Origin of the sequence: Cryobacterium inferilacus, assembly GCF_019599185.1 — a bacterium.
GTDB classification, from domain to species: Bacteria; Actinomycetota; Actinomycetes; order Actinomycetales; family Microbacteriaceae; genus Cryobacterium; species Cryobacterium inferilacus.
In genome coordinates this window covers 56858-113758 of record NZ_JAIEUL010000002.1, presented here as the reverse complement: position 1 = coordinate 113758, position 56901 = coordinate 56858, and the positions used below count along the sequence as shown (strand labels likewise).

Below are 56901 nucleotides of genomic sequence, written 5' to 3'. Positions count from 1 at the left end.
CTGCCGCTCGGCATCGCCTTCCAGCTCAGGGACGATCTCCTGGGCGTGTTCGGCGATGCCGCCGTGACCGGCAAGCCGAGCGGCGACGACCTCAGGGAAGGCAAGCGCACCGTTCTGATCGCCCTGGCCAGGGAACGCCTGGAGCGCTCGGACCTGGACCTCGTGGACGGTCTGCTCGGCCGCCCAGACCTCTCGGCCGAGCAGATCGCCACCCTGCAGCGGATCATCCTGGACAGCGGCGCCGTCGACAGGGTGGAAGCCCTGATTCAGGAGAACGTGGCCGAGGCTCTGGCCGTCCTGGCCGGATCGACGGTGGAGCCGGCCGTGGCCGAGCGCCTCACCGAGTTCGCCGACACCGTCACCCGCAGGCTCTTCTAGCCCGAGTCACTGCCGCGAAAGCGGCCGTGTGGTCACCCGAGCACCCGCGAAGCAGCCACATCACCGCTCTCGCGGGATGTGGTGAGCGCTCGATACGGCGAGAACCGACCGCGGGTCAGGCGAGGGCCTGAGCGACGCGACGCACCTCGGCCTTGCGGCCGGCGAGCAGCGCGTCGATGGGGGGCACGCCGAGGCTGTCGTCGACCTCGAGCAGCCACTCCATGGCCTGCTCGTCGGTGAAACCGTCATCGGAGAGAACGATCAGGGTGCCGCGAAGTTCGCTGACCGGTGAACCGTCGCGGATGAACGAGGACGGCACCCGGAGCTTGCCGTCGCGGCGCACGGCGAGAAGATGCTTGTCGTCGATGAGCTGGCGGACCCGGCTCTGGCTGAGGCCGAGCGTCTCGACGAGGTCGGGGATGGCGAGCCAGACGGGACCGGACTCGGCTGCGACGCCGGTGGTCGTGTCGATGCTCGCATCGGTGGAGGGGACGGCAGGCGTTTGTGCGGAAGACGAATCGGTCACGCCCCAAGCTTCCCATGATTGATCGATGACGACAAACCCCTCCGCCCTGACGGCGAATCGGCCGTTGGAGGGGTAAAACGGGGCAATTCGGCCCCTATCGGCCCTTCCACCCGCGTGGTTAATTGACTCGGGAAAACATCTGTGTCAGCGTTGAGGACGTGTCAACTATGAAGAGGGTGTGGAATGTCGTTTAGAGGCAGCAAAATCGAAACGGGGACAGCCCACGTGGACTCCCCTGTCGAGACGACGGGCTCGCCCGCAGCGGCGGCTCGGCACCGCCCGAGCCCTGCCGGTGTGCGCCGATCCCTCGGCGCGGTCGTCAGCCTTCCGCTGATCGTGGTGAGCACCCTCGCCATCGTGCTGAACCTGGCCTCGCCGGCTCAGGCCCAGGCCGCCCTGAAGAAGCCGCTCAAGGCGCGCACCACTCTCCCGCAGGCCGTCGTCAAGCCGGTGCAGGCCGTGCAGCCGGTGACCGCCGTCGCCGCGCCCAGCCAGTACACGGTCGTGGACGGCGACACCGTCAGCGCCATCGCCGGTCGCTTCGGACTCTCCACCGCGTCCGTCCTGGCGCTCAACGGCCTCGGCTGGTCGGCCGTGATCTTCCCCGGCCAGGTCCTCACCCTGTCGACCACCGAGGTCGCTCCCACTCAGGCCCCTGCCGCGGTGTCGACGGAGATCACCCGGTACACCATCCAGTCCGGCGACACTCTCAGCGGCATCGCCGCCTCGCACGGCATCCCGACTGAGTCGGTCTTCAGCGCCAACGGCCTGGGCCAGAACAGCATCATCTTCCCCGGCCAGGTCATCGTGCTTCCGGCCTCCGGCTCGGTGCCGGTGTCCAGCGTCGCCGCCGTCAACTCGTCGACCGTGATCCACAACGCCGCGAGCGGCGGCAGCCACACCGTCGTGTCCGGTGACACCATCGACAAGATCGCCGGCGTCGCCGGCGTCTCGGTCCAGTCGGTGCTCGAAGCCAATGGCCTCGGCTGGTCGAGCGTGATCTACCCCGGTCAGACCATCACGATCCCCGGCGGCGCACCGGTACTCCAGGCCAGCCCCGCGGTTCTGGTCACGCCCACGGTCACTGCCGCCCCGGCCGCAGCGCGGGATGCCGTGACCCCCCTCACCGCCGAGATGGCCCAGAACGCCAGCCTCATCATCTCCGTCGGCCGGCAGGCCGGGGCCAGCGATGCCGCCCTCGTTGTCGCCCTCGCCGCCGCCGCCCAGGAATCGGGCCTCCGCAACATCGACTACGGTGACCGCGACTCCCTCGGCCTCTTCCAGCAGCGCCCGAGTTCGGGTTGGGGCACGGAGGCGCAGGTCATGGACGCCGATCGCGCCGCCCGCGCCTTCTTCGGCGGTCCGGTCAACCCCAACCGCGGCATCACCCGCGGGCTTCTGGACATCCCCGGATGGGAGGCCATGAGCGTCACCCAGGCCGCCCAGGCCGTGCAGATCTCCGGGCACCCGGACCTGTACGCCAACTGGGAGGCCTCTGCCCGCAGCTGGCTCGCGCAGCTGGGCTGACCCGACGCACATCCCGGTGACCGAATCGTTGCCCGCCGCGCTGCACCCCCTCCAGAGGAACGCCCGAGTTTTCCGTAGACTCATCTGGTGACCGATAGCCCCCTTGACCCCATGATCGGCCGTCTCATCGACGGCCGCTATCAGGTGCGCTCCCGGATCGCCCGCGGCGGCATGGCCACCGTGTATCTGGCGACCGACCTGCGCCTCGAGCGCCGGGTGGCGATCAAGATCATGCACGGCCACCTGGCCGACGACAATGCCTTCCGCAGCCGGTTCATCCAGGAGGCCCGGTCGGCGGCCAGACTGGCGCACCCCAACGTGGTGAACGTCTTCGATCAGGGCCAGGATGCCGACATCGCCTACCTGGTGATGGAGCACCTGCCCGGGATCACGCTGCGTGACCTGCTCAAGGACTATGGCCGGCTCACGCCGGAGCAGACCATGGACATCCTCGAGGCCGTGCTGTCCGGCCTCGCGGCGGCACACAAGGCCGGCATCGTGCACCGCGACGTCAAACCGGAGAACGTGCTGCTGGCCGATGACGGCCGCATCAAGATCGGCGACTTCGGTCTGGCCCGCGCCGTGAACAACAACACCGCCACCGGCCAGGCCCTCCTGGGCACCGTCGCCTACCTCTCCCCCGAACTCGTCACCCGCGGCATCGCCGACGCCCGCAGCGACATCTACGCCCTGGGCATCATGACCTACGAGATGCTCACCGGCGAGCAGCCGTATGTGGGCGAGGCGCCCATGCAGGTGGCCTACCAGCACGCCAACGACACCGTACCCATGCCCAGCCTCGTCGCCCCCGGCGTTCCCGTCGAACTGGACGAGCTGGTGACCTGGGCAACCTCCCGCGATCCGGAGGAGCGCCCCCGCGACGCCCGCGTGATGCTCGATCAGCTCCTCGAGGTGGAGAAGACCGTGCGGCCGAGCTCAGACACCGGCATGCAGTCCACGATGGTGCTCCCCCGCACGATGACCTCCTCCGCGGACGCCGAGACCCAGATCATGGGCCGGGGTCCGCTCACCGCCGCTGCCACCACGACCGCTCTCGCTGAGCCGCCGACGGCCGAAGCCGAGCCGGATGCGCCAGACGAAGTGGCCGACACGGCGCGGAAACGGCACCGTCGCGGGTACTGGCTCTTCACGCTCATCGTGGTGATCGCGGCCCTGCTCGGGACCGCCGGCTGGTACTTCGGTGCCGGTCCAGGCTCGCAGGTGCCGGTTCCGACCCTGGTCTCGGTGACCCCAGAGGATGCAGCCGTACAACTGGAGGCACTGGGCCTGGTCGCAGAGTCCGGCAGCACGTACAGCCTGGACATCCCGGCCGGCCTGATTGTCAGCACCGATCCGGGTGAGGGTGCCAGGGTGGCCAAGGGAAGCACCGTGACCCTCAACGTCTCCCAGGGTCCCCAACCGATAACGCTTCCGCCCCTGGCCGGACTCACTCCGGACGCCGCCACGGCCGTGATCACCGAGTTGCGTGCCGTGCCGGGGGCGGTCGATGAGATCTTCTCCAACTCCGTCGACGCGGGTCTGCTGATTTATGCCACCAGGGACAGTGACGGAACCGACCTGTCGCAGGGCGGGGACGCCTTCGAAGGGTCAGTGATCAACTACACGGTCTCCCTCGGTGACGTCACCGATGTCACCGGCGAGTCCCTCGATGACGCCATCGACCTCCTCGCCGAGCAGGGCCTGGAGGGCCAGGCGGGAGAGGAGACCTACAGCGCCAGCGTCCCCGAGGGCGACGTCATCTCCGCAGCGCCCGGAGCGGCAGGCCCGATCAGGGTGGGCTCCCCCATCACCCTCACGGTCTCCCGCGGACCCGAACCGGTTGAAGTACCCGATGTCGTCGGCGTGGGCTGGTCAGAGGCCAAGCAGACCCTGATCGACCTCGGCTTCGACCTGAGCTACAACCCCGGTGCAGACGCCATCGCCGCGCTCCTGAGCGTGGAGTCCACCGACCCCGCTGCAGGCACGTCCCTGCCCCTGGGCAGCACGATCACGCTGCGGCCGACGAACCCCTTCGGCTAGAGCCTTACCGTCGTCACCGCACCTCTTACCGGCCACCGCCACCGCTATAGCGGGCGCGGTCGCCCACAGGTGGCGCAGTGAACGAAACCGGCACCTTAACGCGAACTGCCCCGCTGCGGACGCGCTGCCCCCGTGTGCGGGAGCAACTCGGCCGTAGCGGGGCAAGTGCGTAGTGCGGATACGCAGCTAGCGCGCGGCGAGCTCCTCCGCGACCAGGAAAGCGAGTTCCAGCGACTGCATGTGGTTCAGGCGCGGGTCGCAGAGCGACTCGTACCGGGTCGCCAGGGCGGCCTCGTCGATGTGCTCCGAGCCGCCGAGGCACTCGGTGACGTCGTCGCCGGTGAGCTCCACGTGGATGCCGCCGGGGTGGGTGCCCACCGAGCGGTGCGCCTCGAAGAAGCCCTTGACCTCGTCGACCACGTCGTCGAACCGACGGGTCTTGTAACCGGTCGGCGTGGTGACACCGTTGCCGTGCATCGGGTCGGTGACCCAGAGCGGCATGGCGTCGCTGGCCTTGATGGCCTCGAGCAGCGGCGGGAGGGCGTCGCGGATCTTGCCCGCACCCATCCGGGTGATGAAGGTGAGCCGGCCCGGCTCGCGGTTGGGGTCGAGCTTGTCGATCAGGCGCAGCATGTCGTCGATCGAGGTGCTCGGGCCGAGCTTGACGCCGATCGGGTTGCGCACCCGGGAGAGGAAGTCGACGTGCGCGCCGTCGATCTCGCGGGTGCGTTCGCCGATCCAGACGAAGTGCGCCGAGGTGTTGTACGGCGTGCCGGTGCGGGAGTCGATGCGCGTCATGGGGCGCTCGTAGTCCATCAGCAGGCCCTCGTGGCTGGTGTAGAACTCCGTGCGGCGCATGGCCTCGAAGTCGGCCCCGCAGGCGATCATGAACTTGATGGCGCGGTCGATGTCCTTGGCCAGGCCCTCGTAACGCTGGTTGGCCGGGTTCGCAGCGAACCCCTGGTTCCAGCTGTGTACCTGGCGGAGGTCGGCGAAGCCGCCCTGGGTGAAGGCCCGGATGAGATTGAGGGTGGAGGCGCTCGTGTGGTACGCCTTGACCAGCCGTTCCGGGTCGGCCTCGCGGGACTCCGGGGTGAAGTCGTAGCCGTTGACGATGTCACCACGGTAGGCCGGCAGCGTGACGCCGCCGCGGGTCTCGAAGTCGCTGGAGCGCGGCTTGGCGAACTGACCGGCCATCCGGCCCATCTTCACCACGGGCATGGACGCGCCATAGGTGAGCACGACGGCCATCTGCAGCACGGTCTTGACCCGGTTGCGGATCTGCTCCGCGGTGGCGCCGCCGAAGGTCTCGGCGCAGTCGCCACCCTGCAGCAGGAACGCCTCACCGCGGGCGGCCTCGGCCAGCCGGTCGCGCAGGATGTCGACCTCGCCGGCGAAGACCAGCGGCGGCTGGGTGGCGAGCTCGGCGGAGGCGGCCGCGACGGCGTCGGCATCGGGCCAGGTCGGCTGCTGCTTGATGGGAAGCGTGCGCCAATAGTCCAGGCCGGCAATCACAGATTTGTCTGCCATTACAACCGGTTCGGTGGGGTCTACCACGGGCGGAGCCTGCTTCTCTATTGGCGGCACACGCGTGCGCATGCCGGGGTGTGGATCTGAATCGGAGCGACAGATGGTGCGACCCGATGGGGATATTCGAGCCTAGCGCGAAAGGCTGGCGCGCTTCTCCTTGACACTGGTGGCGTACACGTCGACGTACTCCTGCGTGCTGAGCCGGCGCAATTCGTACATCAACTCGTCCGTCACGGAGCGCAACACGAACCTGTCACCCTCCATTCCCTCGAACCGGCTGAAGTCCAGCGGTGCACCGATCACGATTCCGATACGACGCACCTTGGGGATCCGGGTTCCGGTCGGCATCGCCTTCTCGGTGTCGACCATGGCCACCGGAACGACGGGCACCCCCGCCTCGAGCAGCATGCGGGCCACGCCGGTGCGGCCGCGATACATCCGGGCATCGGGGCTGCGGGTGCCCTCCGGGTAGATCCCCAGGGCGCCACCACCGTTCAGCACGGCCAGCCCGGTGTTAAGCGAGTCCTCTGAGGCCTTGCCGCCGGAGCGGTCGATGGGCAGCTGGCCGGTGGCCTTGAAGAACTGACGGGTGGCCCAGCCCTTGAGGCCCTTGCCGGTGAAGTACTCGCTCTTGGCCAGGAAGACGACCCGACGCGGCACCACCAACGGCAGGAACACCGAATCGATGAAGGACAGGTGGTTGCTCGCCAGGATGACACCGCCGGTTTTGGGGATGTTGTCCAGCCCGATCACCCAGGGACGAAAAACGCCGAGCAGCAGGGGGCCGGCCACAATATTCTTCATGAACCAATAGAACATCGGTGTCCTCACGTAAGCGGTTGCCGGGCGGGAACGGCTGTCGTCAGCCTACTCACCGGTGACGTGTCGACGGGCGAGATCGGCTGCACCGACCACCCCGGCGTCGTTGACCAGTTCGGCGATGGCGAAGACGGCCTCCGGGTGGTACCCACGGGCCGGAAGGTTGTCGAGGTAGGCGGCTCGGATGGGATCCAACAGCAGGTCACCGGCGGCGGCCACACCGCCGCCGAACACGAACACCTGCGGGTCGAGCACCGCGGCCAGGCTCGCGCAGGCCTGCCCCAACGAGGCGCCCAGCTGGCGCAGTGCCGCCAGGGCGCCGGGGTCTCCGGCCTGGATGAACCGGCCGACGTCCTTGCCGGTGAGCTTGCCGCGCTTGGCGCGGGAGGCGGCCAGGCCCAGGCCGATCCCGCCGGCGTCGGCGAACTCGTTGGCGATGCGCAGCAGGGCGCGGCCGGAGCCGTACTGTTCGATACAGCCGTGCGCACCACAGCCGCAGGGCAGGCCGTCGGGGACGACGCGCATGTGGCCGAGTTCGGCTCCGACACCGAAGCCGCCGCGGAACAGGCGGTCGTTGGACACGATCGCCCCACCGACGCCGGTGCCGATGGTGAGGGTCACCATGTCGCTGTACAGACGGCCGGCGCCGAAGCAGAATTCCGCCCATCCGGCCGCGTTGGCGTCGTTCTCGATCACGATCGGCAGTGACAGCCGGGACTCGAGCTTCTCCCGGAGGGGTTCGTTGCGCCAGTTGATGTTCGGGGCGTAGTAGACCGTGGACTGCGCCGCGTCGATGAACCCGGCCGCGGCGACTCCGGCGGCCACGACGTCCTCGCCGGCGGAGAGTCCCTCGATCATCTCGACCACGGCGTCTTCGATCTCCTGCGGATCGGCGGCCTCGGTCGGGCGACGGTCCGACTTGAGGATGGTTCCGAACTCGTCGACGAGGGCGCCGGCGATTTTGGTCCCGCCGATGTCAATCCCAATGGCGTGCACGACTGACACCTTTCGTTGATGACGCTTTGCGTTTCAGGTCGGGAGGCAAGGATCTCAGCCGCGTCGCACACCGTTTCCAGCGTGTGTGACAGGCAGGGGGCGCGCAGCGACCTGAAGGACTACGGAGGCACCCCCTAGAGTGTAGTAACAGAGCATGCCGCCGGGTGAATCGCGTCTTCACGGCACGAGAGCGGCTAGAGTGGTCGCACTTACCCCGTCCGGTGCCAAAGGAGTTACCGTGAAACAGTTCGATGAGCCCGCCGTCGTCCCCGCCGACCCGAACGCGAACGTCACCGACCTGCTGGTCGACCGTTTTGCCCTGACCCCGCAGCTGGTGTTGTTCTCCCGCCCAGACGGCGCCGGCGGCTGGCTGCCGGTCACGACCGCCCAGTTCCATGCCGAGGTGGTGGCCCTTGCGAAGGGATTCGTCGCCGCCGGTGTGCAGCCAGGTGACAAGATCGGCCTGACCTGCAAGACCCGGTACGAGTGGACGCTGATCGACTTCGCCGTCTGGTTCGCCGGTGCCGTGCTCGTGCCGGTCTACGAGACCAGTTCGCCCAGTCAGATCCAGTGGATCCTCAGCGACTCCGGAGCAACGTCGCTCATCGTGGAGACCGCAGACCACTTCGCCCGCTTCGATGAGGTGCACCCCGACCTGCCCGACGTGGCCACGGTCTGGCAGATCGACCTCGGCGACCTCGACAAGCTCGCCGCCCGCGGTGTCGACGTTCCGGATGCCGAGATCGAGCGCCGTCGTCGGCTCGCCGTCTCCGCCGACATGGCCACGCTGATCTACACCTCCGGCTCCACCGGCCGGCCCAAGGGCTGTGTGCTCAGCCACGGCAACTTCGTGGAGACCAGCCGCAACGCCGGCATCGCCCTCAAGCCGGTTCTCACCGACGAGAAGGGCGCCTCCACCCTGCTGTTCATCACGACCGCGCACGTCTTCGCCCGCTTCATCGCGGTGCTCTGCGTGCACGGCGGCGTGCGGGTGGGCCACCAGCCGGACACCAAGCAGCTTCTGCCGTCGCTCGGCAGCTTCAAACCCACCTTCCTGCTCGCCGTGCCCCGGGTGTTCGAGAAGGTCTACAACTCCGCCGAGCAGAAGGCGGAGGCCGGCGGCAAGGGCAAGATCTTCGAGGCGGCCTCCGAGGTCGCCGTGGAGCACTCCAAGCTGATCGAGGCCGGCGCCAAGATCCCGCTGGGCCTGAAGGTCAAGTTCGCCCTGTTCGACCGCCTGGTCTACAGCAAGCTGCGTGCCGCGATGGGCGGCAACGTGAAGTTCGCCGTCTCCGGTTCCGCCCCGCTCGGCGCGCACCTCGGTCACTTCTTCCACAGCCTCGGCATCGTGATCCTGGAGGGCTACGGCCTCACCGAGACCACGGCGCCCGCGACCGTCAACCTCGCCACGAAGTCCAAGATCGGCTCGGTCGGTCCGGCCCTGCCCGGCGTGTCGGTGCGCGTGATGGACGACGGTGAGATCGAGGTGAAGGGCGTGAACGTCTTCACCGAGTACTGGAAGAACCCCGAAGCCACCGCCGCCGTTTTTGATGAGGGCTGGCTGAAGACCGGTGACATCGGCCAGCTCGACGACGACGGCTTCCTGTCGATCACCGGACGCAAGAAGGAGATCATCGTCACCGCCGGCGGCAAGAACGTCGCCCCTGCGGCCCTCGAGGATCCGATCCGCGCGAACCCGCTGATCGGTCAGGTGGTGGTCGTCGGCGACCAGAAGCCCTTCATCGGCGCGCTGGTCACCCTCGACCCCGAGATGCTGCCGGTCTGGCTGCACAACAACCACGAGGATGCCGGCCTGTCCCTGATGGATGCGTCGGTGCACCCGAAGGTGCTCGCCGAGGTGCAGCGGGCCATCGACCACGCCAACGAGTCGGTGTCCAGGGCCGAATCAATCCGCAAGTTCGCGATTCTGCCGATCGAGCTGACCGAGGATGCCGGGTACCTCACCCCGAAGATGAGCATCAAGCGCGATGTCATCCTGCGGGACTTCGCCGCGGACATCCAGAACCTCTACGGCAACAACCCGACCACGGCAGCAGTGCCCGTGCGGGAGACCGTCAAGGACTAGCGCGGTGCCGGACGAGCTGCCCAGAGAGAGCAGGGCAGCTCGTCCGGCGGGCAGGTCGCGGGGTGAGGGTCGCAGGCAGGTCGCAGCTGAGAGTCGCGGGTGGAACGGGTTAGAACCAGTCCGACTCGCGCACTTCTTTCATCGCGGCCCGCCGGTTCTCCTTGTCGAGCCTGTCGAGGTAGAGCAGCCCGTCCAGGTGGTCGGTCTCGTGCTGCAGTGCCTGCGCCAGCAGTCCCTCTCCGGCCAGGGCGACCGGGTTGCCGTCCAGGTCGATACCCGTGACCCTGGCGAACGGGTACCGCTTGGTCGGGTACCAGAGCCCGGGCACCGAGAGGCAGCCCTCATCGACGAGCTCCGGCTCCCCCGCGAGTTCAACGAGGACGGGGTTGAGGATGTAGCCGATATCCCCGTCGATGTTGTAACTAAACGCACGCAGATTGACGCCGATCTGCGACGCAGCCACACCGGCCCGGCCGGGCAGTCTGACGCTGTCCAACAGATCCTCCACCAGGCCGCGCACACGGGCGTCGATGACGCCGATGGGCTCTGAGCGGGTCTTCAGGACGGGGTCGCCCAGTAGGCGGATCTGGCGTTCGGGCACGGGAAACTCTCTTCGGGGAGGCGGGACGGGAACAGGCGGGGTGGAACGGATTCAGCCGCGGCGTTCGGCCGGCAGCCCCTCGACCACGAGCGCGGCGAGGGTGCGGGAGGCCAGCCGGGTGAGCGGCTTGAGGTTCTGATAGGACACCACACTGCCGGCGGCCAGCTGCGGGTCGTAGGGGATGCGCACGATCTCGCGCACCCGGGTTCGGAAGTGCGACTCGATCTCCTCGAGCTTGATCAGGTTCGTGCCCTGGGTGGCGGTGTTCAGCGCGACGATGGCGTTCTTCACCAGGTCGCCGTAGCCGTTGGCCTCGAGCCAGGTGAGGGTCTCCGACGCCAGCCTGGCCTCGTCGACGCTGCCGCCGGACACGATCACGATGGAGTCGGCGCGCTGCAGGGTCGCCCGCATGACGGAGTGGACGATGCCGGTTCCGCAGTCGGTGAGCACGATCGAGTAGAACCGGGCGGCCTGGTCGGCGACGACGTTGTAGTCGTCCTCGTCGAACGCCTCGGAGAGCAGCGGATCGGTGTCGCTGGCGAGGATGTCCAGGCGGGTCTCGTCGCGGGAGACCAGGGCGGAGAAATCGGTGAACCCGCCGATGGCCGCCGCCTTGGTGACGACGTCGCGCACGGTCGACCTGGTCTGCTTGCTGACCCGCTCGGACAGGGTTCCCCGGTCGGGGTTCGCGTCGATCGCGATGATCCGGTCTTCCCTGGCATCGGCCAGGGCCATCCCGAGCAGTGCGGTGACGGTGGTCTTGCCGACGCCGCCCTTGCGGGTGAGGATCGGCACGAACCGGGCGCCACCCTCGAACTCCTTGCGGATGCGCTCATCCAGCGCAAGCTGCGCCCGCACCTTGGCGGAGTCACCGAGGTTGATCAGGTGGAAGGACACGTTGTAGACGAACCGGTTCCAGGCACCGTTGGGCGCACGCCTGGTGCGCCGGTTCACCTCGAGCAGGCGGTCGGAGGTGAGCATCGACGCGGTTTCGGGCGCGCCGGGTGCACCGGCTGATGTCGTGGCCCTGGTGCGATCACGGCGGGTGCTGCCGGCACCGACGGACCCGGTTCCGGGGGCCGCCGTGTTCAGCGCCACGGACGCGGTGGCCGCGCTCGAGCGGACGGGCTGCGGGGTGTGGATCTCGACGGTGTGGGTGGCGGGGGTGGCGCCGACCGGGCCACCGCTCTCCGGCAGGGCCGAGGCGAGGTTGTCGCGGGTGTGCGGGGGCAGTTCGCTGTGGTATTCGACACTGTCGTACTGCACACCGCTGAACTCCGACCCCCGGGCGTCCTGGCCAGCGAACGAGCCGCCGGGAGCGCCGTCGAGCGCACCGGTCTGGCCGGCCGACCGGCGACCGGACCCGCGGGGACCGGTCGCCCCGGCCCTGGTGGGGGCCGGGGCGAGTTCGCCGTCGCCTTCGTCGTATGGCACGTCGTCGCCTGAACGTTCGTTCGACACAGCAGACTCCTCGTCGGGTTCGGCCCACGCGTTGCGGGCCGCAAATCAGGCCTCAGCCTAGCGCGGACGCACCACCACGAGCAGGTCGCCGGCGTCGACCTGCTGGGTGACGGGGATCGCCACCCTGTCCACCACGCCCGCGATGGGTGAGGTGATGGCGGCTTCCATCTTCATGGCCTCGATCGACGCCACGCTCTGACCGGCGACGACCTGGTCGCCCTCGGCCACCTGCAGGGTGACCACGCCGGAGAACGGGGCGGCCACCTGGCCGGGCTGGTTCGCGTCCGCCTTCTCCGCGGCCTTGGTGACCACGGCGATGCTGCGGTCACGCACGAACACGGGACGCAACTGGCCGTTGAGGATGGTCATGACGGTGCGCATGCCCTTGTCGTCGGCCTCACCGATGGCCTCCAGCCCGACATAGAGCCGAACGCCCTTGTCGATCTCGACCGAGTGCTCCGTACCCTGACGCAGACCGTAGAGGTAGTCGACGGTGTCGATCACCGACAGGTCGCCGAAGAGTTCACGGATCTGCTGGAAATGCCGCGTGGGTGCGGGGAAGAGCAACTGGTTGAGCATGCCACGGCGGGTGTCGCTGTCGCCACCGAGCGCGGTGCGCTCGTCGTCGGTCAGCTCGGTGGTGCTCACCCGGATGTTGCGACCCTCGAGGACCTTGCTGCGGAAGGGCTCCGGCCAGCCGCCGGGCAGGTCGCCCAGCTCGCCGGCCATGAAGCCCACCACGGAGTCCGGCACGTCGTACTTGGCCGGGTTGGCCTCGAAGTCGGCCGGGTCCGCGTTCACCGCGGCCAGGTACAGCGCCAGGTCGCCGACGACCTTGGAGGACGGCGTCACCTTGGGCACGCGGCCCAGGATGCTGTTCGCCGCGGCGTACATGTCTTCGATCAGTTCGAAGTCATCGGCCAGGCCGAGCGCGACGGCCTGGGTGCGCAGGTTGGAGAGCTGGCCGCCGGGGATCTCGTGCTTGTAGACCCGACCGGTGGGAGCCCGCAGGCCGGATTCGAAGGGGTGGTAGACCCGGCGGACGTCTTCCCAGTACGGCTCGAGGTCGCAGACGTTCCGCAGCGAGATACCGGTGTCGCGCTCGGTGTGCGCGAGCGCGGCGACGAGGGACGACGCCGACGGCTGACTGGTGGTGCCGCCCATCGGGGCGCTGGCCACGTCGACAGCGTCTGCGCCGGCACGGGAGGCCGCGAGCAGTGTCGCGAGCTGGCCGCCGGGGGTGTCGTGGGTGTGCACGTGCACCGGCAGGTCGAACCGGTCGCGCAGGGCCGTGACGAGCTTCTCCGCCGCCGCCGGGCGCAGCAGCCCGGCCATGTCCTTGATGGCGAGGATGTGTGCGCCGGATTCAACGATCTGGTCGGCCAGGCGCAGGTAGTAATCCAGGGTGTAGAGGTTCTCGGCCGGGTCGAGCAGGTCGCCGGTGTAGCAGAGGGCGACCTCGGCGACGCTGGTGCCGGTGTTGAGCACCGCGTCGATGGCCGGACGCATCTGGTTGACGTCGTTGAGGGCGTCGAAGATGCGGAAGATATCGACACCGGAGTCGCTGGCCTCGCGGACGAACGCATCCGTCACCTCGGTGGGATACGGGGTGTAACCGACGGTGTTGCGGCCGCGCAGCAGCATCTGGATGTTGATGTTCGGCAGCGCCTCACGGAGGGCGCCGAGGCGCTCCCACGGGTCTTCGCCGAGGAAGCGCAGGGCCACGTCGTAGGTGGCACCGCCCCAGGCCTCCACGGAGAGCAGCTCGGGGGTGAGCCTGGCGACGTGCGGGGCGACCGCGACCAGGTCCTTGGTGCGCACCCGGGTGGCCAGCAGCGACTGGTGGGCGTCGCGGAAGGTGGTGTCGGTGACGGCCAGGGCGGTCTGCTGGCGCAGCGCGCTGGCGAAGCCGACCGGTCCGAGCAGCTGCAGCTTCTGCCGTGAACCGTCGGGGGCCGGCTGAGAGAGGTCGATCTTGGGCAGCTTCTCTGCCGGGTTCAGCAGGGTGATGGGCACACCGTTGGGCTGGTTGACGGTGACGTCGGCGAGCCAGTTGAGGATCTTGGTGCCGCGGTCCTTCGACGCCCGGCCGCGCAGCAGCTGCGGGCGCTCGTCGATGAAGGAGGTGCTCAGGTCACCGTTGGCGAAGTCGGGGTCCTCGAGCACCGCCTGGAGGAAGGCGATGTTCGTGGAGACGCCACGGATGCGGAACTCGGCCAGGGCGCGCTTGGAGCGGGTGACCGCTGAGGCGTAATCGCGGCCCCGGCAGGTGAGCTTGGCGAGCATGGAGTCGAAGTGCGGGCTGATCTGGGCGCCGGGGTTGATCGTTCCGCCGTCCAGGCGGATGCCGGCGCCGCCGGGTGAGCGGTACGTGGTGATCTTGCCCGTGTCGGGGCGGAAGCCCGCGGTGGGGTCTTCCGTGGTGATGCGGCACTGCAGGGCGAAGCCGCGCAGTTTGATCGAGTCCTGGGCGAGGCCGAGGTCGGCGAGGGTCTCCCCCGCCGCGATCCGGATCTGGGACTGCACGAGGTCGACGTCCGTGACCTCTTCGGTCACGGTGTGCTCGACCTGGATGCGCGGGTTCATCTCGATGAACACGTGCTGCCCGGCGCGCTCACCCACGGTGTCGAGCAGGAACTCGACGGTGCCGGCGTTGACGTAGCCGATCGACCTGGCGAAGGCCACGGCATCGGCGTGCAGGCGCTGACGGATCTCTTCGGGCAGGTTGGGTGCCGGGGCGATCTCGATGACCTTCTGGTGGCGGCGCTGCACGGAGCAGTCCCGCTCGAACAGGTGCACGGTCTCGCCGGAGGCATCCGCGAGGATCTGCACCTCGATGTGGCGCGGGCGGAGCACGGCCTGCTCGAGGAACATGGTGGGGTCACCGAACGCGCTGTTGGCCTCGCGCATGGCCTCTTCCAGGGAGCCGCGGAGCTCGGCCATGCTGGCGACCCGGCGCATACCGCGCCCGCCGCCGCCTGCGACGGCCTTGGCGAAGATCGGGAAGCCGATTTCCTCCGCCGCCGCGATGAGCTCCTCGACGTCGCGCGACGGTGCGCTGGACTTGAGCACCGGAACACCGGCGGCAATGGCGTGCTCCTTGGCGGTGACCTTGTTGCCGGCCATTTCGAGCACGTGCGAGCCGGGGCCGATGAAGGTGATACCGGCGGCCTTGGCCGCTTCGGCGAGTTCGGGGTTCTCGGAGAGGAAGCCATAGCCGGGGTAGATGGCGTCTGCGCCACTCTCCTTGGCGACCCGGATGATCTCGGACACATCAAGGTAGGCCCGCACCGGATGGCCAGGTTCACCGATCTCGTATGCCTCATCCGCCTTCAGGCGGTGCAGCGAGTTGCGGTCTTCGAACGGGAAGACGGCGACAGTTTTCGCTCCCAGTTCGTAGGCGGCGCGGAACGCGCGGATGGCTATCTCTCCACGATTGGCGACGAGGATTTTGGTGAACATAGAGACCTTTCGATCCGGGAGCGGCGCCGGCTGACGGTTAGGTTCTCTAAGACTAGTGAAGGTAACGTATCTACTTGTGCACGTACTTAGCGTTAGCTCCCTCAAGGGCGGGGTAGGCAAGACCACGGTAACCCTTGGTCTCGCTTCCGCTGCCTTCGCCCGCGGTGTCCGAACCCTTGTGGTCGACCTCGATCCGCAATCGGATGTCTCCACCGGGTTGGACATTCAGCTCGCCGGACACCTCAATGTGGCCGACGTGCTGGCTTCGCCGAAGGAGAAAGTGGTGCGCGCCGCCATTGCGCCCAGCGGCTGGACCCGGGGCCGCCCCGGCACCATCGACGTCATGATCGGCAGCCCGTCTGCCATCAACTTCGACGGCCCGCACCCCAGCATCAGGGACATCTGGAAGCTCGAGGAGGCCCTCTCCACAGTGGAGAAGGACTACGACCTGGTGCTGATCGACTGTGCCCCGTCGCTGAACGCGCTCACCCGCACCGCCTGGGCCGCGAGCGACCGCGTCGCCGTTGTCACCGAACCCGGCCTGTTCTCCGTCGCCGCCGCCGACCGTGCCCTGCGCGCGATCGAGGAGATCCGTCGTGGTCTCAGCCCCCGGTTGCAGCCGCTGGGCATCATCGTCAACCGGGCCCGCACCGCGTCGCTCGAGCACCAGTTCCGGATCAAGGAGCTGCGTGACATGTTCGGTCCGCTCGTGCTCAGCCCGCAACTTCCCGAGCGCACCAGCCTGCAACAGGCGCAGGGTGCGGCCAAGCCGCTGCACACCTGGCCGGGCGACAGCGCCCAGGAGATGGCCCAGTACTTCGATCAGATCCTGGACCGGGTGCTTCGCACCGCTCGCATCGGCGAGTACGCGGAGACCCCCACGCGCTGACCCGCCCGGCAGGCCGGCTCACCACGGCTCAGCCCATCAACGGCTCAGCCCCTGAACGGCCCCGCCCCTGAACGGCACGGCCCCTGAACGACACAGCCCCACACCGCGACGGCGGTGTGGGGCTCTTCGCGGTTCGCGAGCCAGAGGTGGTTACGAAACCTTGCGGGAGACTCGGCGCACGGCCAGTTCGTCTGCGGGGTCGGTGGACTGGGTGTCCAGCTCGACCAGAGTCGTCTCCACCTCGCGCAGGACCTTGCCGACGGCGATGCCGAAGACACCCTGGCCGCGGCTGACGAGGTCGATGACCTCGTCGTTGGAGGTGCACAGGTAGACGCTGGCGCCGTCGCTCATCAGAGTGGTCTGGGCGAGGTCGTTCACCCCTGACTCGCGCAGCTGGTTGACGGCGGTGCGGATCTGCTGCAGGGAGATACCGGTGTCGAGAAGTCGCTTCACGAGCTTGAGCACGAGGATGTCGCGGAATCCGTAGAGGCGCTGGGTTCCGGAACCGGAGGCGCCGCGCACGGTCGGCTCGACGAGCTCGGTGCGGGCCCAGTAGTCGAGCTGGCGGTAGCTGATACCGGCCGCGCGAGCGGCCACGGCGCCGCGGTAGCCCGAGTTCTCGTCGAGTTCCGGCATGCCGTCGGTGAAAAGCAGTCCCTGACCGTACCGCGAGGAGTCGTCTCGGGGATTGAGTTCACTCATACGAAAAGCCTCTCGGGGGTGGATGCGAACCTTCAGGCCGCACTTCAACGTTAGCGAGGCCGACGGCCCCAACCGATGACATCCGTCGGAACACGTCGGCGTGTCGAGCGAACGCTGGTTTTTTCGCCGCGTTGAACTCTCAGTGTACGACTTATTTGTTCAGTCGACCCAGGGCGGAGCGGATGAGGCTGCCGCGGATGACCTCGAGTTGGCCGGCGATTTCGACGGCCATTTCGGCGGCCTTGGCTCGGCTGGAGGCGTCCTTGCGACGCGCGAGGGGAACGAGGGCGCTTTCGATCAGGCCGAGTTCGCGCTCGGCGGCGCCGCGGAAGCCCCGCAGGTGCCGCGGCTCGATGCCGCTGCGCTGCAGGTCGACGAGGGCGCGGAGCACCGCGAGGGCGTCATCGCCGTAGTGCTCTGCGGGCAGGATGATCGACGCGGAGACGGCGTCGTGCAGCAGGGTGCCTGACGCGCCGGCCTCACGCAGGAGGTCGTCCCTGCTGAAGCGGCGGGCCGTGGTGAGCATGGTGGGGCCGGGGGCGCCGCCGCCGGGAAGAACCGGTGAGCGACCGGCATCCAGGTCATCGAGGTAGGCCTTGATGACCTTCAGGGGCAGGTAGTGGTCACGCTGCATCGACAGGACCAGGCGGAGTCGATCCAGGTCACCGTTGTTGAACTTGCGGTACCCGGACTCCGTGCGGGCCGGCGACACCAGGCCTTGCTCCTCGAGGAAGCGCAGCTTGGACGGGGTCAGGTCGGCGAACTCCGGCGTTAACCGTGCCAGCACCTGGCCAATACTCAGAAGTGACGTCGCGCCCTGGTTCCGTGCCTGGGCGGAGGACGCCGGCACTAGTCGCTCGCCAGATGAACGAGGTCGAGCCGCGAGGCGTAGAACGTGAGGCGGAATTTGCCGACCTGCACTTCGGATCCGTCGCTGAGGGCGGCCAGGTCGATGCGTTCGCCATCGAAGTAGGTGCCGTTGAGCGAGCCGAGGTCCTTGACCTGGAACTTGCGCTCGGTGCGGTGGAACTCTGCGTGCCGCCTTGAGACCGTGACGTCATCGAGGAAGATGTCCGCGTTCGGGTGACGGCCAACGGTCGTGACATCGGCATCGAGCAGGAAACGCGCACCGGAATTGGGTCCGCGGCGCACCACCAGCAGGGCCGAGCCGGAGGGCAGAGCCGCAATGGCTTCCTGCTCCTCGACCGTGACGTTCGAATCGAGAGCCGCCAGCGATGCCGCGAACTCCTGGCTGAACGTCATCGTGGTATCGACGTTGCCTGGCGAGTTCTCTGGCGCCACCGTACTCTCTGGTTCTTTGTTGTCGGAATCGACCACCGTGCACCTCCTACCGATAAATCGTATCGGATCAGGAGGGCCTTCAGACCCGCGGGAGCCGAATCACCCGAACCGTTTCAACCGCGTAGATGATGCCGGCCCACCAGTAGAGGTAGGCGCCCCACAATCCGAAGGCCCAGCCGACGGGTTGCGACCACCAGGCCAGCTCAGGGAATGCCTGGCCGAGCATGATCATGGGCAGGGCGTAGAAGAGGCAGAAGGTGGCCACCTTGCCCAGCTGGTGAACGGGAAGCGGGCCGAAACCGTGGTTGGCCAGCACAACGCCCAACCCGAGCAGGAAGACATCGCGCCCCACCACGACGAGTACGATCCACCACGGCACCAGCTCGCGCCAGGCCAATCCGATCAGGGCGGCGAAGATGTACAGCCGGTCCGCGGCCGGATCCAACAGCTGACCGAGCCGGGTGATCTGGTTGAACCGTCGGGCGATCCAGCCGTCGAGGAAATCGGTGAGGCTGGACACCGCCAGGACCAGCAGGGCCCACGCGTCGGCGCCGTCGATGATCAACCAGAGGAAGACCGGAACGAGGGCCAGGCGCAGGAAGCTGAGCAGATTGGGCACGGTCAGCACCCTGGAGCTGAGTTCGTTCTGAGCGGGCCCGGTCACGAGGCGAGTCTATCGAGGAGGCGAAATCGCGGGCTCTGGCTGTGCGGACTCACGCGCCACGACGGACCTCGGAGGCTCCGTCGGTGGTGTCGGTGGCGCCGGAGGGCGACGCCTTCTTCGTGGCCTTCTTCTTCGCCGCGGCAGCGGTCTTGGTCTGGGTGGTCTTCGTCGCGGTGCCCTTCGTGTCCTTCTTCTTGGCCGCAGTGGTCTTGGCCGCAGTGGTCTTGGCCGCAGCCGGTTTCGTCGCGGTCGTGGTGGGTGTCTTCGCCGCCGACTTCTTCTCGGCCCCGCCGGAACGGCTGCGGTCCACGCTGCGACGCAGCGCCTCCATCAGGTCGAGCACCTCTCCCCCGCCCTCCTCGTCCTCGGCGACACCGAAGGTCGCGTCGGTGTCGATCGCATCGCCCTTCTCCAGCTTCTCCTCGATCAGACGCCGCAGTTGCGCCTGGTACTGGTCGGTGTAGTCGCCTGGCGTGAAGTCGCCCGCAAAGGAATCCACCAGAGCGGCGGAGAGGTCCAGTTCGCGGTCGGAGATGGAGACGCTGGTCTCCAGGGCAGGGAACTCCGCCACGCGCACCTCGTCGTCCCAGAGCAGGGTCTGCAGCATCAGCACGTCGTCGCGCACTCTGAGCGCGGCCAGCCGGGTCTTCTGCCGCAGCGCGAAGTGCACGATGGCGGTGCGATCGGTCTGTTCCAGGGTGCGCCGCAGCAACACATAGGCCTTCGGCGAGGACCCGTCGGGCTCGAGGTAGTAGCTGCGGTCGAACATGATCGGGTCGAGCTGGTCGCTCGGAACGAATTCGACGACGTCGATCTCGCGGCTGCGTTCCTCCGGCAGGGACTTGAGGTCGGCATCCGTGATCACCACGGTCTTGTCGCCATCCGTGAAGGCCTTGTCGATGTGCGCGTAGTCCACGATCTTGCCGCAGACCTCACACCGGCGCTGATAGCGGATCCGGCCGCCGTCCTCGTCGTGCACCTGGTGCAGCTCGACGTCGTGGTCCTCTGTCGCGCTGTAGACCTTGACCGGCACATTGACCAGCCCAAAGGTGATGGCACCCTTCCAGATCGATCTCATGACGTTCGCCTCCTCGCTCCAGCACGCCTGGCCCCTGTGCACACCCAGTACACACCCGTCACGCGCCGATGGGGTCAGGTTTCTGCAGTCAGCTGGAGGTTTGCTGAACGTCGCCGTGCCGCAGGGTGGACCGGCGGCGGCGTGGGGAGCAAGCTGGAGGCATGGAATCTGGTGCGGCCGCAGCCGCCGGGAGCGTGAACACCGAGCGTGAGGTCGTCACGGTGGGCGGTCACCGGCTCACCCTCACCCACCTGGACAAGGTGATGTATCCAGAGACCGGCACCACCAAGGCCGACATCCTGAGCTACTACGCCACGGTGGCGGATGCGCTCATCCGGCACACCAGGGACCGGCCGGCGACCCGGAAACGTTGGGTGCACGGGGTCGGCACCGCCCAGGAGCCCGGCCAGGTCTTCTTCCAGAAGAATCTCGGAGACGGCACACCGGACTGGGTGGCCCGCCGCGAGCTGGCGCACACCGCCAGGGTGACCACATACCCCCTGGTGAACGACCTGGCCACCCTGACCTGGCTGGCTCAGATCGGCACGCTCGAAATCCACGTGCCGCAGTGGCGGTTCGACGCCGACGGTGCGGCCACACCGCCGGACCGGCTGGTGCTGGACCTCGACCCCGGTGAGGGCGTGGGACTGGCCGAATGTGCGCAGGTGGCGCTGTGGGCGCGGGCACTGCTGCTGGACATGGGCCTGGACACCGTCCCGGTGACCAGCGGAAGCAAGGGCATCCACCTGTATGCCGCGTTGGACGGCCGGAACAGCTCCGCGGCGGTGAGCGAGGTTGCACACGAACTGGCGCGCGCGCTCGAAGCGGATCATCCCCGCGAGGTACTCAGTTCGATGAGCCGCTCGCTACGACCTGGCAAGGTCTTCGTGGACTGGAGCCAGAACAATTCCAACAAGACCACGATCGCGCCGTACAGCCTGCGCGGCCGGTTACGCCCGTTGGTGGCCGCGCCGCGCAGCTGGCGCGAGCTGGAGACGCCGGGGCTCGAGCAGCTCGACTACCGCCAGGTGCTCAAGCGGTTGGACCGGAGCGGTGACCTGCTGGCCCCGGTCGCGGACGCGATCGACCGGCATCGCGGCGGGTCGACCGGCACCGCGGCCCTGGGCGCGGAGGACCGCCTGCACAGCTACCGCAGCAAGCGCGATGCCCGGCGCACACCTGAGCCAGTGCCGGAGGGAGCGCCGCTGACGGCCGACGGGGTGGGCGGGGCGGCCTTCGTCATCCAGGAGCACCATGCCAGGGCCCTGCACTTCGACCTGCGCCTCGAGCACGACGGGGTGCTGGTCTCGTGGGCGCTGCCCAAGGGGGTGCCGACGGAGGTCACCCACAACCACCTGGCCGTGCACACCGAGGATCACCCGTTGGAGTATCTCGACTTCGAGGGCGACATTCCGGCCGGAGAATACGGTGCAGGCTCGATGTCGATCTGGGACAGTGGCAGCTACGTGCTGGAGAAGTGGCGCGACAACGAGGTCATCGTGACGCTGCACGGCCGGCCGGACGGCGGCCTGGCCGGCGTGGAACGCGAGTATGCCCTCATCCGCACCGGTGATGCCCAGTCCCGCAACTGGCTGATCCACCTGATGAAACCGAAACGGGGCCGGACCAGCTCCACACCCGCCGCGGGCGCGTCAGGGGCGCCGGCCGAGGTCGCGACGGCGACGACGGTGCCCGTGCCGGCCTCCTCCACCGACTACTCCCCCATGCTCGCCAGGGCCGGCACACTGGCTGAACTCTCGCCGGACACCGACTGGACGGTGGAGATGAAGTGGGACGGCATCCGCCTGCTGGCCTATCTGTCGGGCGGACCGGACGGAACGGTACGGCTGCTCACCCGCAACGGCAACGACGTCACCGCCTCGTTTCCCGAACTGATCGACGACCTGCGGGCATCCGTCGACGGGCGAGGAGCCGTGCTGGACGGTGAGGTCGTGGCGCTGGACCGACGAAACCGACCCGACTTCTCGCTGCTGCAGACCCGGCTCGGGCTCACCGCGGCCGACGACGTGCGCCGTGCGGCACGCGGCGCGCCGGTGCACTACTTCGCCTTCGACCTGCTGGAGAGAGGCGGTACCGGCCTGGTCGACCTGCCCTACCGCCAGCGGCGCGCGGCCCTGGAGGGCTTGGTCACCGCCACCGGCACCGTGCAGGTGCCACCGGTCTTCAGCGGGAACCCCGCCGACGTACTCGCCACCAGCGCCCGCCTGGGCCTGGAGGGCGTGATCATCAAGGACAGCGACAGCGCGTACCGGAGTGGCCGGCGCACCGACCGCTGGCTGAAGGTCAAGCACGTGCGGGCCCAGGAGGTGGTGATCGGCGGCTGGCGCCCCGGCAACGGGCATCGCGGCAGCACCCTGGGGTCGCTGCTCGTCGGGGTGCCCGTGCCGCACCAGGCCGGCGAGACGGGCGCAGGGCGGCTGCGCTACGCCGGCCGGATCGGCACCGGGTTCAGTGATCGGGACCTTGTCGGGTTGCGCCGTCGTCTCGATGAGCTGTCGACACCGGACAACCCGTTCGACGATGTGCCAGCGATCGATGCCGCCGACGCCGTCTGGGTGCGCCCCCTGCTCGTGGGAGAGGCGGAGTTCGGCGAGTGGACGCCGGCGGGCCGATTGCGTCATCCGACCTGGCGGGGGCTGCGGATCGACAAGGACCCCGGTGACGTGGTGGTGGAGGGCAGCACGGGAGCGGGCAGCACCGCCGACGAGGCGGCACCCCGATGACATCGGCATCCGCTCTGCTGGTCTGCCTGGCCGTGTTCGCGGCGGCGACCGGCACGTCCTGGCTGCTGTCGCAGCTGACCAGGGAGTACTCCTGGGTGGACAGGTCCTGGTCGCTGTTGCCGCCGGTCTACCTGTGGATTTTCGCGGCCTCCGGCGGCTTCGCCGACCCGCGGCTGAGCCTGATGGCGGTGCTCGGCACGCTGTGGGGTGTGCGGCTCACCCTGAACTTCGCCCGCAAGGGCGGGTACCGGCCGGGCGGGGAGGACTACCGGTGGGCCGCGCTTCGACGCCGGATGAGTCGGCGCCAGTCCGCCCTGTTCAACCTGTTCTTCATCGCGATCTACCAGAATCTGCTCCTGCTGCTCATCACGCTGCCCGCCTGGACGGTGCTGCAGCATCCCGGTCGAGGGATCGGGGCCGCCGAACTCGCCCTCACCCTGGCCTTCCTGGCCTGCCTGATCGGCGAGGGCATCGCCGACCAACAGCAGTGGGACTTCCAGCGGCGGCGCAGAGTGCTGCGTGCGCAGGGCGCCGCCGACCCCGGCTTCGTCACGACCGGCCTGTTTCGATTCTCCCGGCACCCGAACTACTTCTTCGAGATTCTGCAGTGGTGGCTGATGGCGGGCTTCGGGGCGATCGCGGCCGGCACGGTGCTGCAGGTCGGCAGCGCGGGTGCGCTGTTGCTGACGCTCCTCTTCGTCGGCTCGATCGCGTTCACCGAGAGCATCTCGCTGGAGCGGCATGCCGGCTACGCCGCCTACCGGCGCACGGTCTGGCCGCTGGTGCCGTTCGCACCCAAACGGTCGGCGGCCGCAAACCGGGCGCGGGCCGGGCTCGACCGGCAGGCCTGACTCAGCCGGTCTGGAGCAACCGGTCCCTCAGCGCGGGCCAGCTGGCGGCGAATCCCGGATGCAGCGGCAGAAGCTCGACGTCCGCAGCCTTGACCCAGCGCAACGCGATGCTCTCGGTATCGCTGATCACCGGCTCGAATTGCTCCACGGCCAGTGCCACGACCGTGGTGTACGACCAGAAACCGAGGTCGATCACGCTGCTGAAGCTCACCCGCACCAGGCGGGCGGGCACACCGGCCTCCTCTTCGGCCTCACGCAGGGCCGCATCGAGGGCGCTCTCGTTCTCGTGCCTGGCCCCGCCGGGCAGACCCCAGGTGTCACCGTGGTGGCTCCAGAGCGCCCGGTGCTGCAGGAGCACACCGCGTTCGGCGGAGTGCACGAGCAGGCCGGCGGCCCCGTACCGGCCCCAGAACCTGGCCCCGTCCGGGCCGTAGACCCACGCATCACCGCTACCGCTCATCGCTTAAGCATGCCGCACTCGCGGCCGACCGGCACCCGGGAGCGAGCCATGCCCGCCGGGTATGATCGAGCCCGGCGGACACACGCCCGCCCCTCCCAAAGGATCTGCCGAATGACGACACCCACCCCCGCCTCCGCCTCTCCCACCGACGCCCAGGGCGCCGCGGACCTCGCCCGCTACATCGACCACACCCTGCTCAAGCCCGAGGCCACCCAGGCTGACGTTGCGGCGCTGATCTCGGAGGCCATCGAGCTGGGCGTGTACTCGGTCTGCGTGTCGCCGTCGATGCTGCCGCTCACGATCCCCGCGGATGCGTCCCTCAAGGTCGCCGTTGTCTGCGGCTTCCCGAGCGGGAAGCACGCCAGCGCGATCAAGGCCGCCGAAGCCGCCCTCGCCGTCTCCCAGGGTGCGGACGAGATCGACATGGTCATCGACGTCGGAGCCGCCAAGGCCGGCCGGTTCGATCTCATCGAAGCCGACATCGCGGCTGTGCGCGCCGAGATCCCGGCCCCCCGCATCCTCAAGGTGATCATCGAATCCGCCGCGCTCACCGACGACGAGATCGTCGCCGCCTGCCGCGCGGCCGTCGCAGCCCGTGCCGACTTCGTCAAGACGTCCACCGGATTCCACCCCACCGGCGGCGCGACCGTGCACGCCGTACGGCTGATGGCCCACACCGTGGCAGGGGCACTCGGGGTCAAGGCGTCCGGCGGTGTGCGCAGCCATGCGGATGCGCTGGCCATGATCGAGGCCGGCGCCACCCGCCTCGGCGTCTCCGGCAGCCGTGCTGTGCTCTCCGGAGCCCCGGTCGAGCCGTCGGGCACCCCCTCGGCGTACTAGGGCCGCAGGCTAGGGCCCGCCGACGAGGGCGGGCAGGGCGCCGCGGGGCGGAGCCGTCAGAGGGACAGGATCGTGTGGACCGGTACGTCGCCGAGCCGGGTGCGGCCGGCCAGGTCGGCGAGCTCGAGCACCACGCCGACACCGACGGGCAGGTAGCCGGCCCGCTCGATCAGTCTGGCGGTCGCCGCGACGGTGCCGCCGGTGGCGAGCACGTCGTCGACGATGAGCACCCGCGAGCCGGCGGGCAGCTGACCGACCTCGAGCTCGAGGCGCGCAGAGCCGTACTCCAGATCGTATTCCTCGGTCAGGACGGTTCCGGGCAGTTTGCCGCCCTTGCGCACGGCGAGAACGGGGCATCCGGCGGCATAACCGATTCCGGCCGCGAGCAGGAATCCGCGTGCCTCGATGCCGGCGACGGCGTCGAACTGCCCCGCGTAACGCTCGCGCAGGTCATCGATGATCGCCCGGAAGGCGAGCGCGTCGGCGAAGACCGGGTTGAGGTCCCGGAACAGGATCCCGGTAAGCGGGAAGTCCGGGTAGGAGGCGAGGAGGGTCTGCACGTGCTGGGAAGCGGGAACGATCACGTCCCTCAGGATACCGTTCGACCCCGCCCACTCACTCCCCTGCTGGCCCGGCCGAGGCAGGGGGCTGGGTCGCTCCACTGTCGGAAGCTGACGGGGCCGGCGCGTCCATCGCACCGCTGAGCTCGTCGAGGAAGCGCACGACGGCCACCTGCTCCGCGGAACTGAGTTTCTCGGCCGCCGCGAGCATCCGCCGGTGGGCGTCACCCATCACGCGTCGGATCTCGTCGTGCGCCCGCCGGGTGGCGTGCAGCACCTGCGCCCTCCGGTCGCTCGGATGCGGCTCGCGGCGCAGGCGGCCAGCGGACTCCAGCCGGGTCAACAGCTTCGCCGTCGCGGCCGAGGTGATTCCGAGGAACACGCTCAGGTCCTTCGGTCCGATCGACTCTGAACGTTCCTCCGCCGCGATCAGGAGCCTCAGGGCCACCAGATCGGACTCGTTCATGTCCATGTCGAGTCGAGCCCGAACGCGCATGGCCACGTCGGCGGCCCGGAACCGGCGCACGGCGCGCAGCACGTCCACCGCGGTCGCACCGGTCCCGGCGGGCCGGTGTGCATCCGGATACCAGTAGCTGTCGGAACCGACAGGTATCGGTTTCGCGGCGGGTGCGTCGTCGGCGGGCATAGTCCCCATGCTAGATTATCGCTAACTCAGTTAGGTACTTTATCCGGTATCTTGGCTGCACGAGAGGGAGTCCCGATGCACACAGCAGAAGCCGCCGTTGAGCTGGTCGAAGACGCCGTACTGGTCGAAGACGCCGTGCTGGTCGAAGATATGGTCGTTCTGCTCGATGAGGACGGCGCGGAAATCGGCACCGCCCCGAAGAGCAGCGTGCACGACTCCGACACCTCCCTGCACCTGGCTTTCTCCTGCTACGTCTTCAACGACCGTGGCGAGGTCCTGCTCACCCGGCGGGCACTGACCAAGAAGACCTGGCCGGGGGTCTGGACGAACTCCTTTTGCGGCCACCCGGCTCCGGCAGAGACGGTGACGGATGCGGTGCGCCGACGGGCGTCCTTCGAACTCGGCCTGGAACTGGCCGGCCTGGACCTTGCCCTCCCCCTGTTCCGCTACCGCGCGACCGACAGCAGCGGCATCGTCGAGAACGAGGTCTGCCCGGTCTACCTGGCCCGTGCCGTCGGCAACCCCGTGCCCAATCCCGACGAGGTGATGGAATACACCTGGACCGACCCGGAGACGCTCCGGCACTCCGTGCTGGCCAGCCCGTTCGCGTTCAGCCCCTGGATGGTGCTGCAAATGCGTGAGCTGGAGACCTTCAGTGCATGAAATCGCGACGCTGGGCGTCGAAACCGAACTGCACCGATTCTTCGCGGCGGCACGCCTGCGCGCGAGCGATTACGGCGAGCACTATGTGGCGCTCTGGGACGCACTGGACCAGGCCAGCCGCGGCGGCAAGCGGGTGCGACCGGCCCTCGTGCTCGCCGCATACGACGGCTTCGGTGGCACAGACCACACCCTGTCCACGCCCGTCGCGGTGAGCTTCGAGCTCCTGCACACGGCCTTCCTCATCCACGACGACGTCATCGACCGTGACCTGTCGCGCCGCGGCATGGCCAACATCGCCGGCCGGTTCACCGAGCGGGCGATCGCGCACGGCGCCGGCACCGGGCAGGCCGAAGCGTGGGCCGCGACCGCCGCCATCCTCGCCGGCGACCTGGCGCTCAGCGAGGCGCACCGCGCGCTCGCCCTGCTGCCGGTGCCTGCCGGTTTGCGCGGCCGGCTGCTCGACCTGCTCGACCGGGCGGTCTTCGTGTCCGCGGCCGGCGAACTGGCCGATGTGACCAACACCGTCAGCTCTACACCGCTCACGATCGAGCAGGTCGTCACCACCCTCGAGCACAAGACCGCCATCTACTCCTTCGAGGCTCCGCTGCAGGCCGGCGCCGTACTGGCCGGCGCCCCTGAGGAGGCCATCGACGCGCTCGGCCGATTCGGCCGGCTGATCGGCGTGGCCTTCCAGCTCACCGACGACCTGCTCGGGGTCTTCGGCGACTCCGCGGCCACCGGCAAGAGCACCCTCGCCGACCTCCGCGAGGGCAAGCAGACCGCCCTCATCGCGCACGCCGGGTCCACCGACCGGTGGCCGATGATCGCACCCTTCGTCGGCAAGGCCGACCTCACCGAGGCGGAGGCCGACACCGTGCGCACCCACCTGCGCGACTGCGGGGCGTCGGACACCGCCGACGGCCTCGCCCGCGAATACGCCCGCCGCGCCGTCGAGGCGCTGCAGATCCCCGCCGTTCCCGCCGAGCTGCGCACCACGTTGACCCAGCTGGCGTCCAGCGCCGTCAGCCGCATCAAATGAGCCGCGACACCGCCCACCCCCGACCCAGCGCACCGACCGATGGGTTGCTGCCGACCACCCTGGGCACCTACGACGCAGCCGCCGTGGCCAGCGCCACGACCGTGATCGGCCACTACTCCACCTCGTTCGGACTCGCCGCCCGGCTGCTCAACCCCGGCGTGCGGGAGGACGTGCGCACCATCTACGCCCTCGTGCGCATCGCGGACGAGATCGTCGACGGCGCCGCGAGCGAGGCCGGCATCGACCTGGCCGGTCAACGTGAACTCCTCGACGACCTCGAAACCGAAACCGAGCGCGCCATGGCACGCGGTTTCAGCACCAATCTCATCGTGCACGCCTTCGCCACGACCGCCAGGCGGGTGAACATCGATCCCGCACTCACCCGACCGTTCTTCGCCTCGATGCGCCGCGACCTTGACCCGGCGCCGTTCACGACCGCCAGCGTCGCGGAGTACATCTATGGCTCCGCCGAGGTGGTCGGGCTGATGTGCCTGCGCAGCTTCCTGCACGACTCTCCGCGCTCACCCGAACAGGTCGCGGTGCTCGAGCACGGCGCCCGCAGTCTGGGCGCCGCCTTCCAGAAGGTCAACTTCCTGCGTGACCTGGCCGCCGACCGGGATGCGCTCGGTCGCAACTACTTCCCCGGCGTCGATCTCACCCGCCTCACCGACGCGCAGAAGACCGTGCTGCTCGACGACATGGACGCAGACCTCGCGGCCGCCGAACGGGTGCTTCCCCTGCTGCCGTCCGGCAGCCGACGCGCCGTGACGGCGGCCCACCGGTTGTTTGCCCGGTTGTCTGCGAAACTGCGGGAAACACCCGCCCAGGAATTGATGAGCACCCGTGTCCGGGTGCCGGATCCGGAGAAACTCATGATCGCCCTCTCGTCCTCGCTCGGCCCGCAGGCGTGGCGCAAGTGAGTGGCCCCGTGACCGGTACCGCTACCAGAACCGTCGTGATCGGTGGGGGCATCGCCGGGCTGGCCAGCGCGGCGCTCCTGGCCAGGGAGGGGCACCAGGTCACCCTGCTCGAGGCTCACGACACCCTCGGCGGCCGGGCCGGCTTCTGGGAATCCGAGGGCTTCCGCTTCGAAACCGGTCCGTCCTGGTACCTCATGCCCGAGGTGTTCGAGCACTTCTACCGGCTGATGGGCACGAGCGCGGCCGAGCAACTGCAGCTCACCCGGCTCGACCCCGGCTACCGGGTGTTCTTCGAGTCCGACCAGGAACCCGTTGACGTTCGCGCCGAAAAGGCCGACAACATCCGTCTGTTCGACAGCCTGGAACCCGGTGCAGGCGCACAGTTGGAGAAGTACCTGGCCAGTGCCAAGGAGACCTATGACATGGCCGTGGACAGGTTTCTGTACACGAGCTTCGCGTCGTTCAAGCCCCTGCTCGTGCGTGATGTGCTCTCCCGGATGGGCCGGCTCGGCCGGCTCCTGCTGCAGCCGTTGGACAGGTTCGTCGCCGGCTACTTCCGTGACCCGCGCATCCGCCAGATCCTCGGTTACCCGGCCGTCTTCCTGGGCTCCTCGCCCGACCGCACCCCGTCGATGTACCACCTGATGAGCCACCTCGACCTGGCCGACGGCGTGCTCTACCCGCAGGGCGGGTTCACCCGGCTGATCGAGAGCATCGTGGACCTGGCCCGTGCGGCCGGCGTCACCATTGAGACCGGTGCGACCGTGCAGGCGATTCGCTCCGGTTCCACCCCGGCCGGCCGGCGTGCCAAGGCGCCCGTCGAGGGTGTGACCTACACCAACGCCGCCGGGGACACCGTGCGGCTGGATGCCGATCTGGTGGTCTCCGCCGCCGATCTGCACCACACCGAGACCGAACTCGTCGAGCCCGCGAAACAGACCTACCCCGAGCGCTGGTGGCAGAAGCGCACCTCAGGCCCCGGTGCCGTGCTGGTGCTGCTGGGCGTGAGCGGTGACCTGCCCAAGCTCGCCCACCACACCCTGTTCTTCACCGAGGACTGGGCCGACAACTTCGACCGCATCTTCGGCACGGAGACCTCGGTGCCGAACCCGGCGTCGTTCTACGCCTGCCTGCCCAGCGCGACAGATCCAGGCGTCGCCCCAGACGGCTCCAGCAACATGTTCCTGCTCATCCCGGTGCCGGCGGACACCGGCATCGGTCACGGCGGCATCGACGGGGCCGGCTCGGCCACCGTCGAGGGCATCGCGGATGCCGCGATCGGGCAGCTCGCCGAGTGGGCAGGGATCCCCGACCTCGCCGAGCGGATCGTGGTGCGCCGCACCATCGGGCCGGCCGACTTCGCCGACGACCTCAACTCCTGGAAGGGCGGCGCGCTGGGACCTGCGCACACGCTCAAGCAGAGCGCGTTCTTCCGCGGCACCAATGTCTCCGCGCACATCGACGGGCTCTACTACGCCGGCGGCAGCACCATTCCCGGGATCGGCCTGCCGATGTGCCTGATCAGTGCCGAGATCCTGCTCAAGCGGATTCGTGGCGACGTGAGCACGGGTCCCCTCCCCGAGCCCCTGGCCGCCGTTCTGCGCTGATGCTCGGTTTCGCCTATCTGCTCGCCCTGCTGGTCTCCCTGACCGGCATGGTCGTGCTCGACCGTCGGTTCGGCCTGTTCTTCTGGCGCGCGCCGCGCGCCGCGGCCGTCGTGCTCGGTGTCGGGGTGCTGTTCTTCCTGGCCTGGGACGTGCTCGGCATCATGGCCGGGATCTTCTATCGCGGCCAGACGGCGTTCATGACCGGGCTGCAGGTGGCCCCGGAGCTGCCCATCGAAGAGGTCTTCTTTCTCACGTTCCTCTGCTACCTGTTCATGAATGCGTTGCAGGGCGCACGGATGCTCCTGGAGAGGCGGCGGCCCGCGTGAACTACCTCGAGCTCAACACGATCTTCCTCGGCCTCGCGGTGGCAGCGGCCGCCGTGGCGCTGTGGCGGCGGCCGGCCGCCGGACGTCTGTACGCGGCATCCGCCCTCGCCCTGGCCGCCGTTCTGGTGCTCACCGCCGTCTTCGATAACATCATGATCGGGGTGGGACTCGTCGCCTACGATCCGGCCCTGATCAACGGGGCGTTCGTCGGGATCGCCCCCGTGGAAGACTTCGCCTATCCGGTGGCCGCGGCGCTGCTGCTGCCTGCCGTCTGGGCGCTGCTCGGCGGCGACACTCCGCGGGCAGCAGGTGGACGCGGTACGGCACACCCCGCACGACCCGCAGAAGGACAGGACGCATGACCGAGGCACTTCCCCCGCAGGCATCCTCGTCGAGCGGAGTCGGCCACACGGTTCGGCAGGTTCTGCTGTCCTCCCGGCCGCTCAGCTGGATCAATACGGCGTTCCCGTTCGCCGCCGCCTACGTCGTGACAACGGGCCGGGTGGATGCCCTGCTCGTCGTGGGCACGCTGTTCTTCCTGATCCCGTACAACCTGCTGATGTACGGCATCAACGACGTCTTCGACTACGAGTCCGACCTGCGCAACCCCCGCAAGGGCGGGGTAGAGGGCGCCATGCTCGATCCGGGCATGCACCGGATCGTGCTGGTCTCCGGGGTGGCGACCGCCGCGCCCGTGCTGGTGCTGATGCTCGTCTTGGCCGGCCTCAACCCCTCGTCGTGGGTCGTGCTGGCCGCCAGCCTGTTCGCCGTGGTCGCGTACTCCGCACCCCGGCTGCGCTTCAAGGAACGACCGGTGCTCGACTCCGTCACCTCGAGCGTGCACTTCGTCAGCCCGGCCGTGTACGGCCTCGCCGTCGCGGGAGCCCTGGTCACCCCGGAGCTCGTTGCCCTGCTGACGGCCTTCTTCTTCTGGGGCGTCGCCAGCCACGCCTTCGGGGCCGTGCAGGATGTCGAGCCAGACCGGCAGGGCGGCATCAGCTCGATCGCGACGGCGTTCGGCGCCGCGGCGACCGTGCGCCTGGCGATCGGATTCTGGCTGCTGGCCGGGCTGCTGATGCTGGTCACTGACTGGCCGGGGCCGCTCGCCGCTCTGCTCGTCATCCCATACATCCTGGCCGCCTGGCCGTACCGGTCGGTCAGCGACGCGGACTCCGAACGCGCCAACAACGGTTGGAAACGGTTCCTCCGGCTGAACTTCCTCACCGGGTTCCTGGTCACCATGCTGCTCATCGCCTGGGTGCTGCTGGGCTGATCGGCAGGTTCACCTGATGCCGCCGGCCGCGTAGAGTCGAGGCATGGAATTGCACAGCGCCAGGGTGGACAGCTGGGCCTGGGCGGTGCGGATGTACAAGACCCGCTCGCAGGCCACCGCCGCCTGCCGGGCCGGGCACGTTCGGGTGAACGGCGAACGGGCCAAGTCCGCCCAGTCGATCAAACCCGGCGACGAGGTGCGCATCCGTGCCAACGGTTTCGACCGGGTGCTCGTGGTCGCGCGAATCATCGTCAAACGGGTGGGCCCGAGTGTGGCCGCCGAGTGCTTCGTCGACAACACCCCGCCACCGCCCCCGCGCGAAGAGGTGGCGCTGGTACCGATGCGCGACCGCGGCGCCGGCCGGCCCACCAAGCGGGAACGCCGGGAGATGGAAGAGCTGCGCGGTCGCTGAGCCGCGCTCCGGCCGGCCTGGCGTCGGCCGCGTGCGCACTCACTCGTCGGCGGCCGTCACCGGGTCGGCCGGCAGCGTCACCGGCGGCACCAGGGTGCCGACCTCGGTGCGCACCCACCAGACCTTCTCGGCCCGGCGCTCTGCGGGTGTGCTGAACCGGTAGCGAAACAGCCGGGCCCGCAGATAGCGGGGCGGATGCGCGGGAAACGGGTTGTGGGCGAGCATCCGCAGGGTCGCCGGATCGCCCTGCAGCAGTCGAGCGAGAAACATCTCGAACCAGTGTGTGTCCCGTGAGCCGAGGGCCAGGAACCACATCAGCCAATCCAGACGCAGGTGATAGGGCGCGAACTGCCCGGGCAGCCGGGTGGGGTCGCCGGGTTTGCCTCGGAACTCGTAGGCCCGCCAGGCCGTGGGGTCGGGGTCGCCCGTGTCACTGCCTTCCACGATCACCTCGAAGCGTTCCTTGGTGACGGTGCCGAACGCGCCGTAGGCGTTCACCAGGTGGAACGGGTTGAAGCTCGCGTTCATCAGCTGGCGCCGGCGCAGCAGGTTGCGCGCCGGCCAGTAACTGAGCACCAGCAGCAGCGTCGTCACGGCGAGCACGGTGACCACGAACCAGAGCGGCGGCTCCCCCGGCGCGGCGGCGGGCGCATCCCGCGGCCCTGGAACGACCAGCCCGCCCAGCCAGTGGAAGGAGGCGTCGTCGACGGCCGCGGCGGCCAGCACGATGGTGATCCAGTTGAGCCAGGCGAAATTACCGGTGAGCACGAGCCAGAGTTGGCTGAGCACGATCAGGCCTGCGGCGATCGACGCCACCGGCTGCGGAGCGAACAGCAGCACGGGCAGTCCGAGCTGCACCGCGTGGTTGCCGAGCACCTCACCCCGGTGGAACCAGCGTGGCAGGTGGTGCACGAACCAGCTCACCGGGTTGGGCATCGGCTGGGTTTCGTGGTGGTAGTACAGCGCGGTGAGGTCCCGCCATTCGCGGCCGCCGCGGAGCTTGATCAGTCCAGCGCCGAACTCGAGCCTGAACACCAGCCAGCGCAGGAACAGCAGCACCGGAATCGGGGTGGCCACGGCGGTGGAGCCGAGGAACGCGACGACGAACCCGGCCTCGACCAGCAGGCTCTCCCAGCCGAAGGAGTAGAAGGTCTGGCCGACGTTCACGATCGAGAGATAGGCCGCGAAGAGCAGCAGGAAGACGAGCATCGGCAGCCAGGCCGGCCCGAGTTGGGGCAGGCCGAGAAGCACGGTCGCGGACAGGCCGGCGCCGAGGCCGGCGACCAGGCGCAGCATCCGGTCGGAGTAGCGCCAGTGGAACAGGCTCGGCGCCCGTCTGAAGGGCACCACCGCCGTGAACCGCCGCACCGGGAGCAGGCCGGTGTCGCCGAGCAACGCCGGGAACTGGTTGAGGGCCGACACGAAGGCGATCAGGAAGATCGCGGCGATGCCCCGCTGCAGGATCTCGCGCGCGATGTCGTAGTCCCCCGTAGCGAACCAGTCCATGGTGCAGATCACCCTAGGCTCACGCATCCTGCTGCTCAAGGCCGCCGGCCGAGGCGGGCAACTGTTGCCGAATCGGACTTCTGCGCCCGGCACACCGGACGCAGATGTCCGCACCGGGAACAGTCAACCTGGCGCGGCGCCCGGCGTCAGGGGCGCGGCCGGACGGGCAGGCGCGGGAATACTTCTTGACGCGGCGTCCTAAACCGGTATAGATTGTGCCTAAACCGGTTAAGGCGGCGAATGTGGCCGAACCGGATCGCCATCAATGAGGAGGCCCCCATGGACTCGAGCTCGAACTCGAACATGGACGCGAGCACGGACCAGGTCTCGGAATCCAGTCGGGTCACGATCGCCGACGTGGCCCGTGAGGCCGGCGTCAGCAAGGGCCTCGTCTCCTTCGCCCTCAACGACCGGCCCGGAGTGTCCGCTGAGACGCGCACGCGCATCCTGCAGGTCGCCGGCGCCTTGGGCTGGACGCCGTCTCTGCGGGCGCGGTCGCTGTCCTCCAAGCGGTCCTTCGCGCTCGGTCTGGTCATCGCCCGCGACCCCGAGGTGCTCGGGTCCGACCCGTTCTTCACCTCGTTCATCGCCGGCGTGGAGACCATCCTCGCCCCGGAGGGTCTCGCCCTGGTGCTCAGCGTGGTTCCCGATTCGTCGACCGAGCTGGCCACCTACCGCACCCTCGTGTCGGACGGCCGGGTCGACGGGGTCTTCGTCAGCGACCTGCGCCAGGACGACGTCCGCATCCCCTGCCTGGCCGAACTCGGGCTGCCCGCCGTCACCCTCGGCCGCCCCGACCAGCCCAGCCCGTTCCCGGCGGTGTCGATCGACGACACCGAGGGCATCCGTGAATCGGTGCGTCACCTGGTCGCCCTCGGACACCGCCGTATCGCCCACGTGGCCGGCAGCGCCGCCATGTTGCACGGCAACCGGCGCAGGGACGCCTTCACCGCCGCCATGCGCGACGCCGGCCTCGGCGACGGTCAGGTCGTCGACACCGACTTCTCGATCGCCGCCGGAGCGGACGCCACCCGTCGGCTGCTGCGCCAGAGCGAACCGCCCACCGCCATCGTCTTCGCCAACGACCCGATGGCCATCGCCGGCATCGGCGTGGCCCAGGAGCTGGGCGTACGCGTGCCGGACGACGTCTCGATCACCGGATTCGACGACATCGAATTCGCCCGGTACGTCTACCCCGCGCTCACCACGGTGGGCGCGACCCCCATGGTCTGGGGCCGCGCGGCCGCGACCACCCTCCTCACCCTCATCCGCACCGGTCACGCCGACGACGTCGAACTCCCCGCCGCCCGGCTGATCATCCGCGGCTCGGCGGCCATCCCGGCCGAACGCTGAGCCGGGGCGTCTTTCCGGCGCCCCACCACAACTCGCCGCAGCAGAGCCGCTGCGGAATCATGAATGGAGAAGCACATGCAACGCCGCACTCGCATCCACCCCACCAACCGTCAGACCCGGCGACGCCACACCCGGATGCTCGCCGCAGCCGCCACCTCCGCCGCCATGATCGTCGCCCTCGGCGCCTGCTCGGCCGGCGGCAGCTCGGGCGGGGCCGAGTCCAGGGGTGACATCACGATCTGGTATTCGAACAACGAGAACGAGGTTCTCTGGGGCAAGCAGATGGTGGAGGCCTGGAACGCCGAGAACCCCGACGAGCAGGTCAAGGCTCAGGAGATCCCGGCCGGCAAGAGCAGTGAAGAGGTCATCGGCGCCGCCATCACCGCCGGCAACGCGCCGTGCCTGGTCTTCAACACCGCCCCCGTCGCGGTGCCGCAGTTCCAGAAGCAGGGCGGCCTGGTCGACCTCAGCAGCTTCGAGGACGGCGATTCCTACATCCAGGAGCGCACCGGGGACCTCGCCGACCAGTACCAGAGCGACGACGGCAAGTTCTACCAGATGCCGTGGAAGTCCAACCCGGTGATGCTGTTCTACAACAAGGACCTCTTCGCCGCGGCCGGACTGGACCCGGAGAACCCCGCCCTGGCCACCCACGAGGAGTTCACCGCGACCGCCCGCACGCTGGTCGCCAGCGGCGCCGCCGAGTACGCCATCTACCCGTCGCCGACGAGCCAGTTCTTCCAGAGCTGGTTCGACTTCTACCCCACCTACGCGGCGGAGACCGACGGCACCCTCTTCATCGAGGATGGCGCGGCCACGTTCAACTCGGACGAGGGCGTCGAGGTTGGCGAGTTCTGGAAGACCCTGTACGCCGAGGGCCTGGCCGGCAAGGAGCAGTACCAGGGTGACTCGTTCGCCGACGGCAAGGCCGCCATGTCGAGCGCCGGACCCTGGGCCGTGTCCGTCTACAAGGACGCGGTGAACTGGGGAGCCGTGCCGTTCCCCACCAGCACCGGTGTTGCCCCCGAGGAGGCGTACACCTTCAGCGACGCCAAGAACGTGGGCCTGTTCACGGCCTGCGAGAACCAGGCCACGGCCTGGGACGTGCTGAAGTTCGCCACCAGCGAGGAGCAGGACGGCCAGCTCCTCGAGCTGACCGGCCAGATGCCCCTGCGCACCGACCTCACCGGCGCCTACCCCGACTACTTCGAGGCGAACCCCGCCTACGAGCAGTTCGGTGACCAGGCCTCCCGCACCGTCGAGGTCCCCCAGGTCGCCAATTCCGTCGCCGCCTGGCAGGCGTTCCGGGATGCCTGGACCAAGAGCGTCATCACCGGCGAGGGCGACATCGCTGATGCCTTCGACGCTGCGGCCGCCAAGGTCGACGAACTGATCGCGCAGCCGTAAGTTCCATGTCCACCCCGACAGTCTCCTCAGGGAGCGTCACCCCGAACCCCGCCACCGGGCCAGCACGGCCCGGTGGCGGGGGCCCCCGCCGGTCCGTGCGGCGCCGCTGGCTGGGCAAGAACCCGCTCGGGCTCGTGCTCAGCGCCCCCTACCTGGCCTTCGTTCTCCTGGTCTTCGCCTACCCGCTGGTCTTCGCCTTCTACATGTCGTTCCACGACTACTTCTTCGCCGCCCCCGGCGCCGTGGTGGACCGGCCGTTCGTGGGGCTCGCGAACTTCCAGGAGGTCCTGAGCGATCCGGCCATCATCCGCTCGTTCGGCAATGTCGGCATCTTCCTGTTGATCAACGTGCCGCTCACCGTGATCCTGTCGCTCGTGCTCGCCACGGCCCTGAACAAGGTGGTGCACGCTCGCACCTTCCTCCGGGTGGCGTTCTACGTGCCGTACGTCACGGCCAGTGTGGCCGTGGTGGGGGTCTGGATCTTCCTGTTCAGCGGCAACGGACTGGTCAACCAGATCCTGGGGCCGCTGGCGCCGGATCCGGCCTGGCTGATCAACGAGCAGTGGGCCATGCCCACCATCGCGATCTTCGTCACCTGGAAGGGTCTGGGTTTCTTCATCCTGCTCTACCTGGCCGCCCTGCAGAACGTGTCGGAGGAGCTGTACGAGGCCGCGGCCACGGATGGCGCGGGCAAGATCCGGATGTTCTTCTCGATCACCGTGCCCGGCGTCCGGCCGGCCACCGTGCTGGTGCTGCTGCTGGCCACGGTCACCGGCGCGAACCTGTTCACGGAACCGTACCTGCTCACCGGCGGTGGCGGGCCGAACGGCGCCTCGTCGTCACCGGTGCTGCTGATGTACCAGCGCGGCATCGAGCAGGGCGCACCAGACATTGCCGCCGCGATCGGGGTCATCCTCGTGATCGGCGTGCTGATCCTGGCATTCATCCAACGCAAGCTGGCCGGAGGGGACGACTCATGAGCACCACCCAGAACCCGTCGGCCGACGCGGCAACGGGCTCCGTCAAGACGGGCAGCAGGCGCTCCCGCGCGCGCAAGGTCGACGGCATGAGCCGGGGCCAGAACATCCTGCGCTACGTTGTGCTGTTCGTCGGCGCCCTGATCTTCCTGTTCCCGTTCTACTACATGGTGATCGGCTCCCTCCAGACGGAACCGGACTCGACGATCGCCGGGGCGTTCCCGAACCCTGCGAACATCACCGGCGAGAACTATGTCGCCATCAACAGCCGCATCGACCTGTTGCAGGGACTGGTGAACTCGGGCATCTTCGCCGGCGGCGTCATCCTCTGCACTGTCGTCTTCGGCGTGCTGGTGGGGTACGCACTGGCGCAGCTGGAGTGGCGCGGACGCGGCGTGACCTTCGCGCTGGTGCTGCTCGTGCAGGTGGTGCCCTTCCAGCTCCTGATGATCCCGCTCTACGTGATGATCGCCAGGGACTACGGCCTGGCCGACAACTACCTGGGCATGATCCTGCCGTTCGCCATTAATTCGACGGCGGTGCTCATCTTCCGGCAGTACTTCCTGCAGGTGCCGAGGGCCCTCTTCGACGCCGCCAGAATCGACGGCGCCGGTGAACTCAAGATCCTGCGCAGCATCGCGTTGCCGCTGGTACGACCGGCGCTGCTGACCGTGGTGCTGCTCACCTTCATCGGCCCGTGGAATGAGTTCCTCTGGCCGTTCCTGATCACCAAGGAGGCCTCGCTGCAACCGCTCGCGGTGTCCCTGGCGAACTACCTCACCAACGTCGCGGCCACCGCGGCCAACCCGTTCGGCGCGATCCTGGCCGGCGCCTGCGTGCTGGCAGCCCCCGCTGTCGTTCTCTTCATCCTGTTCCAACGGCACTTCGTCTCGAGCGACATCGGCTCGGGCGTGAAAGGTTAGTCATGAGCTCCACCACCGAATTCCCCTATACCCTCACCCGGATGGGCGTCATCATGACGCCAGAGGAGGGCAACGACCTCGAAGCCGAGGGGGTGCTCAACCCCGGCACCGGCCATACCCCGGACGGCACCCTGTACCTGCTGCCCCGGCTCGTCGCCACCGGCAATGTCTCCCGGGTGGGGCTGGCCAGGGTGATCATCGAAAACGGCGTCCCCACCGGCGTGGAACGTGAGGGGGTCGTACTCGAGCCCACCCAGGGGTGGGAGCGCGGCGCCAACAATGCCGGGGTCGAGGACCCCAGGGTGACCTTCATCCCCAGGCTGGGTCTGCACGTGATGACCTACGTCGCCTACGGGCCGCTCGGTCCGCGTACCGCTGTCGCGGTCTCCGAGGACCTGCGCGACTGGCGTCGCCTCGGCCCCGTCCTGTTCGCCTACGACGAGGCCCTCGACATGGACCTCAACCTGTTCCACAACAAGGACACGGTGTTCTTCCCCGAACCCGTCACCGCCCCAGACGGCGTGGAGAGCTTCGCCGTGCTGCACCGACCGATGTGGGACCTGGAGGAGACCAAGCCGGGCGAGGGCATCCGGGTGCCGGCCGGGGTCACCGACCAGCGGCAGAGCATCTGGATCAGCTATGTGCCGGTCGCTGACGCGCTGGCGGATGTCTCTGCGCTGACCTTCTGGCGCGGGCACCGGTTCCTGGCCGGCCCGAAGTTCCCGTTCGAAGAACTCAAGATCGGCGGCGGCCCCGCACCCCTGCGGGTTCCCGAGGGCTGGTTGCTGCTGCACCACGGGGTGACGGGCATCCTCGCGCGGGCGTTCGACCAGCAACAGAAGGTGAACTATGCCGCCGGCGGCATGATCCTGGACGCCGACGACCCCACCATCGTGCTCAGCCGCACCAGTGAACCGCTGCTCAAGGCCGAGACGGCCGACGAGACCAACGGCATCGTGCCCAATGTGGTGTTCCCCACCGCGATCGAGGAGATCGAGGGGCAGCTCTACGTCTTCTACGGCATGGCCGACTCCAAGATCGGGGTGGCCCGGCTCGACCGCCGGGAGTAGCCGAGCGCTCGCACGCCCACCCGCAGGCACAGAACTGTTGCCAGTGCGGACAATTGCGCCCGGTACGCCGGGCGCAATTGTCCGTTCTAGAAACAGTTGCAGGAACGCATAGAAGGCCCTGGCTGTGAGCCAAAAAAAGTTCTCCACAGAATGAGATTTCCTCACACAAAGCTTCGTTATCGGGCTATATTCGTGGCATGACAAACCAGTCATCCATCGCAGACACCTTCACCGTCGGGGCAGCCCCCGACGGCGCTGCGGATGGCGCTACGGACGACTCTATGAGTGGTTCTGCTGCCGGCGTCGCCGATGCGGTAGCGCGGGCTGACGCGCTGCAGGAGGCGGCCTTCGCGGTGGCCCGGTTGGGCGCCTCCAGCGCCGATTACGACGCCCTCTCGGATGCCGACGCCCTGGCCGGCCAGAAAACCATCGCCCAAGCCCAACACGAGCTCGACACCCGCAAGGCCTGGATGGCCAAGACCCTCGCCCACCGCTCCCGCTGGGAACTCGGCCAGGCCGGCCTGGCCAAACAACGCGGGTTCCTCTCCCCCGAAGACCTGATCCAAAACCTCACCGGCACCACCAGGGCCGAGTCCCGCAAACTCGTCGGCGTGGGCCAGATGCTCGGCGAAGCCGAAGCCGCCGCAGCCCGCCAGGCCGAGGCCGCCCGACGCCTGGTCGACGACGCACTCGCCCCTGACTCCCCCGACGCCGGCGACACCGACGATCCCACCCCCACCACCCTGCCCACGCCGGAACCGGTACCGCAGCCGTGGCACGCACCGATCTCCCGCGCCGTGTCCGAGGGCACCCTCTCCATCGACGCCGCCCACGCCCTCCGCACCGGGCTGGGCGATATCGACACCGTCGTCACCGGCCCGATCCTCGCCGACGCACTGGCCGAGCTCCTCGCCGAAGCCCCCAGGCTGAACGCCGACCAGCTCCTCAAACGAGCCCGGCACACCCGCGACACCCTCGACGAAGCCGGCATCCGGGTGCGCGAGCAAAAAGCGTGGGACGACCGCTACCTGCACATCTGGACCCTCAACACCGGCCAGGTCCGCGTCGACGGCCTCTTCCCACCCGAACAGGGCGAATTCATCAAAGCCACCTTCGACAGCCTCACCAGCCCCCGCCGCGGCGGCGTGCGTTTCGTCGACACCGAACGCGCCAACTGGGCCCGCCGAGTACAAAACGACCCGCGCACCACCACCCAGATCACCTGCGACGGCTTCATCGACCTCCTCAAAGCCGGCACCACCATCAACCCCAACGAAATGCTCGGCGGCCGCCGCCCCGCCGTACAGATCATCACCACCACCCCGGCCACGCGGCCCACCAGGCCGACCGCACACACCACCACCGCACCCGCACCCACACCCGGAACCGGACCAACAACCGGAGCCGCACCTGGCGCAAGACCCGCACCCGCACCCGCTACCAGACCCCCAGCCAGACCCGGTAAAGCACCTGACAGCGGACCACCGAGTGAGCCCGCGATCGCCATCTCGACCGGAGCGGCCAGAGCCGGCCGCCAGAGCGAAGGTGGCGGCGGCAGCTGCAGCGGCGGCGGCGGCAGTAGTGGCAGTAGTGGCAGTAGTGGCAGTAGTGGCAGTAGTGGCAGTAGTGGCAGTGGAGTTGGTCAAGCGGTCGACGGACCCGAACCCGAATCCGAACGTGCCCACGATGCCGACGTTCGTCCGCCTTGGGAACCGGAGACGCATCCACCCGACCGAACCGACACACCGTGCAGCCTCGACGGTCTGTTCCCGGTGGAGTTTCTCCGCACCGCCGATGACATCCTGATCTGTGAACCCGGCCAGGGCGGCCACGGCTACCTCGACGGCAACACCGCACCCGTGTCGGCCGAGACCATCGAACGGCTGATCTGCGACTCCGGATCCGTCGATATCAGCTTCGACGACCTCGGCCGCCCCCTCGACGTCGGCCGCGACGAACGCCTCTTCAACCGGGCCCAACGCCGCGCCCTCGCCGCCCGCGACGGCGGCTGCCGCTGGCCCGGCTGCGACCGACCACCCGCCTTCACCGAAGCCCACCACATCAACCACTGGCTGCGAGACCGCGGCACCACCGACATCAACCAGGGCATCCTGCTCTGCCACGCCCACCATCTACTGCTCCACAACCAACGCTGGCAGATCTTCGAAAACGCCGGCCAATACTGGCTCCGGCCGCCTGCGACCGTCGACCCCGGCCAGACCCTCATCGAAATGCCCAGCCGTAGGTCGACCCGGCCGCATCCGAGAACACCCGGGCGATAGAACCGTCAGCAGTTCGACAGCTGGGAATGCACACACTCTGAGTCGCATCCCGGTGCATCCGCCGATCACTTCGTCGGGTCCCACGGCTGCAGCGGCGCGCCGCCGGCTACTGCCCGGCGTTCACCGGCACCCTGCCCGTAGGGTGTGAGGCCGTTCACCTGACCCCGGACTATGCAGATCGGATCGCCCCGGCCATCCGCTCTGAGTTGGCCGCTCTCGGCCTGATGTGACCGGCGCGCACCACCGCCCTTCGGCGTTGCCGCGCCGCTAGAGTCGGAGGTGGCTCCAGCGTTGGTGCCGAGACCTCACCCGCGAAAGGCAACACGTGCCCCGGTTAGACCTGCCACTGCCCGATCTCAGGCTGTACCGTCCCGACATCGCAGAACCGGCCGATTTCGACGAGTTCTGGCAACGCACCCTGGCTGAGGCGCGGCAGTACCCGGATGCTCCGGTGCTGGTCAGGGTCGATTCGCCGCTGAGCGAGGTGGAGGTCTACGACGTCACCTTCAACGGATTCGCCGGCGACCCGGTCAAGGCCTGGTTCATGCTGCCCGCGGACCGATCCGGTGCGTTGCCAGAGCGTTTGCCCACGGTGGTCGAGTACAACGGTTACGGCGGCGGCCGCGGCTTGCCGCACGAGCACCTGGGTTGGGCGGCCAGCGGCTACGCCTACCTGTTCATGGACACCCGCGGACAGGGCAGCGGCTGGGGTTCCGGCGGTGACACCGCCGACCCGCACGGCAGTGGACCGTCCGGGTCCGGGTTCATGACCCGCGGCATCCGCTCGCCCGACGAGTACTACTACCGGCGGGTGTTCACCGACGCCGTGCGCGCGATCGACGCCGTGCGCACCCTCGCCAGGGTCGACCCTGACCGGGTCGCCGTGTGCGGTGGCAGCCAGGGCGGTGGAATCGCGATCGCCGCCTCCGCCCTCTCCGTCGGACTGGTCGGGGCGATGCCGGAGGTCCCGTTCCTCTGCCACTTCGAGCGAGCAGTGGGCATGACCGGCAGCGACCCGTACCAGGAGGTCGTGCGCTACCTCGCGGTGCACCGGGATGAAGTGGCCCAGACCTTCGAAACCCTGTCGTACTTTGACGGTGCCAACTTCGCCAAGCGGGCCACCGTGCCGGCACTGTTCTCGGTGGCGCTACTCGACCCGATCTGTCCGCCCTCCACCGTGTTCGCGGCGCACAACCACTGGGCGGCGGATGCCGACATCGAGGTCTACCCCTTCAATGAGCACGAAGGCGGCCAGGGTCACCACTTCGTGCGCCAGGCCGCCTGGCTGGCAGGGCAGCTGGCCGGCTGAGCCGACTCAGCAGCTCAGCCGATACGCCCAGCCGAGATCCAGATTGGACACACCATGACCGCGACACCCCGTTCCCTCGCCATTGATGCCGGCCAGACCGGCATCCGAGCGCTGCTGCACACCGGCACCGGGCAGGATCTGACGTTCGAGTTCGACGGCATCCGCACCGACCGGGCGCTCGTGCCGCAGCTGGCCGAGGCGGTGGCGAGGATCGTGTCGTCGACGACCGAGAGCATCGTCAGCGTCAGCGCCGGCATCTCGGGCTTCTCCAAGGCCGAGACCGACCCGGAGGAGCTACGCGTTCTGGTGGCACCGCACGGTGTGCGAGAGGTGTTCCTGGCGCACGATTCGGTCACGAGCTATCTCGGCGCGCTCGGTGACGAGCTCGGTGTGGTCGTCGCCTCCGGCACCGGCGTGGTCACCCTGGCCGTGGGTGCGAGCCAGGTAGCCCGCATCGACGGCTGGGGCTACCTGATCGGCGACGCCGGCAGCGGCTACTGGCTCGGCCGCGCCGCCCTCGACGCGGTGATGCGGGCCTACGACGGCCGTGGGCCGGCGACGTCGCTCTCCGCCGAGATGCTCGTGGAGTTTCCGGACCTGGAGATGGCGTACCTCGAGCTGCAGGCCGATCCGGCCCGGGTGAGCCGCATTGCCGCGTACTCCCGTCAGGTCACCGAGCTCGCGGCAACGGATGCCGTTTCCGCCGCGATCTGCGACCGGGCCGCGGCCGAGCTGGTGCTCGCGGCCGCCACCGGACTGCGCCGGGTGGGCGAGGCCGACCGGGTCTCCCCCGTGGTCTGCGGTCTCGGCGGGGTGCTGCGTGCACCGGAGATCGCCCACCGGTTCGACCGGGGCCTGCGCGAGATCTGGCCCGGCGTGGACATCCGCCCGGCCGTGGCGAATGCGCTGGACGGCGCGGGGCACCTGGCCCGGCTGGCCCCGACCAGCGCGCTGCGCGACCGGATCGCGATCTCGATCGCCTGACCCCGGCGCCCCGGTCACCGCGGTCACCCCGGCGCGTGGAGCATGACTCCTGCTCGTTTCCTGCTCACCCAACCCGGCCCGCGGATTCCCGCGGGTCAGGATGCCCGGCGGGGAGAATTGCAGGAGTTACGCAGGCTCGGCGAGCTGGAGGAGGGCGGCCTCGAAGGCGACCCAGGGCAGCATGGCGCACTTGACCCTGGCCGGGTACTTCGAGACACCGGCGAAGGCCGCGGCGTCGCCGAGTACCTCTTCGTCGGGTTCGATGGTGCCGCGGGAGCGCAACATCTCCCGGAACAGGTCGAGCATGGCCTCTGACTCGGCCACGGTGGTACCGCGCACGGTGTCGTTCAGCACGGAGGCCGACGCCATCGAGATGGAGCAGCCGGCGCCGCGCCAGGCGAACTCGTCGATCCGGGCATCCGCACCGGTACCGGACAGGCCCACCCGCACGGTGATCTCGTCACCGCAGGTGGTGTTGACCTGGTGCGACTGGGCGAGGCGCACACCGGCGGCGGATGCGGCGGTGGCCGCGTCGGCATCCAGTGCCGCCAGCTCGGCGACCGCGCCGTTGGCCGACTTGGCGTGGTCGAGGATGATCTGCTGGTAGAGCTGCTGCATGGCGGACGAGGTCATCTGGACACTCCAAAGAAAGGGGCGACCTCGGCGAGCACGGCCAGGAACCGGTCCACCTCGTCATCGGTCGTGTACAGGTAGGTGCTGGCCCTGGTGGACGCGGTAACGCCGAGCTTCTTGTGCAACGGCTGGGCGCAGTGGTGCCCGACCCGCACGGCGATGCCGGCCTCGTCGAGGAACTGGCCGACGTCGTGCGCGTGCACACCGGCGACATCCACCGCGGCCAGGCCGATGCGTTCGACGCCGAGGCCGGGGCCGAGTAGGCGCACACCGGGGATGGCGGTGACGCCCTCCACGAGGCGTCGACCGAGTTCGGCCTCACGGGTGCGGATGCGGTGCATACCGGTGTGGCTGAGGTAGTCGACCGCGCTGGCCAGGGCGATGGCCTGGGAGATGCGCTGGGTGCCGGCCTCGAAACGCTGCGGCGGAGCGAGGAACTCGGCGCCCTGCATGTCGACGGTGGTGATCATGGAACCGCCGGTGAGGAACGGCGGCATCGCCGCGAGCAGCTCGGCCTTGCCGTAGAGCACGCCGATTCCGGTGGGGCCGAGCATCTTGTGGCCGGAGAACACCGCGAAGTCCACGCCGAGCGCGGTCAGGTCGAGGGCCAGGTGCGGCGCGGACTGGCAGGCATCGAGGAACACGAGCGCGTCGACGGCGTGCGCCATCGCCACCAGGTCGTCGATCGGGTTGATCGTGCCGACCACGTTGGAGGCGTGCGTGACGGCCAGCAGCCGGGTGCGCGGGTTGAGGATCTCGCCGGCGGCGGTCATGTCCAGGGTGCCGTCGGCACGTACGGGAATGAAGCGCAGGGTGGCGCCGGTGCGGAGCGCCAGCTGCTGCCACGGGATGAGGTTGGAGTGGTGCTCCATCTCGGTGACGACGATCTCGTCACCGGTGCCCAGCCTGAATCGCGTCGCGGCGGGACCGCCGAGGCCGAGGGATGCGTTGGAGAACGCGTAGGACACCAGGTTCACACCCTCGGTGGCGTTGGAGGTCCAGACGATCTCGTTCTCGGCAGCCCCGACGAAGGCGGCCACGGTGGCGCGGGCGGCCTCGAAGACCTCGGTCGCGGCGAAGGCCAGGGTGTGCGCGCCGCGGTGCACGGCGGCGTTGCGCTGCTCGTAGTACTCCTGCTCTGCTTCCATCACGCTGATCGGGTTCTGCGAGGTGGCCCCAGAGTCGAGGTACGCCAGCGGATGCCCGTTGACCAGCTGGTGCAGCACCGGGAAGTCGTTGCGAATCCGCAGCACCTCGTCCGAGCTCAACGTGAGGTCGGACCCGGACCGGTCCGTCAGCGGTTGATCGGTCTGGGCGTGATCACTCGGAGTCTGGTCGCTCGGATCACGCGCGGGGGCAGGGGGTGGGGCGACGAACGTCATACTTCAGGGTACCGCCACCCGGAGCAGGACGGCAGAGCAGGTCGGCTGCCGCCCGCCCGCCCCCACACACAACAGGCCTAGGCTGGATGTCAGCAGAAAGGGCCGCCATGCCGCACGCTCCCCTCGTTTCCCCTGGCCCGCCGCTCACCCCGGCCGAACGCCAGCGGTACGCCCGCCAGATCTCCCTCGAACAGGTCGGTGACCTCGGCCAGCGTCGCCTGGCGGCCGCCAGGGTGCTCATGGTCGGTGCCGGCGGGCTGGGTTCGCCGGTGCTCACCGCCCTGGCCGCCGCGGGTGTCGGCACTATCGGGATCGTCGACTCCGACAGCGTCGAGGTGTCCAACCTGCACCGCCAGACCATCTACACGATGACCGATCTGGCCGAGCCGAAAGCCGTGGCGGCCGCAGCGGCCCTGCGGGCACGCAACCCGCTGATCGAGGTCGTGGCCCACCAGGTGCGACTGACGAGCGACACCGTGGATGCCCTCGTCTCCGGGTACGACATCGTCGTCGACGGCACCGACAACTTCGCCGCCCGCCACCTGGCCCACGACGCCGCGGCGGCGCAGCACAAGCCATACGTCTGGGGGTCGGTGCTGCGCTTCGACGGTCTCGTCACGACCTTCTGGGTCGACGGGCCCGACGGCGGCACCCGGCTGGACGACCTCTTCCCCAGCACCCCCGGCCCCGATGAGGCCGAGACCTGCGCGATGGCCGGCGTGCTGGGGTCGGTCTGCGCCGGCGTGGGCGCGATGATGGCCTCGGAGACGCTCAAGCTCATCGTCGGATTCGGCGAACCGCTCTTCGGCCGGCTGCTCGTGCTCGACGGACTGGACGCATCCTGGCGTGAGGTGCCGTACGGCGCCACGCCCACCGCTGCGAGCACCGGCGGGCCGGAGGCATCGGCCCGGCCACACGACACCAGTCACAGCGAGGTCGAGCCGCATCCGGTCGCCCCGCCCAGCGCGCCCCCGGCCAACGACGAGGTCAGCTCGACCGAACTGGCCGCGCTGCTCGCCGACCGGCAGGCCGGCCGGGCCGACTTCGTGCTCGTCGACATCCGCGAGCCGTGGGAACGGGAGATCGTCGCCATCGACGGCTCGGCGCTGGTGCCGATGGCGCAGCTGCTCAGCGACCAGGCCCGCGCGGTGATGGAGCCGGCCGATCGTGTCATCCTCTACTGCCACCACGGCACCCGGTCCGAGTACGCCCGCGACGTTCTGCGCGACAACGGTTGGTCGACTGTGACCCATCTGGCCGGCGGCATCGACGATTGGGCCCGCCGGGTCGAACCCGACAAGCCCCGGTACTGACCGGCCGTCATCCTGTCGGGCTGGGCAGCGGCGGATGCCGAGCCTAGTTGCCGGGTGACGGCCCGGTTATGGTGTGCCCAACGGGTGCCATGACGGCCTCGCGGCATCGAGAGAGGCGGTCATCATGGGCGATGGCACACGCGGCAGGCAGAACCCCGGCAAGAACACCAGCCGCGGACCCACCGGCCAGGGTAACCCGGCCGGTACAGCGACCGCCGGCGATACCGCGGCCGTCGACCGGGGTTACCTGGGCACGATCGACCCGATGGTCATCTACGCCGACGACGGTCGCGTGGTCTGGGAGATGGATTCGCTGGCCTTCCTGGCCGGCGACGGGTCGGACACCGTGGACGGCAGCCTGTGGCGGCAGAGTGCACTGAACATGAGGCACGGCCTGTACGAGGTGACGACGGGGATCTACCAGATCCGCGGCTTCGACCTCTCCAACATGACCATCGTCGAGGGTGAGAACGGCATCATCGTGATCGACCCGCTCATCTCGACCGAGACCGCCGCAGCGGCCCTCGCGCTCTACCGCGATCACCGCGGCGACCGCGACGTGACCGCGGTGGTCTACACGCACGCCCACGTCGACCACTTCGGCGGGGTGCTCGGCGTGATCGAGCCGGACAGCAGCATTCCGGTCGTCGCCCCCGAGCACTTCATGGACAACGCCGTGTCGGAGAACGTCTACGCCGGCTCGGCCATGTTCCGGCGCGGCTACTACTACGACGGGCATCCGCTCGCCCGCAGCGCCACCGGCCGGGTCGGTATCGGGCTCGGCGCCGGCGCCTCGACGGGCAGCGTCGGGCTCGTCGTCCCCACCCTGTCGATCACCAGCACCGGTCAGGAGGAGGTGCTCGACGGCGTGCCGATCGTTTTCCAGCTCACCCCCGGCACCGAGTGCCCCTCGGAGATGAACCTGTACTTCCCTCGCCACCGGGCCCTGTGCATGGCCGAGAACGCCACCCACACCATGCACAATCTGCTCACCCTGCGGGGCGCGCCCGTGCGCGACCCGCGGATGTGGTCGCGGTACCTGGGCGAGGCCATCGAACTGTTCGGCTACCGCTCGGACGTGGAATTCGCGTCGCACCACTGGCCCACCTGGGGAACGGCGGCGATCCTCGAGTTCCTCACCGAACAGCGCGACCTGTACGCCTACCTGCACGACCAGACGGTGCGGCTGATGAACCAGGGCCTGATCGGCAGCGAGATCGCCGAGAACTTCGAGGTGCCGCCGTCGCTGGCCCGCCGCTGGCACGCCCGCGGCTACTACGGCTCGGTGAGCCACAATGTCAAGGCGATCTACCAGCGCTACCTGGGCTGGTACGACGGCAACCCCGCGCACCTGTGGCAGCATCCGCCGGCAGCGGCCGCCACCCGGTATGTCGACGTGCTGGGCGGGGTGGCGGCCACCGTCGAGCATGCCCGCCGCTACCTCGACACGGGCGACCTGCGGTTCTCGGTGGAATTGGCCAGCCACGCCGTGTTCGCCGACCCCGGCGACCCCGCGGCCAGGGAACTGCTGGCGACCGGGCTGGAACGGTTGGGACTCGGCGCCGAGAACGCGACCTGGCGCAACGTCTACCTGACCGGGGCCAACGAACTGCGCTACGGCGTCGGGCGCACCGGGGTGTCGGCAGCCGGCCTGCTCTCGGTGCTGACCGTGACCCAGCTCTTCGACACCCTCGCCATCCGTGTCGTGGGCCCGCGGGCCTGGAACGAGGATTTCGCGATCAACTGGGTGATCACCGACACGCGAGAGCTGTACCGGCTCGAGCTGAGCCACGGAGCGTTGATCCATTTTCCGGTGGCCAAGCCGCGCACGGCCGACCTCAACGTGCGGATCAGCCGGTCACGGTTGGTGCAGTGCGTGGCCAGCGGGTCGTTCAGCGGGGTGGACATGACCGGGGATGCCAGTGTGCTGCCGCGACTGTTCGCCCTGCTGGATGCGCCGGATCCGGACTTTCCCGTCGTCACCCCGTGAGGCGAGGCGCTTCCCTGTCGCGGGCGGTCAGCCGCCGGCGAACGGGGGCAGCACGTCGAGCTGGTCACCGTGCTGCAGCACCAGGGCTCGGTTCGTCGTGGCGGCCCCGTTCACGATGAACGAGCACCGAGCGAACACCGCGGCTGAGGTGTTGTCCAGGTCGTCCAGGAAGGCGCCGATCGTGGCGCCGTCCGCCAGATCCCGCGACTCCTCGGCCACGCCGGTGGCCGCCTTGGCGGCGGCGAAGTAGCGCACCTGAACCTGCATCGTGGTGGTCCTCTCGTCGCTGCGGGCGCGTGCCGCCCGACCCCGTCAGTTTAGGTCTCTTCCCACCATTCGGGAGCGGGTCTCACCACTCTGGAGCCGGTCTCACGGCGTAGTGCAGCTCGACGAGCCCCCGGTCGAAGGTGCGCGCGGCCTGCAGGTCGAGGATCCGGGGATCACCCGCGGCGGGGAAAGCACCTCGACCGGCACCGATGACGACGGGCAGGATGACGAGTCGTACCTCGTCGACCTCCCCGGCGGCGAAGAAGGTGTCACTCAGGCTCAGACTGCCCCACAGCACCACCAGACCGTCCGTCTCGGCCTTGATGCGGCGGATCGCGTCGACGGCGTCGCCGGACTCGACCGTCGCGGCTTCCTGTTCGCCCCATGGAGCGTGCTGCAGGGTGCGGGAGAACACGTGCCGGCGCAGAGCGTTCAACGGAGCGGTGATGATCTCGCCCGCCGCCGCCGGCGTCGGCCAGTAGCCGACGAACATGCGGTAGGTCCTGGCGCCCAAGACCATGGCGTCGACGCTGTCCAGCCAGTCGGCCTGGCTGCGGTCCAATTCCGCGGTGCCACCCTCGAGCAACTCGTATGCGGTGAACTCGTTGTCGGCGTCGGCCGCAAACCCGTCGGCCGTGACGAACTGCTGCACCACCAGATTTCCCATCGTTCCACCCTTCGTGAGTCGCCCGCGAGGCACGATACGCCGCGGCGGATGCCCCTTCAAGGTGGGGGTGCGGCGTCACCGGCCGAGATCGAGCCCGAAGGTGAGGGCGCGGGTGAAGTCGGTGCCCGGCCGGGCGAACACGGCCCTGGTCGGTCCGGTCTCCACGATTCGGCCGCCGTCGAGCACCACCACCCGGTCTGCCAGCGCCAGCGCGTCGAGCGGGTCGTGGGTGACGAGGATCACCGTGCGGTCCGCCAGCACGCGGTGCAGCAGCATCCGTTGGGCGGGCACGGCCGCCACGTCGAGGGCCGTCATGGGCTCGTCGAGCAGCAGCAGCGACGGATGCGCCGCCAGCGCGCGCGCAACGGCCACCCGCTGCGCCTGCCCGCCAGACAGCTCGGCCGGGCGCCGATCGGCCAGGTCGGCCACCTCGGCCTGCGCCAGCCACTCGTCGGCGAGGAGCCGGGAGCCGGCCCTGGTCGCCCCGGCGCTGCGGGGCCCGAAGGCCACGTTGTCGCGCACGGAGAGGTGCGGGAACAGGAGCGGTTCCTGCGCGAGCAGGGCCGTTCCGCGGGTGTGCGGCGGCAGCCAGGTGCCGGCGTCGTCGAACAGCACCCGCCCGGCCAGGGTGGCGCGGCCGTGGTCGGGGCGCAGGAGCCCGGCGAGGATCTGCACCACGGTGGACTTGCCGGCTCCGTTGGACCCGAGCAGCGCCACGGTCTCCCCCTCGGCCACCTCGAAGTCCACGTCGAGGCCGCGCCCCGCCAGCACGGCGTGACAGATCAGGCCGCTCATCGCGCACGTTCCGGCCGGTGGGTGCCGACCATCACGACGATGGCGACGACGACCAGCACGAGGGCCAGGGCGATCGCGGCATCCGGATCGCTCTCGCGCTGCAGGTAGATCTCCAACGGCAGGGTGCGGGTGACGCCCTCCAGGCTGCCGGCGAAGGTGAGTGTCGCCCCGAACTCGCCCAGCGCCCTGGCGAAGGCCAGCACGGCGCCGGAGAGCAGGCCGGGCAGCACGAGCGGCACGGTCACCCGGCGGAAGACCGTTCCGGGGGCGGCACCGAGGGTGGCGGCGACGGCCTCGTACCGGGCGCCGGAGGCGCGGAGGGTGGCCTCGACACTGAGCACGAGGAAGGGCAGGGCGACGAAGGTCTGCGCGAGAATCACGGCCGTGGTGCTGAACGCGATCTGCACCCCGAGCACCTCGAAGGTCTCGCCGAGAAGGCCGCGGCGGCCGAAAGTGGCCAGCAGGGCCAGCCCGCCCACCACGGGCGGCAACACCAGGGGCAGCAGCACGAGGGCCCGCACCAGGCGTTGGCCGGGGAACCGGGTGCGGGCCAGGACCAGCGCCATCGGCACCCCGAGCAGCACGCACAGCGCCGTGCTCGCCGCGGCCGTGCGCAGGCTCAGGGCCAGAGCGGCCACGGCGGAGGGCGAGCTGATCAGCGCGGGCAACTGCAGCCAGTCCACCGTGAGCAGCATGCCGACCAGGGGCAGCACGATCAGCAGCGCACCGAGGGCGGCCACGACCAGGGTCCAGCGGGGCACACCGAGCATGGCCGGGCCCGCCCGGTCGCCGGTGGCCCGCTGAGCGGACGGGGACACGGAGCGGTCAGGGCGCGCCAAAGCCGGCCTCCCGAAGTATCGCCTGGCCGGCCGGGCCGGTGACGAAGCGGGTGAAGTCACCGGCCAGGGAGCCCACCGACCGGGTGGGCTGTGATTGCGTGCTCTCGGCCAGCACCGCGATCGGGTACTCGTTCACCACGGCGGTCGACTCGGCGAACTCGATACCGAGCACGTCGGTGCCTGCGGCCGCGACATCCGTGACGTAGACGAGGCCGGCATCCGCCTCACCGCTCTGCACCTTGCCGAGCACATCGGTGACCGAGTTCTCCTCGCTCACCGGGGTCAGGCGCACACCGGCGGCCGCGGCGACGGCCGCCGTGGTGGCGCCGCACGGCACCTGCGGGGCACAGATCACCAGGGCCAGACCGGGTGCGGCGAGGTCGGCGAACGAGCGGATGCCGGCCGGGTTGTCGGCCGGCACCGCGATCTCGAGGGTGTTCGTGGCGAAGACGACCGAGCCGGTGCCGGCCACGAGACCCGTCTCGGTGAGCCTGGTCATGGTGGCGGCATCCGCCGTGGCGATGACGTCGGCCGGTGCGCCCTCCGACACCTGGCTGACCAGATCGGCGGAGCCCCCGAAGGTCAGCCGCACGGTCACGCCGGGGTTGTCGGCCTCGAAATCCCCGGCGATCTCGGTGAAGGTGCCGGCGAGGGAGGCAGCGGCGAAGACCGTGAGCGTGCCGGTGCCCTCGGCGCCGGCGGTGCCGGATCCGGCCGCGCAGCCGGTGAGAGCGAGCGCGGTCGTCGCCAGGGTGAGCACCGTCGTGGCGCGTCGTCTCATGACTGGCCCCGCGGCGTCTCGACGATCACGGTGGTGGCCTTGACCACGGCCACCGCCACCGACCCCGGCACCAGCCCGAGTTCGCGCACGGCTTCGGTGCTCATCAACGACACCACCCGGTGGGGGCCGCACTGCAGCTCCACCTGCGACATCACCGTGTCGCTCGTGACCCTCGTGACCAGGCCGACGAACCGGTTGCGCGCCGAGCTTGCGGCTCCGGACGGGTCGGCGGGCACCAGGGCGTTGGCCTGGGCCAGCTGGGCCAGGGCCAGGCCGTCGACCACCTTGCGGCCGGACGCATCGACACCGGCGGTGAGTGTGCCCTGGTCGATCCACCTGCGCACGGTGTCATCGCTCACCCCGAGGTAGCCGGCGGCGTCCTTGATCCGTATTTGCGACATGAAGCACATTCTAGAACCGTATCCACGGATATACCGGCGAGGATCCTTCCGTCGACGGCGTCTCCTGGCGCCGCCAGGCACCCGGTGCGGCAAGATGGGGATATGAGCGCGCGCACGATCGATGAGCACCGGGAGGCCGTGGCGACGCTGCTGGCGCCGCTGTTCCACGGGCGTGCCGCAGAAACCCTGCACCTCTCCGGTTCGAAACTGTTCACCGACCCGTCTCGCTACGGCGGCCGGGTCCTGGCCGCCGACGTCGCCGCACCGGTCTCGCTGCCGCCATTCGACAACTCGCAGATGGACGGGTACGCCGTGCGCGCCGTCGACCTGGCGGCCGCCACCGCCGACACACCGGTGTCGCTCACCGTCACCGGCCGAATCAACGCGGGCGATGCCGGCAGCCCGCTGGCGGCCGGAGAGGCGGCCCCGATCATGACGGGCGCCCCGATCCCGGCCGGGGCGGATGCCGTCGTTCCGATCGAGCAGGCCGATCCGCCGCGCTTCCTCGCCGCCGACGCGCCGCGGCGCACCGTGACCTTCGTCGCGCCGGTGACCGCCGGCACCTTCGTGCGGCCGACCGGCAGCGATGTGCGCGCCGGCGAGAACCTCCTCGCCGCCGGCACGCTGCTCGGCCCCGCGCAGCTCGGGGTTCTCGCCGGCACCGGCGTCACCCGGGTCCCCGTTCTTCGGCGCATCCGGGTGCTGCTGATCGCGACCGGCCACGAGATCCGCGAACCCGGCGACACCCTGGCGCCCGGTCAGATCTACGACTCCAACAGCGTCATCCTCGGCCAGGCGTTGCGGGATGCCGGCTGCACGGTGACCATCAGTCCCTGCCGCTCCGACGACGCGGCCGACCTCCTCGCCATCCTGGCCGACGCCGGCGAAACCGATCTGCTGGTCACGGTCGGCGGGGTCAGTGCCGGTGCCCGTGAGGTGGTGCGGGACGCGCTCGCACCGTTGGGCGTGCGTTTCCAGCACGTGCTCATGCAACCCGGTGGCCCGCAGGGCCTCGGCCAGATCGGCCGCCCGGGCAGCACGGCGGGCGGGAACGCCCGGAGCGGCGGCGCACGGGACACCGCGGCCCAGGCGACCCTGCCCGTCGTCAGCTTTCCCGGCAATCCGGTGAGCGCCCTGATCTCCTTCGAGGTGTTCCTCCGCCCGGTGCTGCGTCGGCTGGCCGGACTACCCCGACCCGACCGCGAGCTGCGCCGGGCACCGCTGGCCGAGCCCGTTGAATCGCCGGCCGGCAAGCACCAGCTGCGGCGCGGCATCCTGCGCCCGGACGGCGCCCTCGACCTGGTGGGCGGCCCCGGCTCACATCTGCTGCACGCCTACGCCGCCGCGACGGCGCTGGTTCACCTGCCCGTCGGGGTCGGCTCCGTCGCGGCCGGCACCCACGTGGACTATTGGAGTATCGATGACTGACCAGACACCAGAGACCACACCCGGCCGCGCTCCTGTTCCCCGGGTCGAGGAAACCGGGCACACGGCCGGGCCGGGCCAACTCAGCCACGTGCGCGCCGACGGCGCCGCCCTGATGGTGGACGTCAGCGACAAACCCGTCACCAAGCGGCGGGCCACCGCCACGGCGACCCTCAGCACCCGGCCCGACGTGATCGCCCTGCTGCTCACCGGGCAGCTGCCCAAGGGCGAAGCCCTCGCCGTGGCCAGGGTGGCCGGCATCATGGGCGCCAAGCAAACCTCCGCGCTGATCCCGCTGTGTCACCCGCTGCCGATCAGCGGCGCCACCATCGACTTCGTGCCAGGCGAGGATCACGTCGTGATCACCGCGACGGTGAAGACCACCGGGGTCACCGGCGTCGAGATGGAGGCGCTGACCAGCGTGTCCGTGGCGGCGCTCACCCTGTACGACATGATCAAGGCGGTCGACAAGCACGCCGTCATCGGCGACATCCGGGTGCTGGCCAAGTCCGGCGGCAAGAGCGGCGACTGGAGCGCCGAATGAACGCGGCCGCGCAGCACCAGCCGTCGCAGCCCAAGCCGCCCCGGCCGCCCCGGCCGCCCCGGCCGGCGAAGCGTACCGGCCCGGCGCAGCCCCGCACGGCTCCTGCCGAGGGCCGCATCGCCCAGGTGATCGTGGCCTCCACCCGTGCGGCGGCCGGGGTTTACCCCGACCGCACCGGACCCCTCATCGACACCTGGCTGCGTGAGCACGGCTGGCTGGTGCTCGACCGGGCCGTCGTGGCCGACGGTGAGCCAGTGGGCGACGCGATCGCCGCCGCCATCGAGGCCGGACTGGACCTCGTCGTCACGACCGGCGGCACCGGGGTGAGCCCCACCGACCAGACCCCAGAGCAGACCCGCCCGCTGCTCGACCGGGAGTTGCCCGGCATCATGGAGGAGCTGCGCCGCCGCGGCACGGCATCCACCCCCCTGGCCGTGCTCTCCCGCGGGCACGCGGGTGTGGCCCGCGGGCGCACCGTCGTGATCAACCTGCCAGGCTCCCCCGGCGGAGTGCGCGACGGCCTCGGCATGTTGGCCGACGTGCTCGACCACCTCGTCGATCAGGTGCGCGGAGCCGACCACACCGGCAGCACCGCCGGAAGCGCCACCGCCAGCACCACCGGCAGCACCATCCGCAGCACCGCCGGACCCACCGCACTCGGCACGCACCCGACCGATCCCCACCAGACCAGCCCCGACCAGGAGGTGCAGCATGGCCACTGAGCCCGCGCCCGAGCCGGCGCCCCAAGCCGAGACCGAGACCGAGACCGCTCCCCCGACCGAGCCCAACACCACCGCAACGCCCAGCGAGAGCCCGGTGCTGTTCGCGAGGGTCGATGACACCGCCATCACGGTCGATGAGTGCACGGATGCCGTGGCCGCCGCCACCGCCGGCGCCGTCGTGTCGTTCGCGGGTGTGGTGCGCAACCACGACGAGGACCGCGGGGTGACCTGGTTGCGCTACAGCGCGCATCCGAGCGCCCAGGGTGTGCTCGACGAGGTCGCCCGCGAGGTGGCCATGGCGCACCCGGGCTGCCGGATCGCCGCGGCCCACCGGGTGGGAGACCTGGGCATCGGTGACGTCGCCCTGGCCTGCGCCGTCGCCTCCGCCCACCGGGCCGAGGCCTTCGCGGCCTGCGCCGCCCTCGTCGACGAGATCAAGGCCCGCGTGCCCATCTGGAAGGAACAGGGCTTCGTCGACGGCAGCACGGAGTGGGTCGCCGCCCTCGGCTGACGCCGCATCCGGCCGGTTCGCCGCCGAACTGTGCCCGTACCGGACAAATGGTCCCGGCGCACCGGGCGCAATTGTCCGCACGGGGCACAGTTACGACCGAGCACCGACGGCGCGGCCACCCGGACGGCCAGGGAAACTGGGGATCGGCTGAGGGCGCGAGGGGCGGTTTACATGGCCGACACAAAGCTGCGCTTGACTAGGGATGTCGGCGGCTGGCAACGGTCGCCCCTCGCCGGAGCCCACAGGCCCGACGACACCTGGATGCCCCGCATCCATGACCACAGGAGACCGGATGGACCTCACCACCGTTCTGACCGTCACCCCGGCCCGCAGTCGCGCCGACCTGGCCGCCCTCGGCGCCACCGTGGAGCCCCTGGCCGGCGGCTCTGAGCTGTTCGCCGACCCGCGCGTGCACCTC

General features: G+C 69.4%; 54 protein-coding genes and 1 pseudogene (2 of these 55 only partly in view). 31 read left to right on the top strand and 24 right to left on the bottom strand.

The window, feature by feature from the left end:
* Positions 1–378, top strand: partial view of a polyprenyl synthetase family protein gene (locus tag K2F54_RS02430; protein ID WP_220604246.1) — the final stretch only. Its footprint begins 708 nt before the window's first position; only the last 378 of its 1086 coding nucleotides appear in the window; its start codon lies off the left edge, out of view; the stop codon is at positions 376–378.
* A 115-nt stretch (positions 379–493) separates the two neighbouring features.
* Here K2F54_RS02430 and K2F54_RS02425 read toward each other — a convergent pair whose 3' ends face one another.
* Positions 494–850 (bottom strand): Rv2175c family DNA-binding protein, encoded by a 357-nt coding sequence (locus K2F54_RS02425; RefSeq protein ID WP_220604421.1) that lies wholly within the window; start codon positions 848–850, stop codon positions 494–496.
* 279 nt (positions 851–1129) lie between these two features.
* Here K2F54_RS02425 and K2F54_RS02420 point away from each other — a divergent pair, with 279 nt between their 5' ends.
* Together K2F54_RS02420 and pknB are read left to right on the top strand one after the other, a co-directional pair.
* Complete coding sequence (locus K2F54_RS02420; RefSeq protein WP_308287475.1) at positions 1130–2431, top strand: muramidase family protein; 1302 nt, start codon at positions 1130–1132, stop codon at positions 2429–2431.
* Positions 2432–2518: 87 nt separating this feature from the next.
* Positions 2519–4471: a Stk1 family PASTA domain-containing Ser/Thr kinase gene (gene pknB / locus K2F54_RS02415; RefSeq protein ID WP_308287474.1), complete on the top strand. Its 1953-nt coding sequence runs from the start codon at positions 2519–2521 to the stop codon at positions 4469–4471.
* A gap of 186 nt (positions 4472–4657) precedes the next feature.
* Here the strand turns inward: pknB and K2F54_RS02410 are convergent, their stop codons facing one another.
* The 3 genes from K2F54_RS02410 to K2F54_RS02400 all read right to left on the bottom strand — a co-directional run bounded on the left by K2F54_RS02410 (position 4658) and on the right by K2F54_RS02400 (position 7816).
* On the bottom strand, positions 4658–6001 hold the full coding sequence (locus K2F54_RS02410; RefSeq protein ID WP_220604244.1) for a class II 3-deoxy-7-phosphoheptulonate synthase: 1344 nt from the start codon (positions 5999–6001) through the stop codon (positions 4658–4660).
* 129 nt (positions 6002–6130) lie between these two features.
* The gene (locus K2F54_RS02405; RefSeq protein ID WP_220604243.1) at positions 6131–6820 is read right to left on the bottom strand and encodes a lysophospholipid acyltransferase family protein; all 690 of its coding nucleotides are present in this window, start codon (positions 6818–6820) and stop codon (positions 6131–6133) included.
* Positions 6821–6868: 48 nt separating this feature from the next.
* Complete coding sequence (locus K2F54_RS02400; RefSeq protein WP_220604242.1) at positions 6869–7816, bottom strand: ROK family glucokinase; 948 nt, start codon at positions 7814–7816, stop codon at positions 6869–6871.
* 238 nt (positions 7817–8054) lie between these two features.
* On the opposite strand from K2F54_RS02400, the gene K2F54_RS02395 reads away from it, so the two are divergent.
* Positions 8055–9902 (top strand): AMP-dependent synthetase/ligase, encoded by a 1848-nt coding sequence (locus tag K2F54_RS02395; protein WP_220604241.1) that lies wholly within the window; start codon positions 8055–8057, stop codon positions 9900–9902.
* Positions 9903–10011: 109 nt separating this feature from the next.
* Here the strand turns inward: K2F54_RS02395 and K2F54_RS02390 are convergent, their stop codons facing one another.
* The 3 genes from K2F54_RS02390 to K2F54_RS02380 are packed head-to-tail and all read right to left on the bottom strand — an operon-like array spanning position 10012 to position 15426.
* The gene (locus K2F54_RS02390; RefSeq protein ID WP_220604240.1) at positions 10012–10503 is read right to left on the bottom strand and encodes a peptide deformylase; all 492 of its coding nucleotides are present in this window, start codon (positions 10501–10503) and stop codon (positions 10012–10014) included.
* A gap of 51 nt (positions 10504–10554) precedes the next feature.
* Positions 10555–11964 carry a MinD/ParA family ATP-binding protein gene (locus K2F54_RS02385; RefSeq protein ID WP_308287473.1) on the bottom strand — a complete coding sequence of 470 codons (1410 nt, stop codon included), beginning with the start codon at positions 11962–11964 and terminating at the stop codon, positions 10555–10557.
* 57 nt (positions 11965–12021) lie between these two features.
* Positions 12022–15426, bottom strand: coding sequence for a pyruvate carboxylase (locus K2F54_RS02380; RefSeq protein ID WP_220604239.1), 3405 nt, complete (start codon positions 15424–15426; stop codon positions 12022–12024).
* 76 nt (positions 15427–15502) lie between these two features.
* Here K2F54_RS02380 and K2F54_RS02375 point away from each other — a divergent pair, with 76 nt between their 5' ends.
* Positions 15503–16315, top strand: coding sequence for a ParA family protein (locus K2F54_RS02375; protein ID WP_220604238.1), 813 nt, complete (start codon positions 15503–15505; stop codon positions 16313–16315).
* A 150-nt stretch (positions 16316–16465) separates the two neighbouring features.
* Here the strand turns inward: K2F54_RS02375 and K2F54_RS02370 are convergent, their stop codons facing one another.
* The 5 genes from K2F54_RS02370 to ku form a co-directional block, all read right to left on the bottom strand.
* Positions 16466–17017 carry a MerR family transcriptional regulator gene (locus K2F54_RS02370; RefSeq protein WP_220604237.1) on the bottom strand — a complete coding sequence of 184 codons (552 nt, stop codon included), beginning with the start codon at positions 17015–17017 and terminating at the stop codon, positions 16466–16468.
* 151 nt (positions 17018–17168) lie between these two features.
* Positions 17169–17867, bottom strand: a complete 699-nt coding sequence (gene ftsR, locus K2F54_RS02365) for a transcriptional regulator FtsR (RefSeq protein ID WP_220604236.1) — start codon at positions 17865–17867, stop codon at positions 17169–17171.
* Complete coding sequence (locus K2F54_RS02360; RefSeq protein ID WP_220604418.1) at positions 17867–18280, bottom strand: FHA domain-containing protein; 414 nt, start codon at positions 18278–18280, stop codon at positions 17867–17869. The genes ftsR and K2F54_RS02360 overlap by 1 nt, the downstream gene beginning before the upstream one ends.
* A 118-nt stretch (positions 18281–18398) precedes the next feature.
* Positions 18399–18983, bottom strand: coding sequence for a cardiolipin synthase ClsA (gene clsA, locus K2F54_RS02355; protein WP_308287472.1), 585 nt, complete (start codon positions 18981–18983; stop codon positions 18399–18401).
* Between the two features lie 49 nt (positions 18984–19032).
* On the bottom strand, positions 19033–20061 hold the full coding sequence (ku, locus tag K2F54_RS02350) for a non-homologous end joining protein Ku (protein WP_220604235.1): 1029 nt from the start codon (positions 20059–20061) through the stop codon (positions 19033–19035).
* Positions 20062–20222: 161 nt separating this feature from the next.
* On the opposite strand from ku, the gene K2F54_RS02345 reads away from it, so the two are divergent.
* Positions 20223–22805 (top strand): ATP-dependent DNA ligase, encoded by a 2583-nt coding sequence (locus tag K2F54_RS02345; protein WP_220604234.1) that lies wholly within the window; start codon positions 20223–20225, stop codon positions 22803–22805.
* The gene (locus tag K2F54_RS02340; RefSeq protein WP_220604233.1) at positions 22802–23656 is read left to right on the top strand and encodes a DUF1295 domain-containing protein; all 855 of its coding nucleotides are present in this window, start codon (positions 22802–22804) and stop codon (positions 23654–23656) included. The genes K2F54_RS02345 and K2F54_RS02340 overlap by 4 nt, the downstream gene beginning before the upstream one ends.
* 1 nt (position 23657) lies before the next feature.
* On the opposite strand, the gene K2F54_RS02335 is transcribed toward K2F54_RS02340, so the two are convergent.
* Positions 23658–24116 carry an NUDIX domain-containing protein gene (locus K2F54_RS02335; protein ID WP_220604232.1) on the bottom strand — a complete coding sequence of 153 codons (459 nt, stop codon included), beginning with the start codon at positions 24114–24116 and terminating at the stop codon, positions 23658–23660.
* 111 nt (positions 24117–24227) lie between these two features.
* On the opposite strand from K2F54_RS02335, the gene deoC reads away from it, so the two are divergent.
* Positions 24228–24956, top strand: a complete 729-nt coding sequence (gene deoC, locus K2F54_RS02330; protein ID WP_220604231.1) for a deoxyribose-phosphate aldolase — start codon at positions 24228–24230, stop codon at positions 24954–24956.
* 56 nt (positions 24957–25012) lie between these two features.
* On the opposite strand, the gene K2F54_RS02325 is transcribed toward deoC, so the two are convergent.
* Positions 25013–25537, bottom strand: coding sequence for an adenine phosphoribosyltransferase (locus K2F54_RS02325; RefSeq protein ID WP_374107267.1), 525 nt, complete (start codon positions 25535–25537; stop codon positions 25013–25015).
* A gap of 34 nt (positions 25538–25571) precedes the next feature.
* On the bottom strand, positions 25572–26162 hold the full coding sequence (locus K2F54_RS02320) for a MarR family winged helix-turn-helix transcriptional regulator (protein WP_220604230.1): 591 nt from the start codon (positions 26160–26162) through the stop codon (positions 25572–25574).
* A 150-nt stretch (positions 26163–26312) separates the two neighbouring features.
* On the opposite strand from K2F54_RS02320, the gene idi reads away from it, so the two are divergent.
* The 8 genes from idi to K2F54_RS02280 are packed head-to-tail and all read left to right on the top strand — an operon-like array spanning position 26313 to position 32402.
* Positions 26313–26825: an isopentenyl-diphosphate Delta-isomerase gene (gene idi, locus K2F54_RS02315; RefSeq protein WP_220604415.1), complete on the top strand. Its 513-nt coding sequence runs from the start codon at positions 26313–26315 to the stop codon at positions 26823–26825.
* Positions 26818–27864, top strand: coding sequence for a polyprenyl synthetase family protein (locus tag K2F54_RS02310; protein WP_220604229.1), 1047 nt, complete (start codon positions 26818–26820; stop codon positions 27862–27864). The genes idi and K2F54_RS02310 overlap by 8 nt, the downstream gene beginning before the upstream one ends.
* Positions 27861–28784 carry a phytoene/squalene synthase family protein gene (locus K2F54_RS02305; RefSeq protein ID WP_220604228.1) on the top strand — a complete coding sequence of 308 codons (924 nt, stop codon included), beginning with the start codon at positions 27861–27863 and terminating at the stop codon, positions 28782–28784. The genes K2F54_RS02310 and K2F54_RS02305 overlap by 4 nt, the downstream gene beginning before the upstream one ends.
* An 8-nt stretch (positions 28785–28792) precedes the next feature.
* The gene (crtI, locus tag K2F54_RS02300) at positions 28793–30391 is read left to right on the top strand and encodes a phytoene desaturase family protein (RefSeq protein WP_220604227.1); all 1599 of its coding nucleotides are present in this window, start codon (positions 28793–28795) and stop codon (positions 30389–30391) included.
* Positions 30391–30717 carry a lycopene cyclase domain-containing protein gene (locus K2F54_RS02295; RefSeq protein WP_220604226.1) on the top strand — a complete coding sequence of 109 codons (327 nt, stop codon included), beginning with the start codon at positions 30391–30393 and terminating at the stop codon, positions 30715–30717. Before crtI ends, K2F54_RS02295 begins: the two co-directional genes overlap by 1 nt.
* Positions 30714–31079, top strand: a complete 366-nt coding sequence (locus K2F54_RS02290) for a lycopene cyclase domain-containing protein (RefSeq protein ID WP_220604225.1) — start codon at positions 30714–30716, stop codon at positions 31077–31079. Before K2F54_RS02295 ends, K2F54_RS02290 begins: the two co-directional genes overlap by 4 nt.
* Positions 31076–31990 (top strand): prenyltransferase, encoded by a 915-nt coding sequence (locus K2F54_RS02285; RefSeq protein ID WP_220604224.1) that lies wholly within the window; start codon positions 31076–31078, stop codon positions 31988–31990. Before K2F54_RS02290 ends, K2F54_RS02285 begins: the two co-directional genes overlap by 4 nt.
* 43 nt (positions 31991–32033) lie before the next feature.
* Complete coding sequence (locus K2F54_RS02280) at positions 32034–32402, top strand: RNA-binding S4 domain-containing protein (protein ID WP_220604223.1); 369 nt, start codon at positions 32034–32036, stop codon at positions 32400–32402.
* A 39-nt stretch (positions 32403–32441) separates the two neighbouring features.
* On the opposite strand, the gene K2F54_RS02275 is transcribed toward K2F54_RS02280, so the two are convergent.
* Entirely contained in the window at positions 32442–33908 is a 1467-nt protein-coding gene (locus K2F54_RS02275) for a lipase maturation factor family protein (protein ID WP_220604222.1), read from the bottom strand.
* Positions 33909–34187: 279 nt separating this feature from the next.
* Here K2F54_RS02275 and K2F54_RS02270 point away from each other — a divergent pair, with 279 nt between their 5' ends.
* The 8 genes from K2F54_RS02270 (at position 34188) to K2F54_RS02235 (ending at position 44213) form a co-directional block, all read left to right on the top strand.
* Entirely contained in the window at positions 34188–35261 is a 1074-nt protein-coding gene (locus K2F54_RS02270) for a LacI family DNA-binding transcriptional regulator (RefSeq protein WP_255576615.1), read from the top strand.
* A gap of 75 nt (positions 35262–35336) precedes the next feature.
* Positions 35337–36668, top strand: a complete 1332-nt coding sequence (locus K2F54_RS02265) for an extracellular solute-binding protein (RefSeq protein WP_308287470.1) — start codon at positions 35337–35339, stop codon at positions 36666–36668.
* A gap of 5 nt (positions 36669–36673) precedes the next feature.
* Positions 36674–37648, top strand: a complete 975-nt coding sequence (locus K2F54_RS02260; RefSeq protein WP_220604221.1) for a carbohydrate ABC transporter permease — start codon at positions 36674–36676, stop codon at positions 37646–37648.
* Positions 37649–37734: 86 nt separating this feature from the next.
* A complete protein-coding gene (locus tag K2F54_RS02255; protein ID WP_220604412.1) occupies positions 37735–38568 on the top strand; it encodes a carbohydrate ABC transporter permease in 834 nt (277 codons plus the stop codon).
* A gap of 2 nt (positions 38569–38570) precedes the next feature.
* On the top strand, positions 38571–39638 hold the full coding sequence (locus tag K2F54_RS02250; RefSeq protein WP_220604220.1) for a glycoside hydrolase family 130 protein: 1068 nt from the start codon (positions 38571–38573) through the stop codon (positions 39636–39638).
* Positions 39639–39835: 197 nt separating this feature from the next.
* A complete protein-coding gene (locus tag K2F54_RS02245; RefSeq protein WP_220604219.1) occupies positions 39836–41920 on the top strand; it encodes an HNH endonuclease signature motif containing protein in 2085 nt (694 codons plus the stop codon).
* A gap of 325 nt (positions 41921–42245) precedes the next feature.
* Positions 42246–43229: an acetylxylan esterase gene (locus K2F54_RS02240; RefSeq protein ID WP_220604218.1), complete on the top strand. Its 984-nt coding sequence runs from the start codon at positions 42246–42248 to the stop codon at positions 43227–43229.
* A gap of 54 nt (positions 43230–43283) precedes the next feature.
* Positions 43284–44213, top strand: a complete 930-nt coding sequence (locus K2F54_RS02235) for an N-acetylglucosamine kinase (protein ID WP_220604217.1) — start codon at positions 43284–43286, stop codon at positions 44211–44213.
* A gap of 126 nt (positions 44214–44339) precedes the next feature.
* On the opposite strand, the gene sufU is transcribed toward K2F54_RS02235, so the two are convergent.
* Entirely contained in the window at positions 44340–44846 is a 507-nt protein-coding gene (sufU, locus tag K2F54_RS02230; RefSeq protein WP_220604216.1) for a Fe-S cluster assembly sulfur transfer protein SufU, read from the bottom strand.
* Positions 44843–46228 carry an aminotransferase class V-fold PLP-dependent enzyme gene (locus tag K2F54_RS02225; protein WP_220604215.1) on the bottom strand — a complete coding sequence of 462 codons (1386 nt, stop codon included), beginning with the start codon at positions 46226–46228 and terminating at the stop codon, positions 44843–44845. The genes sufU and K2F54_RS02225 overlap by 4 nt, the downstream gene beginning before the upstream one ends.
* A gap of 107 nt (positions 46229–46335) precedes the next feature.
* Between K2F54_RS02225 and K2F54_RS02220 the strand changes: the two genes are divergently transcribed.
* Positions 46336–47541, top strand: coding sequence for a ThiF family adenylyltransferase (locus K2F54_RS02220; protein ID WP_220604214.1), 1206 nt, complete (start codon positions 46336–46338; stop codon positions 47539–47541).
* 124 nt (positions 47542–47665) lie between these two features.
* Positions 47666–49531: an alkyl/aryl-sulfatase gene (locus K2F54_RS02215; protein ID WP_220604213.1), complete on the top strand. Its 1866-nt coding sequence runs from the start codon at positions 47666–47668 to the stop codon at positions 49529–49531.
* 27 nt (positions 49532–49558) lie between these two features.
* On the opposite strand, the gene K2F54_RS02210 is transcribed toward K2F54_RS02215, so the two are convergent.
* The 6 genes and pseudogenes from K2F54_RS02210 to K2F54_RS02185 form a co-directional block, all read right to left on the bottom strand.
* Positions 49559–49798 carry a MoaD/ThiS family protein gene (locus K2F54_RS02210; protein WP_220604212.1) on the bottom strand — a complete coding sequence of 80 codons (240 nt, stop codon included), beginning with the start codon at positions 49796–49798 and terminating at the stop codon, positions 49559–49561.
* Positions 49799–49880: 82 nt separating this feature from the next.
* The gene (locus tag K2F54_RS02205; RefSeq protein WP_220604211.1) at positions 49881–50465 is read right to left on the bottom strand and encodes a dihydrofolate reductase family protein; all 585 of its coding nucleotides are present in this window, start codon (positions 50463–50465) and stop codon (positions 49881–49883) included.
* An 84-nt stretch (positions 50466–50549) separates the two neighbouring features.
* Positions 50550–51260: pseudogene (locus K2F54_RS02200) on the bottom strand (sulfate/molybdate ABC transporter ATP-binding protein); the annotation flags it as partial.
* Positions 51257–52030 (bottom strand): ABC transporter permease, encoded by a 774-nt coding sequence (locus K2F54_RS02195; RefSeq protein ID WP_220604411.1) that lies wholly within the window; start codon positions 52028–52030, stop codon positions 51257–51259. The gene K2F54_RS02195 and the pseudogene K2F54_RS02200, both read right to left, overlap by 4 nt.
* 55 nt (positions 52031–52085) lie before the next feature.
* On the bottom strand, positions 52086–52880 hold the full coding sequence (gene modA / locus K2F54_RS02190) for a molybdate ABC transporter substrate-binding protein (protein ID WP_220604209.1): 795 nt from the start codon (positions 52878–52880) through the stop codon (positions 52086–52088).
* Positions 52877–53281 (bottom strand): TOBE domain-containing protein, encoded by a 405-nt coding sequence (locus K2F54_RS02185; RefSeq protein ID WP_220604208.1) that lies wholly within the window; start codon positions 53279–53281, stop codon positions 52877–52879. The genes modA and K2F54_RS02185 overlap by 4 nt, the downstream gene beginning before the upstream one ends.
* A 102-nt stretch (positions 53282–53383) precedes the next feature.
* Here K2F54_RS02185 and K2F54_RS02180 point away from each other — a divergent pair, with 102 nt between their 5' ends.
* From K2F54_RS02180 to K2F54_RS02160, 5 genes are all read left to right on the top strand, one after another.
* Positions 53384–54709 (top strand): molybdopterin molybdotransferase MoeA, encoded by a 1326-nt coding sequence (locus tag K2F54_RS02180; RefSeq protein ID WP_220604207.1) that lies wholly within the window; start codon positions 53384–53386, stop codon positions 54707–54709.
* 112 nt (positions 54710–54821) lie between these two features.
* Complete coding sequence (moaC, locus tag K2F54_RS02175; RefSeq protein WP_255576630.1) at positions 54822–55250, top strand: cyclic pyranopterin monophosphate synthase MoaC; 429 nt, start codon at positions 54822–54824, stop codon at positions 55248–55250.
* Positions 55247–55972 carry a MogA/MoaB family molybdenum cofactor biosynthesis protein gene (locus K2F54_RS19485; protein WP_220604205.1) on the top strand — a complete coding sequence of 242 codons (726 nt, stop codon included), beginning with the start codon at positions 55247–55249 and terminating at the stop codon, positions 55970–55972. Before moaC ends, K2F54_RS19485 begins: the two co-directional genes overlap by 4 nt.
* Positions 55962–56483 (top strand): molybdenum cofactor biosynthesis protein MoaE, encoded by a 522-nt coding sequence (locus K2F54_RS02165; protein ID WP_220604204.1) that lies wholly within the window; start codon positions 55962–55964, stop codon positions 56481–56483. Before K2F54_RS19485 ends, K2F54_RS02165 begins: the two co-directional genes overlap by 11 nt.
* A gap of 274 nt (positions 56484–56757) precedes the next feature.
* Positions 56758–56901 carry the start of an FAD binding domain-containing protein gene (locus K2F54_RS02160; RefSeq protein WP_255576614.1) on the top strand. 750 nt of this gene lie beyond the right edge of the window, so 144 of the gene's 894 nt are visible here — the first part of the coding sequence; the start codon lies at positions 56758–56760; its stop codon lies off the right edge, out of view.

Excerpts from the sequence above, each read along its gene's own strand:
- K2F54_RS02410 (WP_220604244.1), bottom strand. The coding sequence starts at position 6,001 with ATGGCAGACAAATCTGTGATTGCCGGCCTGGACTATTGGCGCACGCTT.
- K2F54_RS02405 (WP_220604243.1), bottom strand. The coding sequence starts at position 6,820 with ATGTTCTATTGGTTCATGAAGAATATTGTGGCCGGCCCCCTGCTGCTC.
- K2F54_RS02380 (WP_220604239.1), bottom strand. The coding sequence starts at position 15,426 with ATGTTCACCAAAATCCTCGTCGCCAATCGTGGAGAGATAGCCATCCGC.
- K2F54_RS02370 (WP_220604237.1), bottom strand. The coding sequence starts at position 17,017 with ATGAGTGAACTCAATCCCCGAGACGACTCCTCGCGGTACGGTCAGGGA.
- K2F54_RS02360 (WP_220604418.1), bottom strand. The coding sequence starts at position 18,280 with ATGACGTTCAGCCAGGAGTTCGCGGCATCGCTGGCGGCTCTCGATTCG.
- ku (WP_220604235.1), bottom strand. The coding sequence starts at position 20,061 with ATGAGATCGATCTGGAAGGGTGCCATCACCTTTGGGCTGGTCAATGTG.
- K2F54_RS02345 (WP_220604234.1), top strand. The coding sequence starts at position 20,223 with ATGGAATCTGGTGCGGCCGCAGCCGCCGGGAGCGTGAACACCGAGCGT.
- K2F54_RS02340 (WP_220604233.1), top strand. The coding sequence starts at position 22,802 with ATGACATCGGCATCCGCTCTGCTGGTCTGCCTGGCCGTGTTCGCGGCG.
- K2F54_RS02335 (WP_220604232.1), bottom strand. The coding sequence starts at position 24,116 with ATGAGCGGTAGCGGTGATGCGTGGGTCTACGGCCCGGACGGGGCCAGG.
- deoC (WP_220604231.1), top strand. The coding sequence starts at position 24,228 with ATGACGACACCCACCCCCGCCTCCGCCTCTCCCACCGACGCCCAGGGC.
- K2F54_RS02320 (WP_220604230.1), bottom strand. The coding sequence starts at position 26,162 with ATGCCCGCCGACGACGCACCCGCCGCGAAACCGATACCTGTCGGTTCC.
- idi (WP_220604415.1), top strand. The coding sequence starts at position 26,313 with ATGGTCGTTCTGCTCGATGAGGACGGCGCGGAAATCGGCACCGCCCCG.
- K2F54_RS02305 (WP_220604228.1), top strand. The coding sequence starts at position 27,861 with ATGAGCCGCGACACCGCCCACCCCCGACCCAGCGCACCGACCGATGGG.
- K2F54_RS02295 (WP_220604226.1), top strand. The coding sequence starts at position 30,391 with ATGCTCGGTTTCGCCTATCTGCTCGCCCTGCTGGTCTCCCTGACCGGC.
- K2F54_RS02285 (WP_220604224.1), top strand. The coding sequence starts at position 31,076 with ATGACCGAGGCACTTCCCCCGCAGGCATCCTCGTCGAGCGGAGTCGGC.
- K2F54_RS02280 (WP_220604223.1), top strand. The coding sequence starts at position 32,034 with ATGGAATTGCACAGCGCCAGGGTGGACAGCTGGGCCTGGGCGGTGCGG.
- K2F54_RS02275 (WP_220604222.1), bottom strand. The coding sequence starts at position 33,908 with ATGGACTGGTTCGCTACGGGGGACTACGACATCGCGCGCGAGATCCTG.
- K2F54_RS02270 (WP_255576615.1), top strand. The coding sequence starts at position 34,188 with ATGGACTCGAGCTCGAACTCGAACATGGACGCGAGCACGGACCAGGTC.
- K2F54_RS02265 (WP_308287470.1), top strand. The coding sequence starts at position 35,337 with ATGCAACGCCGCACTCGCATCCACCCCACCAACCGTCAGACCCGGCGA.
- K2F54_RS02260 (WP_220604221.1), top strand. The coding sequence starts at position 36,674 with ATGTCCACCCCGACAGTCTCCTCAGGGAGCGTCACCCCGAACCCCGCC.
- K2F54_RS02255 (WP_220604412.1), top strand. The coding sequence starts at position 37,735 with ATGAGCCGGGGCCAGAACATCCTGCGCTACGTTGTGCTGTTCGTCGGC.
- K2F54_RS02250 (WP_220604220.1), top strand. The coding sequence starts at position 38,571 with ATGAGCTCCACCACCGAATTCCCCTATACCCTCACCCGGATGGGCGTC.
- K2F54_RS02245 (WP_220604219.1), top strand. The coding sequence starts at position 39,836 with ATGACAAACCAGTCATCCATCGCAGACACCTTCACCGTCGGGGCAGCC.
- K2F54_RS02235 (WP_220604217.1), top strand. The coding sequence starts at position 43,284 with ATGACCGCGACACCCCGTTCCCTCGCCATTGATGCCGGCCAGACCGGC.
- sufU (WP_220604216.1), bottom strand. The coding sequence starts at position 44,846 with ATGACCTCGTCCGCCATGCAGCAGCTCTACCAGCAGATCATCCTCGAC.
- K2F54_RS02225 (WP_220604215.1), bottom strand. The coding sequence starts at position 46,228 with ATGACGTTCGTCGCCCCACCCCCTGCCCCCGCGCGTGATCCGAGCGAC.
- K2F54_RS02220 (WP_220604214.1), top strand. The coding sequence starts at position 46,336 with ATGCCGCACGCTCCCCTCGTTTCCCCTGGCCCGCCGCTCACCCCGGCC.
- K2F54_RS02215 (WP_220604213.1), top strand. The coding sequence starts at position 47,666 with ATGGGCGATGGCACACGCGGCAGGCAGAACCCCGGCAAGAACACCAGC.
- K2F54_RS02210 (WP_220604212.1), bottom strand. The coding sequence starts at position 49,798 with ATGCAGGTTCAGGTGCGCTACTTCGCCGCCGCCAAGGCGGCCACCGGC.
- K2F54_RS02205 (WP_220604211.1), bottom strand. The coding sequence starts at position 50,465 with ATGGGAAATCTGGTGGTGCAGCAGTTCGTCACGGCCGACGGGTTTGCG.
- K2F54_RS02195 (WP_220604411.1), bottom strand. The coding sequence starts at position 52,030 with ATGCTCGGTGTGCCCCGCTGGACCCTGGTCGTGGCCGCCCTCGGTGCG.
- modA (WP_220604209.1), bottom strand. The coding sequence starts at position 52,880 with ATGAGACGACGCGCCACGACGGTGCTCACCCTGGCGACGACCGCGCTC.
- K2F54_RS02185 (WP_220604208.1), bottom strand. The coding sequence starts at position 53,281 with ATGTCGCAAATACGGATCAAGGACGCCGCCGGCTACCTCGGGGTGAGC.
- K2F54_RS02180 (WP_220604207.1), top strand. The coding sequence starts at position 53,384 with ATGAGCGCGCGCACGATCGATGAGCACCGGGAGGCCGTGGCGACGCTG.
- moaC (WP_255576630.1), top strand. The coding sequence starts at position 54,822 with ATGGTGGACGTCAGCGACAAACCCGTCACCAAGCGGCGGGCCACCGCC.
- K2F54_RS19485 (WP_220604205.1), top strand. The coding sequence starts at position 55,247 with ATGAACGCGGCCGCGCAGCACCAGCCGTCGCAGCCCAAGCCGCCCCGG.
- K2F54_RS02165 (WP_220604204.1), top strand. The coding sequence starts at position 55,962 with ATGGCCACTGAGCCCGCGCCCGAGCCGGCGCCCCAAGCCGAGACCGAG.